The sequence below is a fragment of the Azohydromonas sediminis genome (assembly GCF_003574675.1).
GTDB lineage: Bacteria > Pseudomonadota > Gammaproteobacteria > Burkholderiales > Burkholderiaceae_C > Calidifontimicrobium > Calidifontimicrobium sediminis.
On record NZ_QOAZ01000008.1, the window covers coordinates 53237 to 108097 of the forward strand.

Consider the following 54861-nt stretch of genomic DNA (forward strand, 5'->3'; position numbering starts at 1 on the left):
CGAAGCCGAAGTCGGGCACGTGCACGTCGCCCGAGACGACCCAGAACGGGTCCGACAGCCACTGCCGCGCCTTCTTCATGCCGCCGGCGGTCTCGAGCGCGCCGCCGTGGTCGCGCCCTTCCATCGAGTAGCGGATCGACAGGCCCCAGCGCGCGCCGTCGCCGAGCTCGGCCGGGAACTGCTCCTCGAGCCACGCCGTGTTGATGACGACCTCGCGCACGCCGGCGCGCGCGAGCGCCTCGAGATGCCACTCGATCAGCCGCTTGCCGCGCACGCGCAGCAGCGGCTTGGGCGTGGCGTCGGTCAGCGGGCGCATGCGCTCGCCACGGCCGGCGGCCAGGATCAGCGCAGCGGGCGGCGGCGTCGACACGCCGTCAGTGTAGGGGCGCCGTCAGCCCAGCCCGATCGGCGCCGGGGCGTGGTTGACGATGCGCTGGAACAGCGGGCGGAACTCGTCGCTCGGCTCGTGGCCGGTGAGCGGGTCGCGGTTGGCGGCGAACGCGGCGTCGAGCTCGGCCCAGTCGGCCTCGGTCAGCGTGCGCCGCGCCGCCGGCAGCACCTCGTGCTCCTCGAGCGCCATGTGTTGCAGGTAGAAGTCGAGGTAGCGCGCCAGCGCCTGCTCGAACGCGTCACGGCGGCTCTCGCCCATCACCTCGAATGCGAGCAGCGCGTGCTCGAGGTCGCGGATCGCCTTCTCGCCGCGCGCGTGGTCGGCGTCGAGCCGCTCGAGCACCGGCGCGATCTCGGGCGCACGCGCGCGCAGCTTCGGGAACAGCAGCTCGCTCTCCTTCGGGTGGTGCCGCCGCTCGGGAAACTCGTCGACGTAGAACAGCATCGCGCGCAGCACGTCGAAGTCGGGCAGGCGCTGCTCGCGTCGTGCCTGCGCGAGCAGCAGGCTCATCGAACGCAGCATCGCCGACAGCGCCTGGTGCTCCTGTTCGATCACGGTCAGCGTCAGGGGTCGCATCGTCGCTCTCCGTTGCCGGGCCTCCGGCAGCGGGTGCAGCATCGCACGGCCCGGCGCGCGAGGATTGAGCCATGTCAAGCCCGATGCGGCCGCGCGGCCGCACGATGCGGGCCTTGCGCGCCGCCGTGCTGCGGCCGGTCGACCCGGGGCGCGCTCCTAGAATCCGGCTTTTCCCGCATCCGCCGTCGGCCCGCCGCCCATGTCTTCCGTCCTCGACCCCTCCCGCGTGGCCGCGGCCACCGACAAGCTGATGGCCGACGCGATCCGCGTGCTGGCGATGGACGCCGTGCAGCAGGCGCACTCGGGCCACCCCGGCGCGCCGATGGGCATGGCCGAGATCGCCGTCGCGCTGTGGGGCCGGCACCTGAAGCACAACCCGCTCGACCCGCAGTGGGCCGACCGCGACCGCTTCGTGCTGTCCAACGGCCACGGCTCGATGCTGCTGTACGCGCTGCTGCACCTCACGGGCTACGACCTGCCGATGAGCGAGCTGCGCCACTTCCGCCAGCTGCACAGCAAGACGCCGGGGCACCCCGAGGTCGGCGTCACGCCCGGCGTCGAGACGACGACCGGCCCGCTCGGCCAGGGGCTGGCCAATGCGGTGGGCATGGCGCTGGCCGAGAAGCTGCTCGCCGCCGAGTTCAACCGTCCCGGGCACGACATCGTCGACCACCGCACCTGGGTCTTCGTCGGCGACGGCTGCCTGATGGAAGGCATCAGCCACGAGGCCTGCGCGCTGGCCGGCGCGTGGAAGCTCGACAAGCTGGCCGTGATCTACGACGACAACGGCATCAGCATCGACGGGCCGGTCGCGCCGTGGTACGTCGACGACGTCGCGCTGCGCTTCGCCGGCTATGGCTGGCGCGTGATCGGCCCGGTCGACGGCCACGACGTCGACGCGATGGACGCTGCGATCGCCGAGGCCAAGACGCCGTGCGGCAAGCCGACGCTGATCGTCGCGAAGACGACGATCGGCAAGGGTTCGCCGAACCGCGCCGGCAGCGCGAAGGTGCACGGCGAGGCGCTCGGTGCCGACGAGGTCAGGCTCACGCGCGAGGCGCTGGGCTGGCCGCACGAGCCGTTCGTGATCCCCGAGGCGGTCTACGAGGCCTGGGACGCCAAGGCGCGCGGCGCGGCGGTGCAGACCGCGTGGGAGCAGCGCTTCGTCGCCTACCGCGCCGCACACCCCGAACTGGCCGACGAGTTCGAGCGCCGCATGGCCGGGCGGCTGCCGGCGAACTTCGCGCAGGTCGCCGTCGACGCGGCGGTGGCCGCGCACACGAAGGCCGAGACGGTGGCCACGCGCAAGGCGAGCCAGATCGCGCTCGAGGCGTTCACGAAGGCGCTGCCCGAGCTGCTCGGCGGCAGCGCCGACCTGACCGGCTCGAACCTGACGAACACGTCGAGCACGCCGGCGCTGCGCTTCGACGCCGACGGCCGGCCCAACGGCGGGCGCCACATCAACTACGGCGTGCGCGAGTTCGGCATGGCCGCCGTGATGAACGGTGTCGCGCTGCACGGCGGCTACATCCCGTATGGCGGCACGTTCCTGACGTTCAGCGACTACAGCCGCAACGCGATTCGCATGGCCGCGCTGATGAAGCAACGCGTGATCCACGTCTTCACGCACGACAGCATCGGGCTGGGCGAGGACGGGCCGACACACCAGAGCGTCGAGCACGCGGCGAGCCTGCGGCTGATCCCGAACCTCGACGTCTGGCGCCCGGCCGACACCGCCGAGACCGTCATCGCGTGGACGATGGCGCTGGGCAACGCGACGCGCCCGAGCGCGCTGCTGCTGTCGCGCCAGAACCTGCCGTACGCGCCGAAGGCCGGCCTCGACGACATCGCCAAGGGTGCCTACGTGCTCGCCGAGCCGAGCGAGGTGGGCCTGCGCAGGAAGGCGCAGGCGGTGATCGTGGCCACCGGCAGCGAGGTGCAGCTCGCGCTGCACGCGCAGCAGCTGCTCGCCAACGAGCACGGCATCGCGGTGCGCGTCGTCAGCATGCCCAGCACGACGGTGTTCGACCGCCAGAGCGTGGACTACAAGACGGCCGTGCTGCCGCCCAAACTGCCGCGCGTCGCGGTGGAGGCCGGCGTGACCGACTTCTGGTGGAAGTACGGCTGCGCCGCGGTCGTCGGCATCGACACCTACGGCGAGAGCGCGCCGGCCGCCGCGCTGTTCGAGCACTTCCACTTCACCGCGCGCAACGTCGCCGACACGGTGCGTCAGGTTCTGTCCCAGTGATCACCGCCACCCCTCGTCAACCAGGAGACCCGTCATGACCATCCGCGTAGGCATCAACGGCTTCGGCCGCATCGGGCGCATGGTGTTCCGCGCCGCCGTCAAGCACTTCCCCGACATCGAGGTCGTCGGCATCAACGACCTGCTCGAGCCCGACTACCTCGCGTACATGCTGAAGTACGACTCGGTGCACGGGCGCTTCCAGGGCGAAGTGGCCGTCGACGGCTCGACGCTGATCGTCAATGGCAAGAAGATCCGCCTGACCGCGGTGAAGGACCCGGCGCAGCTCGCCTGGGGCGACGTCGGCGCGGACGTCGTCGTCGAGTCCACCGGCCTGTTCCTGACGCTCGACACCTGCCAGAAGCACCTCGACGCCGGCGCGAAGAAGGTCATCCAGAGCGCGCCCTCGAAGGACGACACGCCGATGTTCGTCTACGGCGTCAATCACGACACCTACGCCGGGCAGGCCATCGTCTCGAACGCGTCGTGCACGACGAACTGCCTCGCGCCGGTGGCCAAGGTGCTCAACGACCACTTCGGCGTCAAGCGCGGCCTGATGACGACGGTGCACGCCGCCACCGCGACGCAGAAGACGGTCGACGGCCCGAGCAACAAGGACTGGCGCGGCGGCCGCGGCATCCTCGAGAACATCATTCCGAGCAGCACCGGCGCCGCGAAGGCGGTGGGCAAGGTGATCCCGGCGCTGAACAAGAAGCTCACCGGCATGGCGTTCCGCGTGCCGACCTCCGACGTCTCGGTCGTCGACCTGACCGTCGAGCTGAACAAGGAGACGACGTACGAGGCGATCTGCGCGGCGATGAAGGCCGCCAGCGAGGGCCCGATGAAGGGCGTGCTCGGCTACACCGAGGACAAGGTCGTCGCCACTGACTTCCGCGGCGAGACCTGCCCGAGCGTGTTCGACGCCGAGGCCGGCATCATGCTCGACCCGACCTTCGTCAAGGTCGTCTCGTGGTACGACAACGAGTACGGCTACTCGTGCAACCTGCTGAACATGGTGCGCGTGATCGGGCGCTGAGCGCGTCGCTCTCGTGTGAAGAGGGCCGCCGCGAGGCGGCCCTCGCCGTTTGCGGCGTGGCGCACGGTGACGCCGCCGGAACGCGCCGCCGGCTGTCACGCGCAGCGGTCACAATCGGGCGACCGTGCGGCCGCTGTCCCCGATGTCCGTCCCCTCCCGCCGTCGATCCGCGCTCGCGGCGCTGTCGCTGCTGGTCGCGCTGTCGGGCTGCGCACACGAGATGCCACCGTCGCCGCGCCTCGTGCTGACCGCCGCCGTCGGCGCGCCGCAGGGCGACGCGCTGCGCGCGGCCGTCGCGGCGCGTGCCGGCGTGCCGGTCACGGTGTGGGCGCCGGTCGACGCGCGCACCGTCGGGCTGCGGCTCGACTGCCACGGCAACGCGTGCGCCGCCGCGATCGAGCGCCTGCGCGCCGACCGTGCCCTGGTGGCCGACCTGCGGCTCGACGAGCGCCAGCGCGTGCCGCCGCCACCGCCGCCCGGCACCGCGCGTTGACCGGCCCACGACCCCGACGGCCCAGCAGCAAGGGAACCCGACGATGCGCAGATGGATTTTCACGACGTGGGTCGCGGTGCTCGCGTGCGTCCTCGCGGCGATGACCGCGACGGCGGCCGAGCGCGGCCCGTCGCGGCCACTGCCGGCGCCGCGCGCCGAACCGGCGCCGCTGGCACGCGTGATCGTGCGCTTCCGGGACGACGTGGTGCTCGAGGGCGAGCGCGTCGCGCGCGCCGGCGTCTTCGCGCCGCTGCGCATGGCACGCGCGCTCGGCGAGCGCCACGGCTTCGTGCTTGCCGACGGGCCGAGCCCGGCGCCGCGCACGCAGGTCGTGTTCGCGCGTGACATGCCGGCCGACGTGCTGGCGGCCCGCCTGCGCGCCGACCCGCTCGTCGCGTGGGCCGAGGTCGACGAGCGCCAGCGCATCGCGCAGACCACGGCGGCGCCGGACGATCCGCTGTACGCCGACGGGCAGCCGTCGCCGATGCCGGCGGTCGGCCAGTGGTACTTGCGGGCGCCGAACGCGACCGAGGTCGCGGCGATCGACGCACCGGCCGCGTGGGTGCGCACGCAGGGGGCCGATGGCATCGTCGTCGCCGTGATCGACACGGGTGTGCGCTTCGACCATCCGGATCTGGCCGGCAAGCTGCTGCCGGGGTACGACTTCGTCTCGCCCGACAGCATCGGCGTGTTCCTCACCGCCAACGACGGCGACGGCTGGGATCCCGATGCGAGCGACCCGGGCGACTGGATCACAACCGACGAGAACGCGAGCGGCTTCTTTGCCGGGTGCGGCGTCTCCAACAGCAGCTGGCACGGCACCCAGACCGCGGGCCTCGTCGGCGCACTGACCGACAACGCAGTCGGGATGGCCGGCACGGGCTGGCGCCTGAAGGTGCTGCCGGTGCGCGCGCTCGGCAAGTGCGGCGGCTACGTGTCGGACATCGCGGCGGCGATCCGCTGGGCGGCGGGCTTGCCGGTCGACGGTGTGCCGACGAACCCGAACCCGGCGCGTGTGATCAACCTGAGCCTCGGCTCCGCGAACCGGTGCAGCAGCACCTACCAGAGCGCGATCGATGAAGTGCGCGCGATCGGTGTCGTCGTCGTCGCGGCCGCTGGCAACGAAGGCGTCGCGGTGAACCAGCCGGCCAACTGCCGCGGCGTCATCGCGGTAGCGGGCGTGCGCCACGTCGGCACCAAGGTCGGCTACTCGAACCTCGGCCCCGAGGTCGCGCTGGCGGCGCCGGCGGGCAACTGCGTCAACCTGTCTGGCGAGTGCCTCTACCCGCTGGTGACCACCTCGAACGACGGCACCACCGTGCCCAGGGATCCGACGTACACCAGCGCCGGTGCGGACGCGACGATCGGCACCAGCTTCGCGTCGCCGCTGGTCGCGGCGACGGCGGGTCTGATGCTGTCGGTGCAGCCGCAGCTGCGCCCGAGCACGGTCGGCGACCGGCTCAGGGCGAGCGCGCGGCCGTTCCCCTTCGACCCCACGCTGCCGACGTGCACGGTGCCGAGCGGTTTCGACGACGTGCCGCAGCTCGAGTGCAACTGCACGACGACGACCTGCGGCGCTGGCCTGCTCGACGCCGGTGCCGCGGTCGCGCTCGCCCTCGAGCCGCAGGTCTCGAGCGGAGGGGGCGGCGCAGCGCACCCGGGGTGGCTGCTCGGCCTCGTCGCGGCGACGTGGCTCTTGCGCCGACAAGGTCGGCGCGCGGCCGCCGCCGACCCGGCCGCCGACTGAGGGCCTCGCGGCGGGGTCTTGCCCGCCGCGGCCGGTCAGGGCGTGCGCGCGGCCGGGGCTGCGCCGTTGCCCGGTGCCGACGCGGCCGGCTCCGAGGCCGCGTCGGCCACGCCCGAGGCCGGCTCGGACGCGGCCTCGGCCGCCAGCGACGCTGTTTCCGGCACGATGCGCACCGCCTCGGCATTGACCTGCCGCTGCAGCCGCTGCGGCTCGCGCGGGCCGTCGGTGGAGACGCCCAGCGGCGCCGGCAGCCAGCCGGCGTTCCACGCGTACAGCGCGATGTTGACGAGCAGCAGCAACAGCACGAGCCAGCGCATCATGTCGGCGCTCCGTCGTGCGGCCGCACGCGGACTTCGCCGCTGCTGATCTCGTGCACGTGGCCGTCGGTCGCGCGCACGCGCAGCGCGCCTGTGGCGGTCACGCCGAGCGCGATGCCCTGCGGCACCGCGGGCGACGCCGTCGTCACCGGCCGGTCGCGCAGCAGGTCGCGGCGTGCAAAGCCTTCGGCGAAGGCGGCGAAACCCTCGCGCTCGTAGCGCACCAGCGCCTGCGCGAGCGGCACCGCGACGCAGTGCAGCGCCGCAGGCACGGTGAGGCCGGCGTCGAGTTCTTGCAGACACGCGTAGCCGGTGTCGAGCCCGTCGAGGGTCTGCGGCGCCACGTTGAGCCCCACGCCGATCACGGCCATGCGCAGCCGGCCGACGGCCACCGTCTCGATCAGGATGCCGCCGAGCTTGCGGCCGCGCCCGGGCGCGTCGAGCAGCCACAAGTCGTTGGGCCACTTGAGGCCGATGCGCGGCGCGGTGCCGGGCGCCGGCGGATCGAGCGCGTCGGCCAGCGCGACGCCGACCGCCAGCGACAGCCCCGACCAGTCGGCCGGCGCCAGCGGCAGTGCGAGCGAGAACGTCAGCGACGCGCCGCGCGCCGACTGCCACGGCCGTCCGTGCCGACCGCGCCCCTGCATCTGGTCCTCGGCGACGAGCAGGCAGGGCTGCGTGTCGACGGCGCGGCGGCCGAGCGGTGGCGTCGCGCCGTCGGCGGCATCGGCCAGCGCGCCCGGTGCCGTGACCGGCTGGTCGGGCCAGCCGCTCGACGCGCGCGCGCGTTCGACGAGCACGGTGTTGGTCGAGTCGCAGCGTGCGATGACCTCGACCGAGATGCCCGGCAGCACGGCCCACAGCCGCTCCCACAGCGACTCGACGTCCCAGGCGTTCACGCCGGTGGCGGACAGCGGACCCTCACGCATGGCGGCGCGTGCAGGGCGCTCAGCGCTTGGGCGCCAGCATCGTGCCGCGACAGCGCGGCTGGCCGCAGTGGCAGGCGAACTGCTTCTTGACCTTCGGCGTGTGGCGGCCCTCGAGCATCAGCCGGTAGTCGTAGAACAGTTCCTCGCCGGGCGCGATGTCGCGCAGCGCCTTGACGAACACGCGACCGTCGACTTCGTCGGCCTCGCAGTTCGGCTCGCACGCGTGGTTGATCCAGCGCGCCGCGTTGCCGCGCCGTGAGCCGTCGATCACGCGGCCGTCGTCGATGTGGAAATAGAACGTGTGGTCGGGGTTCGACGGGTCGTGCGGGTGGCGGCGCACCGCCTCCTTCCACGAGATGACCTCGCCCTTGTACTCGATGATCGTCGTGCCGGCCGGGATCGGGCGCAGCGCGAACACACCCTTGCCGTGCACGCCCGAGCGCCGCACCTGGATGCGCCGCCCGCCCGGCCGCGCGTCGGTGCGGCCGGCGTCGTGGTGGACGGCGCGGCGCAGTGCAGGGCCGGCGCCGTCGGGTTGCGGGGTCTTCTTCATTCGGTACATTGATTCCATGGGCGCGCGCGTGCGTGTGTGCGTGCGCGCGAGGACGGCGGATTGTAGGCACGCCGTCCCCGGCGGCGCCGCGTGCGCCGCACCCGCGGCCCCGACGACGAGACCATGAGCAAAGCCCTCATCATTGCCGAGAAGCCCAGCGTCGCGCAGGACATCGTGCGCGCGCTCACGCCCGTGGCGGGCAAGTTCGAAAAGCACGACGACCACTTCGAGAACGAGCGCTACGTCGTCACCTCGGCGGTGGGGCACCTGGTCGAGATCAAGGCTCCCGAGGAGTACGACGTCAAGCGCGGCAAGTGGAGCTTCGCGCACCTGCCGGTGATTCCGCCGCACTTCGAGCTCGCGCCGATCGACAAGGCCAAGAGCCGGCTCAACGCGATCGTCAAGCAGATCCGGCGCAAGGACGTCAGCGAGATCATCAACGCCTGCGACGCCGGGCGCGAGGGCGAGCTGATCTTCCGCCTGATCGTGCAGTACGCGGGCAGCGAGAAGAAGCCGGTCGACAAGCCGATCAAGCGGCTGTGGCTGCAGAGCATGACGCCGCAGGCGATCCGCGACGGCTTCGCGCAGCTGCGCGACGACCGCCAGATGCAGGGCCTTGCCGCGGCGGCGCGAAGCCGCAGCGAGGCCGACTGGCTGGTGGGCATCAACGGCACGCGCGCGATGACGGCGTTCAACTCGCGCGACGGCGGCTTCTTCCTGACCACCGTCGGGCGCGTGCAGACGCCCACGCTGTCGATCGTCGTCGAGCGCGAGGAGAAGATCCGCAAGCACGTCGCGCGCCCGTACTGGGAGGTCAAGGCCACGTTCGACGCGCAGGCCGGGCAATATGAGGGCAAGTGGTTCGACCCCGCCTTCAAGAAAGGTGACGATCCCGACGCGCGCGCCGACCGCGTGTGGGACGAGGCTGCCGCGCAGGCCATCGCCGACGCGTGCCGCGGCCAGCCCGCGCGCGTCGTCGAGGAGGCCAAGCCGAGCTCGCAGGCCAGCCCGCTGCTGTACGACCTGACGACGCTGCAGCGCGAGGCCAACTCGCGCTTCGGCTTCAGCGCGAAGACGACGCTCGCGCTCGCGCAGGCGCTCTACGAGAAGCACAAGGTGCTGACCTACCCGCGCACCGACTCGCGCCACCTGCCCGAGGACTACCTCGGCGTCGTCAGGAAGACCTTCGAGACGATCGCCGACGAGGACCTGCCCGGGCCGCTGCGCGACCTCGCGAAGCACGCGCGCTTCGCGCTCAACGAAGGCTACGTCAAGCCGAGCAAGCGCGTGTTCGACAACGCGAAGGTGTCGGACCACTTCGCGATCATCCCGACACTGCAGGCGCCGAAGGCGCTGACCGAGGCCGAGGCCAAGCTGTACGACCTCGTCGTCAAGCGCTTCCTCGCCGTGTTCTACCCGAGCGCCGAGTACCTGGTGACGACGCGCACGAGCACCGTCGAGCGCGACGGCAAGGCCTACGCCTTCCAGACCAGCGGCAAGGTGCTCGTCAACCCCGGCTGGCTCGCCGTCTACGGCAAGGAGGCGCAGGAGGAGGACGCGAACCTGGTGCCGGTGCAGCCCGGCGAGGTCGTGAGGACCGAGAGCGTCGACGTCGTGGCCCTCAAGACGCGCCCGCCGGCACGCTACACCGAGGCGACGCTGCTCAGCGCGATGGAAGGCGCGGGCAAGCTGATCGACGACGACGAGCTGCGCGAGGCGATGGCCGAGAAGGGGCTGGGCACGCCGGCCACGCGCGCGGCGATCATCGAAGGGCTGATCGCCGAGAAGTACCTCGTGCGCGAGGGCCGCGAGCTGGTGCCCACCGCGAAGGCATTCCAGCTGATGACGCTGCTGCGCGGGCTCGGCGTCGAGGACCTGACCCGCCCCGAGCTGACCGGCAACTGGGAGTACCAGCTCGCGCAGATGGAGCACGGCAAGCTCTCGCGCGAGGCCTTCATGGCCGAGATCGCGAAGATGGCCGAGCGCATCGTGAAGAAGGCCAAGGAGTACGACCGCGACACGATCCCGGGCGACTACGCGACGCTCGCCACCCCGTGCCCGAACTGCGGCGGCGTCGTCAAGGAGAACTACCGCCGCTTCGTCTGCACCGGCCGCGACGGCGGTGAAGGCTGCGGCTTCTCGATCACGAAGATCCCGGCCGGCCGTCCGTTCGAGATCGCCGAGGCCGAGGTCTTGCTGCGCGACAAGAAGATCGGCCCGCTCGAGGGCTTCCGCTCGAAAGCCGGCTGGCCGTTCACCGCCGAGCTGCGCCTCGTGCACGATCCCGAGATCGCCAACTGGCGGCTCGAGTTCGACTTCGGCGAGGACGCGAAGCAGGCCGAGGGCGCCGGCGAGCCGGTCGACTTCTCGGGCCAGGCCTCGCTCGGGCCCTGCCCGAAGTGCAAGGGCCACGTCTACGAGCACGGCACGAGCTACGTGTGCGAGCACGCCGTCGGGCCGCACCCGACCTGCGACTTCAAGAGCGGCAAGATCATCCTGCAGCAGCCCGTCGCGCGCGAGGAGATGAGCAAGCTGCTGGCCACCGGCAGGACCAGCCTGCTGGAGAATTTCGTCTCGAACAAGACGCGGCGCAAGTTCAAGGCCTACCTCGCGTGGGACGCGAAGGAGGGCAAGGTCGGCTTCGAGTTCGAGCCGCGCGCCGCGAAAGTGCCAGCCAAGAAGGCCGCGGCGAAGAAGGCCGCGGCGAAGCCGGCCGGCGCATAGCGGCGATGCCTCCCTGCCTGAGGCCGCACGGCGGCGCGAGCCGGCTCGCCGTTGCCGTGGTGCCCAACGCGCGAACGTCGGCCGCCGACGGCCTGCACGACGGCGCGCTGCGCGTGCGGCTGGCCGCCCCGCCGCTCGACGGCCGCGCCAACGAGGCGCTGCGGGCCTGGCTCGCGGCGCAGCTGCACGTGCCGCAGCGCGCGGTGCGGCTCGTGCGCGGCGCGTCGTCACGGCGCAAGTGGGTCGAGATCGACCTGCCGCCGGCCGACGTCGAGGCGTGGCTCGCGCGCGTGCTGGAGGCGGCGTGACCGCGGCGATCTACGCCAAGCTGGCGGCGATCTTCGCCACCATCGCGCTGGGCTGGATCGCGGCGCGCGCGCGCTGGCTCGGAGACGCGCACGGCGGCACCGCGGTGCGCGTGCTGTCGGCGGCGGCGTTCAACCTGTTCGTGCCGGCACTGCTGTTTCGCACGATGGCGCGGCTCGAGCTGGCGGCGCTGCCGTGGCGCACGCTGGCGGCGTACTTCGTGCCGGCGTGCACGTGGCTGCTGGCGGTGTACTGGGTGCAAAGGCGCGCGGCGGCCGCACACGGCCCGGCGGCGCCGGCCACGCGCGCGATCGGCGCGACCTACGGCAACGCGCTGCAGCTGGGCATCCCGCTGGCGGCGGCACTGTTCGGCGAGGCCGGGCTGGGCATCCACATCGCGCTGGTCAGCGTGCACGGGCTGATCCTGCTGACGCTGCTGACGGTGCTCGTCGAGAGCGACCTCGCGCGCGTCGACCACCGTGCGACCTGGGGCTCGACGCTGCGCTCGACGGTGCGCAACACCGTCGTCCACCCCGTCGTGCTGCCGGTGCTCGCCGGGCTGGCGTGGAACGTGGCGGGCTTCGGGCTGCCGGGCGTCGTCGACGAGGCGCTGCGCGGGCTCGGCGCGGCGGTGGTGCCGGTGTGCCTGGTGCTGATCGGCGCGTCGCTGCACGCCTACGACCTCAAGGGCGGGCTGGCCGGTGCGGCGGCGCTCGCGGCGGTCAAGCTGCTCGGGCTGCCGCTGGTCGTGCTCGCCGTCGCGCACTGGGGCTTCGGGCTCGAGGGCACGCCGCTGGCGGTCGTCGTGATGATGGCCGCGCTCCCGGTGGGCAGCAACGCGCTGCTGTTCGCGCAGCGCTACGGCACGCTGCAGGCCGAGGCCAGCGCGGCGATCGTGCTGTCGACGCTGGCCTTCGTCGCGTCGGCCACGCTGTGGCTCGCGGTGCTGGGCTGGATCGAGCGCTGAGCGCCGGCGCGCGCCGCGGCGCACGCGCCGCCGGGGCTTTGCGACAATCGGCGCGATGAATGCTCCAGAAGCCTTCGCGACGACGCCGGCTCCCGCAGCGGCGACGCACGCGCTGATGCAGCGCCTCGGCGCGGCCGCACGCAGCGCCGCGGCGCGCATGGCCGCCGCACCGACGGCGGCCAAGGACGCCGCGCTGCGCGCGCTCGCGCGCCGGCTGCGCGACGACGCGGCGGCGCTGCAGGCCGCCAACGCGCGCGACATCGCCGCGGCCGAGGCGGCCGGCCTGGCCGCACCGCTCGTCGACCGCCTGCGGCTGACACCGAAAGTCATCGCGACCGTGGCCGAGGGCTGCGAGCAGATCGCCGCGATGCCCGACCCGGTCGGCGAGATCGGCGACGTCAAGCGCCGGCCGAGCGGCATCAGCGTCGGGCGCATGCGCGTGCCGATCGGCGTGTTCGGGATGATCTACGAGAGCCGCCCGAACGTGACGATCGAGGCCGCGTCGCTGGCGATCAAGAGCGGCAACGCGTGCATCCTGCGCGGCGGCTCGGAGGCCATCCACTCCAACGTCGCGCTGTGGAAGACGGTGCAGGCGGCGCTGGACGACGCCGGCCTGCCGCCGCAGGCCGTGCAGCTCGTCGAGACGACCGACCGCGCTGCGGTCGGGCACCTGATCGCGATGCCCGAGTTCGTCGACGTCGTCATCCCGCGCGGCGGCAAGGGCCTGATCGAGCGCATCAGCGCCGAGGCGAAGGTGCCCGTCATCAAGCACCTCGACGGCAACTGCCACGTCTACGTCGACGCCGAGGTCGACCTCGAGCTGGCGGTGAGGGTCACCGACAACGCGAAGACGCAGAAGTACAGCCCGTGCAACGCCGCCGAGTCGCTGCTCGTGCACGCGAAGCAGGCCGCGGCGTTCCTGCCGCGCATCGGTGCCGTGTTCGCCGCCAAGGGCGTCGAGATGCGCTGCTGCCCGCGCAGCAAGGCGCTGCTGCAGATGGTCGCCGGCGCGCGCGTCGTCGACGCGACCGAGCAGGACTGGGCCGAGGAATACCTCGCGCCGGTCATCAGCGTCAAGGTCGTCGACTCGCTCGACGAGGCGATCGCGCACGTCAACCGCTACGGCTCGCACCACACCGACGCGATCCTGACGACGAACCACTCGAACGCGATGCGCTTCCTGCGCGAGGTCGATTCGGCCAGCGTGATGGTCAACGCGAGCACCCGCTTCGCCGACGGCTTCGAGTACGGTCTGGGCGCCGAGATCGGCATCAGCACCGACAAGCTGCATGCGCGCGGTCCGGTCGGCCTCGAGGGGCTGACCTCGCTGAAGTGGATCGTGCTCGGCCAGGGCGAGGTGCGCGGCTGAGACCCGCGCCGGCCGCATGACCGCGGGCGAGCTGCTGCCGGTCGTCGTTGTCGCGGTGCTGGCGCTGTGGATGTTCGGCGCCTACAACCGCCTCGTCGCGTTGCGCCACGCGATCCACACGGCCTGGGGCCATATCGACGAGCAGCTGCGCCGCCGCGGCGACGCGCTGCCGCGGCTGGTGCAGGCGCTGCGTGCGCCGCTGGTGGCCGAGGCGCGCGCGCTCGACGCCGTCGTCGAGGCGCACGCGCAGGCGCAGGCGGCGGCCGAGCGCGTCGCGCGCAAGCCGACGGCCCCCGACGCGCTGCCGGCGTTCGCGCGCGGCGACGCGGCGCTGTCGTCGGCGATCGAGCGGCTGCTCGCGCTCGTCGACCAGCAGCCCGCGCTGCGCGAGCACGACGACGTCGCCGCGCTGCTGCGCGAGCTGCACGACGCCGACCTGCGCATCGCGTTCGCGCGCACCGCGTTCAACGACGCGGTCGACGCCTACAACGCCGCGATCGCGCAGTTCCCGACACGGCTGCTCGGGCCGCTGTACGGGTTCGCCGCCGCGGCGCGCTGGTAGCGTCGCGCCGGCTCTTGGGACATTCCCCGATTTCGCGTCGATCGGCGCGTGGGGGGGGTTTGTGGCGCCCGGCGACGCGATCGACAATCGGCGCCGACCGCCGCCGCGCGCCGTGCCGGCGGCGCCACCAAGGAGACCGTTCACGTGACACCGACCTCTGCCTTCGCCGCCCGGGTGCGCCGCGCCGGGTGGGTCCTGGGCCTGGCGCTCGGCGCCGCCCCCGCGCTCGCGCAGGACGCGCAGGCGCTGTACGTCAAGGCGCTGGCCGCCACCTGCGCGAACTGCCACGGCACGTTCGGCCGCGGCATCGACACCGGCGAGGTGCCGGCGCTGGCCGGCATGCCCGCAACCTACATGGTCGCGCAGATGCAGGCGTTCAAGAAGGGCGAGCGCCCGGCCACCGTGATGCACCAGCTGGCCAAGGGCTTCAGCGACGAGCAGATCCAGCAGATCGCCGCCTACTTCGCGGCGCAGAAGAAGTGAAGGGGGGCACGATGCAACGACGCGAATGGCTGGCCGGCGCCGCAGCGCTGGGGGGCTTGGGGCTGGCCGGCTGCGCCAGCGTGGGCGTGCCGGGCAAGACGCGCGTGCTCGTCGTCGGCGGCGGCTACGGCGGCGCGACGGCGGCCAAGTACGTGCGCTTGTTCTCGAACTACACCGTCGACGTCGTGCTCGTCGAGCCGAACGAGAACTTCGTCAGCTGCCCGATCAGCAACGTCGTGCTCGGCGGCACGCGCACGATGGCCGACATCACGCGGCCGTACTCGACGCTCGAGAAGAACCACGGCGTGCGCATCGTGCGCGACATGGTCGCGTCGATCGACCCGGCGAAGAAGGTCGCCACGCTGGCGTCGGGCCCGACGATCGCCTACGACAAGATGATCCTCGCGCCGGGCATCGACCTGCAGTTCGACACCGTCGAGGGGCTGCGCGCGGCCAACGCCGACGGCCGCGTGCTGCACGCGTGGAAGGCGGGTGCGGAGACGGCCGCGCTGCGCCGCCAGCTCGAGGCGATGCCCGACGGCGGCGTCTACGTGCTGTCGATCCCGCTGGCGCCGTACCGCTGCCCGCCGGGGCCCTACGAGCGCGCGTGCCAGGTCGCGAGCTACTTCAAGTCGGCCAAGCCGCGCTCGAAGGTGCTGGTGCTCGACGCCAACCCCGACGTCACGTCGAAGGGGCCGCTGTTCAAGAAGGCCTGGGCCGACCTGTACCGCGGCATCGTCGAGTACCGCAGCGGGCAGAAGGTGGTCGGCGTCGACGCGGCGCGCAAGACGCTCAAGCTCGAGGTCGGCGACGACGTGCGCGGCGACGTGCTCAACGTCGTGCCGCAGCAGCGCGCCGGGCTGCTCGCGGTGCAGACGGGGCTGGCGACCGCGAATGCGCGCTGGTGCCCGGTCGACTACCTGACGTTCGAGTCGACGGTGGCCAAGGACATCCACGTGATCGGCGACTCGATCCTGCTCGCGCCGGCGATGCCCAAGAGCGGCCACATGGCCAACAGCCACGCCAAGGTCGCGGCCGCGGCCGTCGTCGCGCGGCTCGCGGGCTGGCCCGTCAACCCGGCGCCGATGCTGACCAACACCTGCTACAGCTTCGTCGACGCGAGCAACGTCGTGCACGTGGCCAGCGTCCACGCGTACGACCCGGTCGACAAGACGTTCAAGACGGTGCCCGGCTCGGGCGGCCTGTCGCCGGCGGCCAACGAGAAGGAAGGGCTGTACGCCTGGAACTGGGCGCGCACGATCTGGTCGGACATGCTGGTGTGACCAACCCGGACCGGGCGGCCTGCGGCCGCCTCTTCCTCGAGGGGGGTAGCGCCTGCGCAGCGGCGCAGGCGGCTCCGCGGCAGCGGCTCGACCAGGGCCTGCCGCGGCCACCCTCGCGCCGCAGCGCCAGTCCGGCTCAGGACTGGCCCATCACCGACGCGGTCGAGACGAGTTCCTCGAAAAGCGCCATCGACACCTTGCCGCTGACGGCGTAGGGGTCGAGCGTCGCGCGCTCGGAGTACTTCAGCAGCAGCGCCGGGTTCAGGCGGTGCATGTTGACCTGGCCCATCGACCAGTTCGCGAAGCGGCGCTCGCCGATCTCCTCGTAGCTCAGCAGCACGACGTCAGTGTGCCGCGCATCGCCGACGATGCGGTTGTACAGCCGGTTGACGGCGCTGCGGCCGCCTTCGAGCACCTGGATGAACACGCCCTCGGAGTAGCACAGCACGCCGGTGATGCCGTGCGACGGGTTGTTGGTCTTGGACTTGCGCAGGATCGCGAGCAGATCGTCGTCGTCGACGGCGTCGACGGCGCGGCTGGCATACATCAGGCGCACGAGCATGGTGGCGGCTCCTTCAGGCGGTCTTCTTGCTCAGCAGCGACAGGAATTCGCGGCGCAGGTTCGCATCCTTCAGGAACGCGCCGCGCATCACCGAGTTGACCATCATCGACTCGTCGTCCTTGACGCCACGCCAGTGCATGCAGAAGTGGTCGGCCTCCATCACGATCGCCAGGCCGTCGGGCTTGACGCGCTCCTGCAGCTCGTTGGCCAGCATCGTCACGGCTTCCTCCTGGATCTGCGGCCGCGCCATGATCCACTCGCAGATGCGCGCGTACTTGCTCAGCCCGATCAGGTTCGAGAACTCGTTGGGCAGCACGCCGATCCACACGCGCCCGAGGATCGGGCACAGGTGGTGCGAGCAGGCGCTGCGCACCTTGATCGGGCCGACGATCATCAGCTCGTTGAGCCGTTCGGCATTGGGGAACTCGGTCACCGAGGGCATCGGGCGGTAGCGGCCGGCGAACACCTCGTCGATGAACATCTTGGCCACGCGCTTGGCGGTGTCGTTGGTGTTGTGGTCGTTGTCGGTGTCGATCACGAGCGCGCGCAGAACCTCGTGCATCTTGGCCTGCACTTCGGCCTTCAGTTCGTCGAGCTCGCCGGGCTCGATGTGGTCGGCGATGTTGTCGTTGGCGTGGAAGCGGCACTCGGCGCTGACCAGGCGGTAGCGGATGCGTTCCGAGGCCGGCAGCCGGGCGAGCTCTTCCTCGCTGCGAAAGATCGGTGTCGCGCTGGAGGACATGCACCCTCCTCCGTCAGTCCAGGGAGCGCCGATTGTGACGGCCCCGCCTGCCGCGCGCATAGACTGCCGCGATGGCCCCTGTCGCTGCGCCGTCACCGCCGCTGTCGCAACTGCTCGAGCACACGGCCGACGCCGTGCGCGCGGTGCGCGGCGGACGCTCGCTGACCGACGTGCTCGCGCAGGTGCCGCTGCCGGCGCGTCCCGGCACGCAGGCGCTGGCGTTCCACGTGATGCGCCGCCTCGGCGGCGCCGACGCGGTGCGCAAACTCGTCGCGCCGAAGGCGCCGCCGCCGCCGGTCGATGCGCTGCTCGTCACCGCGCTCGCGCTGCTGTGGCCGCCCGAGCCGCCGGCGACGCCGCCTTACCCCGACCACACGCTCGTCGACCAGGCCGTCACCGCGGCGCGCCGCCGCGTGCCGGCGGCGGCCGGCTTCGTCAACGCCGTGCTGCGACGCTTCGTGCGCGAGCGCGACGCCCTCGTGGCCGCCGCGTGCCGCGACCCGGTGGCCGCGTTCAACCATCCGCTGTGGTGGATCGAGCGCGTCAAGGCCGACTGGCCGCGCGAGTGGCAGGACATCCTGCGCGCCGCGAACCGCCACCCGCCGATGACGCTGCGCGTCAACGCGCGCCGCGGCGACGCCGCGGGCTACCTGCCGCGGCTGGCCGCGCGTGGGCTGGCCGCGCGCGCGGTCGGCGCGCACACCGTCGTGCTCGCGCAGCCGTGCCCGGTGGCCGAACTGCCCGGCTTCGACGACGGCGACGTCTCGGTGCAGGACGCCGCCGCGCAGCGCGCCGCGCCGCTGCTGCTCGGCGCCGGCCTGCCGGCCGGCGCGCGCGTGCTCGACGCCTGCGCCGCGCCGGGCGGCAAGACGGCGCATCTGCTGGAACTCGCCGACCTCGACGTGCTCGCGCTCGACCACGACGCGCTGCGGCTGGCGCGCGTGCGCGAGACGCTGCAGCGGCTGCACCTGAGCGCCGAGCTGAAGGCTGCCGACGCCGGCGACCCCACCGCGTGGTGGGACGGGCGGCCGTTCGATGCCATCCTGCTCGACGCGCCGTGTACCGCGTCGGGCATCGTGCGCCGCCACCCCGACGTGCGCTGGCTGCGCCGCCCCGACGACGTCGCCGCGCTGGCGCGCCAGCAGGCGCGGCTGCTCGACGCGCTGTGGCCGCTCGTCAAGCCGGGCGGGCGGCTGCTGTATGCGACGTGCTCGATCTTCAGGGCCGAAGGGCAGGCCCAGATCGACGCTTTTTTGCAACGCCAGCCCGGCGGCACGGCCCGGCTCGATCCGGTGTCGCCGGGGCACCTGTTGCCGCTGGCCGACAATGGGTCGCACGAGCCCGCCGCCGCGTCCTGCGGCGCCGACCCCGACGGCTTCTTTTACGCGCTGCTGCAACGACCTTGACCGCTCCTGCCGCGCCCGCCAGCGCCACGGACCGTGCCGCGCGCGGCCGCCGCGGCGTCAGCCGTCGTGCCCTCGCGCGCGCCATGCTCGCTTGCGTGCTGGCACCGCTGGTGCCAGTGCCGGCGCGCGCCGAGGCGGTCGAGCTGATCGCGCTCGACGTGGTGCGCAGCGACGACGAGGTGAGCGTGGACTTCGCGGTGCGCGCGACGCTGCCCGCACCGGTCGAGGACGCGCTGCGCCGCGGCATCGCGCTGCACTTCGAGGCCGAGGCCGTGCTGGTGCGGCCGCGCTGGTACTGGCGCGACGTGCGCGTGGGCCGTGCGCGGCGCGAATGGCGGCTGAGCTACCAGCCGCTGACCGGCAGCTTCCGTGTCAGCAGCGGCGGGCTGCACCAGACCTTCGCCAGCCTCGACGAGGCGATGGCGACGATGACGCGCCTGACGCGCTGGCGCGTCGCCGCCGCCGCCGACGTCGACCCGGACGAGCGCCACGTGCTCGACTTCGTCTGGCGGCTCGACACCGGCGAGCTGCCGCGGCCGATGCAGATCGGCATCGGCAACCTGCCCGAGTGGCAGCTCGCCGTCGAGCGCCGCATCGAGCTGCGCCGCTGAGCGTGCGATGACCAAGTCCACGCGCTGGGCCCTGATCATTGCGCTGGTCGCGGTCACCGGCGTCGCGCTCGTGCTCGGCTTCGTCGTCTCGCTGTCGGGCGGCACGCGCGGCTTCTACGAGCGCCACTTCGTGTGGCTGTTCTGGCTCAACGTCGCCGTCGGCGCGCTGCTGCTGCTGGTGATCGTGATCGCGTCGGCGCGGCTGGCGGTGCGCCTGAAGCGCGGCAAGTTCGGCAGCCGGCTGCTGTTCAAGCTGGCCGGCATCTTCGCGCTGGTCGGCGTGCTGCCCGGCGCGCTGATCTACACGATCAGCTACCAGTTCGTCTCGCGCAGCATCGAGGTGTGGTTCGACGCGCGCGTCGAGAGAGCGCTCGACGCCGGGCTGGCGCTCGGGCGCGGCACGCTCGACGCGCAGGTCGCCGACGTCGCGGCCAAGACGCGGCTGGCCGCCGAGCGCATCGGCGACGGCGCGTTGCGGCCGACGCCGCTGGCGCTCGAGCGCCTGCGCGAGCAGCTGGCCGCGCAGCAGGTCGCGCTGCTGGCCGGCAACGGGCAAGTCGTGGTCGCCGCTGGTGGGCTCGCGGCGCTGCTGCAGCCCGAGCGGGCCGATCCGGCGCTGCTGCGCGAGGCCGCGCGCGCACGCGTGGCCAGCCGCATCGAAGGGCTCGACGAGGAGCCCGGTGCAGCGACGCCGCCGGCCGCGCGCGTGCGTGCGGTGGCCGTCGTGCCCAGCGCCGACCTGCGCCTGGGCGCCGAGGAGCGCTACCTGATGGTCGTGCAGGCGGTGCCGCCGGCGCTGGCGGCGCAGGCGCTCGCGGTGCAGGCGGCGTACCGCGAGTACCAGCAGCGCATGCTCGAGCGCGACGGGCTGCGCAAGATGTACATCGGCACGCTGACGCTGGCGCTGGTGCTCGCCGTCTTCGGTGCCGTGCTGCTGGCCGCCGTGCTCGGCAACCAGCTCGCGCGCCCGCTGCTGCTGCTGGCCGAGGGGGTGCGCCAGGTCGCGCGCGGCGACCTGACGGCCAAGCCGGTGTTCGCGTCGACCGACGAGCTCGGCGGCCTGACGCGCTCGTTCGCCGACATGACGCAGCAGCTCGCCGACGCGCGCGCGCAGGTGCAGCGCAGCGTCGCCGAGCTCGAGAACGCGCGCACGCACCTGCAGACCATCCTCGACAACATGACGGCCGGCGTCATCGTGTTCGACCGTGAACGCCGCATCGACACCGTGAACCCCGGCGCGACGCGCATCCTGAAGCTGCCGCTGTCGGCGCACCGCGGACAGCGCCTCGAGGACGTGCCCGGTCTGCAGCCGCTCGCCGAGGCGGTGTGGCAGCGCTTCGAGGCCCACCAGGCGAGCCCCGAGCCCGGCGAGCGCGACCAGTGGCAGGACACCTTCGAGCTGCCGCTGGGGGCGGGCGGCGGGCGCGAAGGCGACACGCTGACGCTGCTCGTGCGCGGCGCGACGCTGCCCGGCGGGATGCGGCTGATGGTGTTCGACGACATCAGCGAAGTCGTCAGCGCGCAGCGCACCGCCGCGTGGAGCGAGGTCGCGCGGCGGCTGGCGCACGAGATCAAGAACCCGCTGACGCCGATCCAGCTGTCGGCCGAGCGGCTGCAGCACAAGCTCGAGGCCAAGCTCGACGACGCCGGGCGCGCGCTGCTGCAGCGCTCGGTGGCCACCATCGTCACGCAGGTGCAGGCGATGAAGCAGCTCGTCAACGAGTTCCGCGACTACGCGCGGCTGCCGGCCGCGCAGCTGCACCCGCTGGACCTGAACCGCCTCGTCGCCGAGGTGCTCGCGCTGTACGGCCAGCACATCGAGAGCGGGCGCCTGCGCGTGAGCTACGCCGACGCGCCGCCGGCCATCGTCGGCGACGCGACGCAGCTGCGGCAAGTCGTGCACAACCTGGTGCAAAACGGTCTCGACGCCATCGCCGAGCGCGACGACGGCTGGGTGCACGTGGCCACCGAGGTCGCGCGCCACGACGACGGGCGCGTGCGCGCGGTGCGGCTCGTCGTCAGCGACAACGGCCCCGGCTTCGCCGACAAGGTGCTCAAGCGCGCGTTCGAGCCCTACGTGACGACCAAGAGCAAGGGCACGGGGCTGGGGCTGGCGGTGGTCAAGAAGATCGCCGACGAGCACGGCGCGCGCGTGCGCATCGGCAACCGCCCGGCGCCGCAGGGGGGCGTGGCCGGCGCGCAAGTTTCGCTATCATTTTCGAAGCTCGTCGAGGCGCAGCCGGCGACATCCCCCGACACCGCCGCCTCCGAGAGCTGAGCGGCCCGCACCGAATCCATGGCAACGATTCTTGTAGTCGACGACGAACTCGGCATTCGCGGGCTGCTGTCGGAAATCCTCAGCGACGAAGGGCACACGGTCGAGCTGGCCGAAAACGCCGCGCAGGCGCGTGCGGTGCGCGAGCGCATGCGCCCCGACCTCGTGCTGCTCGATATCTGGATGCCCGACGTCGACGGCGTCACGCTGCTCAAGGAGTGGGGTGCCACCGGCCAGCTGACGATGCCCGTCATCATGATGAGCGGCCACGGCACGATCGACACTGCGGTCGAGGCGACCAAGTTCGGCGCGATGGCCTTCCTCGAGAAGCCGATCACGCTGCAGAAGCTGCTGCGCGCCGTCGAGCAGGCGCTGGCCAAGCCGGCACCGCGCGCCCCGGCGGCCGCCCCCGGCACCGCCGCGCGTCCCGACGCGCCGGCCGGTGCGTCGGCCGGTGCGTCGGCCGGTGCCGCCGCGCCGCCGCTGCCGGTGGCGCCGCAGCTGCTCGGGCCGCCTTCGGAACAGCTCTTCGAGCTCGACCGCCCGCTGCGCGAGGCGCGCGACGCGTTCGAGAAGAGCTACTTCGAGTTCCACCTTGCGAAGGAGAACGGCTCGATGACGCGTGTGGCCGAGAAGACGGGTCTCGAGCGCACGCACCTGTACCGCAAGCTCAAGCAGCTCGGCGTCGATCTCTCGCGCAACAGGCGCGGCGGGCTGTGAGCGCGGGCTCGCGCCGCTATAATCGCGCGCTTTCCGGCCAAGTAGCTCAGTTGGTAGAGCAGCGGATTGAAAATCCGCGTGTCGGTGGTTCGATTCCGCCCTTGGCCACCAGTCAGAATCCCAAGTCAATCAACGACTTGGGATGTCCAGGCAGGGGCCACTTCGGTGGCCCCTCGCGTTTTCTGGGCAGGAAATATGGACTGGACCTCTCGACACGCCGCCGGGAGCCGTTGCGCCTTGGCACCCGTGGCGTCGACGGCGGTCAGACGCCCGCGGCCACCGCCTCCTGGGCTGCGCGCACCTCGACGCGCACCTTCTCGGTCAGCTCGGCCTTGATCGCCGCGAATTCGGGCGTCGTCTTCACCGAGTAGTGCCGCGGATGCGCGAGCGGCACGACGCGGTCGAGCTTGATGCGGCCCGGGCGCGCACTCATCACGACGACGCGGCTGCCCATGAACACGGCCTCGTCGATGTCGTGCGTGACGAACAGCACCGTCTTGCGCTCGGCCTCCCAGATGCCGAGCAGCAGCTCCTGCATCAGCTCGCGCGTCTGGTGATCGAGCGCGCCGAACGGCTCGTCCATCAGCAGCATGCGCGGGCCGTTGGCCAGCGCGCGCGCGATCGCCACGCGCTGCTGCATGCCGCCCGACAGCTGTTTCGGGTAATGCTGCTCGAAGCCGCGCAGGCCGACCTTGGCGATGAACGCATGCGCGACGTCGAGCTGCTCGGCGCGCGGCAGCCCGCGTTCGCGCAGCCCGAAGCACACGTTGTCGAGCACGTTGAGCCAGGGGAACAGCGTGTAGCTCTGGAACACCATGCCGCGGTCGGCGCCGGGGCCGTGGATCGCGCGGCCCTCGAGCAGCACGTCGCCGGCGGTCGGCTGGTCGAGGCCGGCGACGATGCGCAGCAGCGTGCTCTTGCCGCAGCCGCTGGGGCCGAGGATCGTGACGAAGTCGTTCTCGGCCACGTCGAGGTCGGTGGCCTGCAGCGCGAGCGTGCGGTCGAAGCGGCGTTCGACGCCGCGGATGCTCAGGATCGTGCCCATCGTGCGCGCCCCTTCAGCGTCCCAGCAGCGCCCACGGGAACAGGCGCCGGTTCAGCGCCTTGAACGCGAAGTCGCTGACCAGCCCGATCAGGCCGATGACGATGATGCCGAAAATGATCTGGTCGGTGGCCAGCAGCGCCTGGCTGTCGGTGATCATGTGGCCGATGCCGCTCGACGCGCCGATCAGCTCGGCGACGATGACGTAGGTCCAGGCCCAGCCGAGGACCATGCGCAGGATCTCGGCGATCTCGGGCGCCGCGCCGGGGATCAGCACGCGGGTGACGAGCGTGCGGTCGTTCGCGCCGAGCGTGTATGCGGCCTCGACGAGGTCGCGCCGCGCGTTGCCCACCGCCACCGCGATCATCAGCACGAGCTGGAAGAAGCTGCCGATGAAGATCACTGCGAGCTTCTGCGCCTCGCCGATGCCGGCCCACAGGATCAGCAGCGGGATAAACGCGCTGGCCGGCAGGTAGCGCGCGAAGCTGACGAAGGGCTCGAAGAACGCCTCGACCGGCTTGTACGCGCCCATCGCGACGCCCAGCGGCAGCGCGATCGCGGCGGCGATCGCGAAGCCGCCGAGCACGCGCCACACCGTCATGCCGATGTCGTGCAGGAAGCCGAACTGGCTGATCAGCCGCCAGCCGCTGGCGAGCATCGCTAGCGGGTCGGCGAGGAAGGTCTTGGGCACCACGCCGCCGAACGTCACCGCTGCCCACACGGCGAAGAACAGCACGAAGAACGCGGCGCCCAGCGCGATACGCGTGGGCGCGGCCACCGGCACCAGCGGCCGCAGGCGCCACGGCCGCGGGCGCGGCGGGCTCGCCTCGGTGGTGGCGGTCGCGAGCGCGGGCGCGTCGAGGCGCACCGCGCGGCTGGCGTCGGCGTCGCTCACTGGATGAAGCGCGTGTCGGCGAGCTTCGACAGGTCGGGGATCTGGCGGATGATCCCGGCCTCGAGCAGCAGGTCGGCGGCCTTCTTGCTGAACGCGGCGTGCTCGCCGGCGAAGAACTTGCGGTTGGCCTCGCGGTCCTGCCAGCGCAGGTATTTCTGGCTCGCCTCGAACTGCTCGGCGGTCTGCTTGACGTCGGCGCCCATGATCTCGAAGCTCTTCTTCGGGTCGGCCTTGATCATCTCGAGCGCGTCGAAGTAGCCGTTGGCCAGCCCCTGCGCGGCCTTCGGGTTGTCGGCGAGGAACTTCGGCGTGCAGCCGAAGGTGTCCATCACCATCGGGTAGTCGAGCGTCGTGGCGATGATGCGGCCGGCCTCGGGCTTGGCGCGCACGGCGCTCAGGTACGGCTCGTAGGTCATCGCCGCGTCGAGGTTGCCGGTGCCGGCGATCATCGCGTTGGCCGCGGCCTGCGGCTCGAGGTTGACGATGTTGACGTCCTTCAGGCTCAGCCCGTTCTCGCGCAGGAACCACGCGAGCGTGAAGTAAGGCGCCGTGCCGGGGGCGCTGGCCGCGACCGTCTTGCCCTTGAGGTCGGCGATCTTCTGGATGTTCGGCTTGACGACCATGCCGTCGGCGCCGTAGCTCTTGTCGAGCTGGAAGATCTGCGTCGTCGCGACGCCGTTGGCGTTCCAGACGATCCAGGTCTCGACGGTGGTCGCCGCGCACTGCACGTCGCCCGAGGCGATCGCGAGGTGGCGGTCCTTCTGCGGGATCTTCTTGATCGTCACATCGAGGCCGTGCTTCTTGAAAAGGCCGGCCTCCTTGGCCAGCGTCAGCGGCGCGAAGCCGGTCCAGCCCGAGATCGCGATGGTGACCTTGGTCTCCTGCGCCTGGGCGCTCGCCGTGACGACGGCGGCGGCGACGGCCGCGGCGAGGGTGGCGAGCTTGCGTTCGATCGTCTTTTTCATGCAGTCCTCCGGGGCTGTGGGGGCAGGGTGGGTTCGGGTCGGCTTCAGGCCGGCGTCCACAGCGCCGGCAGTTCGGGCAGCATGCGCAGGATGCGTGCCAGCTCGCCGCCGGCAACGAGCGCGGCCGCGTGCTCGATGTCGGGGGCGAGGTAACGGTCATGGTGCATCGGCGCCACCGTCTTGCGCAGCAGGGCATGCACCGATTCGAGCACCGACGAGCTGGTCAGCGGGCGCAGGAACTCGATGCCCTGCGCCGCCGCGAGCAGCTCGATGCCGAGGATGCGCGCGACGTTGGCGATCATCGGCTGCAGCCGGCGCGCGGCGAACGTGGCCATGCTGACGTGGTCCTCCTGGTTCGCGCTGGTGGGCAGGCTGTCGACGCTGGCCGGGTGCGCGATCGACTTGTTCTCGCTGGCCAGCGCCGCCGCGGTGACGTGCGCGATCATGAAGCCGCTGTTGAGGCCCGGGTCGGCGGCGAGGAACGGCGGCAGGCGCGAGACGCCGCTGTCGATCAGCATCGCGATGCGCCGCTCGGCGATCGCGCCGACCTCGGCGATCGCGCAGGCCATCGCGTCGCACGCGAGCGCGACCGGCTCGGCGTGGAAGTTCCCGCCGGACAGCAGGCTGCCGTCGTCGGCGAACACGAGCGGGTTGTCGGTCACCGCGTTGGCCTCGCGCAGCAGCACTAGTGCGGCGTGGCGCAGCTGGTCGAGGCAGGCGCCGACCACCTGCGGCTGGCAGCGCAGGCAGTACGGGTCCTGCACGCGGTCGTCGCCGTCCAGCATCTGGCTCTGCCAGTGCTGGGCGCCCCCCTCGGGGGGCAAACGGCGCGCAGCGCCGGGCTGGGGACGCATCTCCCGGTGCGAGGCGCGGATCGCGCTGCCCTCGAGCAGGCGGCGGTAGTACTCGGCGACGTCGATCTGCCCCGGCTGGCCGCGCAGCGCGTGGATGCGCGGGTCGAACGGCGCGTCGCTGCCGCGCGCGGCGTCGACCGTCAGCGCGCCGACGACGAGCGCGGCCTCGAGCACCGGCTCGAACGACAGCAGCGCGTGCAGCGCCAGCGCGGTCGAGGTCTGCGTGCCGTTGATCAGCGCCAGGCCTTCCTTGGCGGCGAGCGCCAGCGGCGCGATGCCGGCCTCGCGCAGCACCGCGGCGGCCGGGCGGCGCGCCCCGTCGACGAGGAAGTCGCCTTCGCCCATCAGCGCGAGCGTCATGTGCGCGAGCGGCGCGAGGTCGCCCGAGGCGCCGACCGACCCCTGGTTCGGCACCCACGGCACGATGCCGGCGTTGAACACCGCGAGCAGCGTGTCGATCACGAGCGGGCGCACGCCCGAGTGCCCGCGCGCAAGGCTCGCCGCCTTCGTCGCGAGCATCAGCCGCACGACGGGCGGCGCCAGCGGCTCGCCGACGCCGACGCTGTGCGAGCGGATCAGCCGCAGCTGCAGCGTCGCGAGGTCGCCCTCGCCGATGCGCGTCGACGCGAGCTTGCCGAAACCGGTGTTGACGCCGTAGACGGCCGCGTCGCCGTGCGCGGCGCGCTGCACGACCGCGGCGCTGGCCGCGATCGCCGCGTGCGCGGACGGCTCGAGCGCGAGCGCGACGCCGCCGGCGTGAATGGCCTGCAGGTCGTCGAGCGTGAGCCGCCCCGGGCGCAGCACGAGCGGCATCAGCCCTCCAGCATCGGCAGCTTCAGTCCGTGCTCGCGCGCGCATTGCCGCGCGATCTCGTAACCCGCATCGGCATGGCGCATCACGCCGGTGGCCGGGTCGTTCCACAGCACGCGCTCGATGCGCCGCGCCGCGGCGTCGGTACCGTCGCAGACGATCACGACGCCGGCGTGCTGCGAATAGCCCATGCCGACGCCGCCGCCGTGGTGCAGGCTGACCCAGGTCGCACCGCTGGCGGTGTTGAGCAGCGCGTTGAGCAGCGGCCAGTCGCTGACGGCGTCGCTGCCGTCGGCCATCGCCTCGGTCTCGCGGTTGGGGCTGGCCACCGAGCCGCTGTCGAGGTGGTCGCGGCCGATCACGATCGGCGCCTTCAGCTCGCCGCGGCGGACCATCTCGTTGAACGCGAGGCCGGAGCGGTGCCGCTCGCCGAGGCCGATCCAGCAGATGCGCGCCGGCAGGCCCTGGAAGGCGATGCGCTCCCCCGCCATGTCGAGCCAGCGGTGCAGGTGCGCGTCGTGCGGGAACAGCTCCTTCATCTTCGCGTCGGTCTTGCGGATGTCGTCCGGGTCGCCCGACAGGGCCACCCAGCGGAACGGTCCCTTGCCGCGGCAGAACAGCGGCCGGATGTACGCGGGCACGAAGCCGGGGAAGTCGAAGGCGTTCGTCACGCCCTGGTCGAACGCGACCTGGCGGATGTTGTTGCCGTAGTCGACGGTGGGCACGCCCATCGCCTGGAACTCGAGCATGGCCCGCACGTGCGCCGCGCAGCTGCGCGCGGCCGCCTCGCGCAGTGCGGCGTGCTGCGTGTCGTCGGCCTGCGCGGCCTTCCACGCCTCGACCGTCCAGCCCGCGGGCAGGTAGCCGTTGACGAGGTCGTGCGCGCTGGTCTGGTCGGTCACGAGGTCGGGCCGGATGCCGCCGGCCTTCGCGCGCTGGACCAGCTCGGGCAGCACCTCGGCGGCGTTGCCGAGCAGGCCGACCGAGACGGCCCGGCCCTCGGCGGTGTACCTGCGGATGCGCGCCAGCGCGTCGTCGAGGTCGGCCGCCTGCTCGTCGAGGTAGCGGCTGCGCAGGCGGAAGTCGATGCGCGACTGCTGGCACTCGACGACGAGGCACGACGCGCCGGCGAACACCGCGGCCAGCGGCTGCGCGCCGCCCATGCCGCCGAGGCCGGCGGTCAGGATCCAGCGGCCGGCCAGGCTGCCGCCGTAGTGCTGCCGGCCGGCCTCGACGAAGGTCTCGTACGTGCCCTGCACGATGCCCTGGCTGCCGATGTAGATCCAGCTGCCGGCGGTCATCTGCCCGTACATCATCAGGCCCTTGCGGTCGAGTTCGTGGAAGTGCTCCCACGTCGCCCATTTCGGCACCAGGTTCGAGTTGGCGATCAGCACCCGCGGCGCATCGGCGTGGGTGCGGAACACGCCCACCGGCTTGCCCGACTGCACCAGCAGCGACTCGTCCTCGCCGAGCTCGCGCAGCGCGCGCAGGATCGCCTCGTAGCAGTCCCAGTTGCGCGCGGCCTTGCCGATGCCGCCGTAGACGACCAGCGCGTCGGGGTTCTCGGCGACCTCGGGGTCGAGGTTGTTCTGGATCATGCGGTACGCCGCCTCGATCTGCCAGTTGCGGCAGTGCAGCGCCGCGCCGCGGGGTGCGCGCACCGGGTGCGGCTGGGCGTGCGAGTGGATCGCGGACAGGTCGGTCATGGCGCCATGCCTCCGGCAGCAATCGGTGGGGAGCCATCCTAGTTGTCTAGACAGGCTTAGGCAAGTACGATGACCGTCATGGTTTCCCCGCATCCGCTGCCGCCGTACGCGCGCGTCAAGCAGTTCCTGAAGGACGGCCTGGCCGCGGGCACCTGGCCGCCGGGCGCGCAGATGCCGTCGGAAGCCGAGCTGGTCGCGCGCTTCGGCGTCAGCCGCATGACGGTCAACCGCGCACTGCGCGAGCTGCAGGCCGAGGGACTCGTCGAGCGCAGCCAGGGCATCGGCACGTTCGCGGCCCGGCTGCACCGTGTCTCGAGCACGCTGACGATCCGCGACCTGCACGAGGAGATCGAGTCGCGCGGCCACCGCCACGAGGCGCGCGTGCACGTGCAGCGCGCCGAGACCGCGCCGGCGTCGCTGGCGGCGCAGCTGGGGCTCGCACCGGGTGCGCGCGTGTTCCACACGCTGATCGTGCACCTCGAGAACGGTGTGCCGCTGCAGTGCGAGGACCGCTACGTCAACCCGGCGTGCAGCCCGCGCTACCTCGACGCCGACTTCACCGCGACGACGCCGACGCAGGTGCTGTTCGAGACGACGGCACTGTGGCGCGCGCAGTACACGATCGAGGCCGCCACCGCGACCGCCGACGAGGCGCGGCTGCTGGGCATCGGCGCGCGCGAGCCGTGCCTGGTCGTCACGCGGCGCACGTTCACGCGCGACGCGGTGATCACGCTGGCGCGGCTGGTGCACCCGGGCACGCGCTACCAGCTGCAGGGAGACTTCCAGCTGTGACTTCCATGTCCGAGGGCCGGTCCGTCGCGCTGCTCGCCGACTGCCCGCCGCAGCCCTGGCGCAACGGCGGCGGCACCACGCGCGAACTGCTCGCGTGGCCGCCGGCGCGCGGCGCGCACGAGCCGTGGCGCCTGCGCGTCAGCGTTGCCGAGATCGCCGCCGATGGCCCGTTCTCGTCGTTTCCCGGCGTCGAGCGCTGGTTCGCGGTGCTGCGCGGCGACGGCGTGCGTCTGGCGCTGCCGTCGGGCGACGTGACGCTCACGCCGGACGACGCGCCGCTGGCCTTCGACGGTGAGGCGGCGCCGATGTGCCGCCTCGTTGCCGGACCGACGCGCGACCTCAATGTGATGGCGCGCCGTGGCGCGGGCGTGGCCACGCTGCGCATCGCGGCGCCGGGCAGCCGGCTCGAGGGCGACGTCGCGCTGCGCGCGCTGTACACCGACGCGGCCGCGCTGCTCGACGTCGACGGCCGCATCGAAGCGCTGGCCCCCGGCACGCTCTGGTGGTCCGATGTGCGCGACGCGGCGGCGTGGACGCTGCGCGAGGGCCGGCGCGCGTTCTGGCTGACGCTGGAGGATGCATGACCGACACCGACGCGATCCCGCCGCCCGCCGGCCGCACCCTCTGGCGCGGCGCGCGGCTGGCCACGCTCGCCGATCCCGCCGGCTGGGGCTGGATCGAGCGTGGCGCGATCATCACCGCGGGCGACGCGATCGCCTGGGTCGGCGCCGAGTCCGAGCTGCCGCGCGACGCCGGCGTCACCGCCGAAGTCGACCTCGGCGGCGCCGTCGTCACGCCCGGGCTGGTCGACTGCCACACGCACCTCGTCTACGCCGGCGACCGCGCGGCCGAGTTCGAGCTGCGGCTGCAGGGCGCGAGCTACGAAGCGATCGCGCGCGCCGGCGGCGGCATCCGCGCGACGGTGGCGGCCACCCGCGCCGCCGACGAGGCCACGCTGTACGCCGCCGCGCGGCGTCGCGCCCTCGCGCTGCGCGCCGAGGGCGTGACGACGCTCGAGATCAAGTCGGGCTACGGCCTCGCGCTCGAGCACGAGGCGCGCTGCCTGCGCGTGGCGCGCCGCCTCGGGCGCGAGCTGCCGCTCACGGTGCGCACGACGTGCCTGGCCGCGCACGCGCTGCCGCCCGAGTTCGACGGGCGCGCCGACGACTACGTCGACGCGGTGTGCGCGTGGCTGCCGGCGCTGCACGCCGACGGGCTCGTCGACGCGGTCGACGCGTTTTGTGAGCGCATCGCGTTCACGCCGGCGCAGACGCGGCGCGTGTTCGAGGCGGCGCGCGCGCTGGGCCTGCCGGTCAAGCTGCACGCCGAGCAGCTCAGCGACCAGGGCGGCGCCGCGCTCGCTGCGGCGTTCGGTGCGCTGTCGTGCGACCATCTGGAGCACCTGAGCGACGCCGGCATCGCTGCGATGGCGCGCGCCGGCACGGTCGCGGTGCTGCTGCCTGGTGCGTTCTACTTCCTGCGCGAGACGAAGCTGCCGCCGGTCGACGCGCTGCGCGCGGCCGGCGTGCCGATCGCGCTGGCGACCGACCACAATCCGGGATCGTCGCCGACGCTGTCGCCGCTGCTGATGCTCAACATGGCCTGCATGCTGTTCCGGCTCACGCCCGACGAGGCGCTGCGCGGCGTCACCGTCCACGGCGCGCGTGCGCTCGGCCTGCACGACCGCGGGCGCCTGGCCGCCGGGCTGCGCGCCGACTTCGTCGCCTGGGGCGTGGGCCACCCGCGCGAACTGGCCTACGCCTTCGGCCAGCGCCCGACGTGCCGGGTGGTGCAAGGCGGGCGCGAGGAGCCGCTGCGATGACCGCCGCGACGTTCACGCTGCGCCGCGGCCGCACGCCGCTGCTGGTGAGCCTGCCGCACGTCGGCACGCACGTCCCGCCGGCGATCGCGTCGCGGCTGGTCGACCGCGCCCGCGCGGTCGAAGACACCGACTGGCACCTCGAGGCGATCTACGCGCCGATCGCCGACGAACTCGGCGCGAGCCTGATCGTGCCCGTGCACTCGCGCTACGTCGTCGACCTGAACCGCCCGCCCGAGAACGCCCCGATGTACCCGGGCGCGAACAACACCGAGCTGGTGCCGACGCGCTTCTTCAGCGGCGATGCGCTGTACCGCGACGGCTGTGCCCCCGACGACGCCGACGTCGCCGCACGCCTGAACGCATATTGGCGCCCGTACCACGACGCGCTCGCCGCCGAGCTCGCGCGGCTGAAGGCCGAGCACGGCGTCGCGCTGCTGTGGGACGGGCACAGCATCAAGTCGACGCTGCCGTGGCTGTTCGACGGCACGCTGCCCGACCTCAATCTCGGCACCGCCGGCGGCACGAGCTGCGCGCCGACGCTGCGCGAGGCACTCGCCGGCGTGCTGCGCGGGCAGCACGCGTACACCCACGTCGTCGACGGCCGGTTCAAGGGCGGCTGGATCACGCGCCACTACGGCCGCCCCGGCGACGGCGTGCACGCGGTGCAGATGGAAATGTGCTGGTCGACGTACATGGACGAGCAGCCGCCGTACCGCATCGATCCGGCGCGCGCCGGGCGGCTGCGCCCGGTGCTGCGCGAACTGCTGCGCACGATGCTGGCATGGAGGCCGGGTGACTGAGCCGCTGCTGTGGGCGCCGCGCGCGTGGCTGCCCACGGGCTGGGGCGAGCGTGTGCTGCTGCGCGTCGGTGCCGACGGCTGCTGGTCCGAGGTGACGCCGGGCGTCACGCAGCCGCCGCCCGGCGCCGAAGTGCTCGGCGGCCCGCTGCTGCCGGGGCTGGTCGACGCGCACAGCCACGCGTTCCAGCGCGCCTTCGCCGGGCTCGCCGAACGGCGCGAGAGCGAAGCCGACGACTTCTGGAGCTGGCGCGACCGCATGTACCGCGTCGCGCTGCGCGTCACGCCGGCGCAGCTGCGCGCCGTCGCGGCGATGCTGTACCTCGAGCTGCTCGACGGCGGCTACACGCAGGTGTGCGAGTTCCACTACCTGCACCACGACGCCGACGGCCGCCCGTACGCCGACCCGCTCGCGACGTCGTGGGCGCTCGCCGACGCCGCGGCCGAGGCCGGCGTCGGGCTGACGCTGATGCCGGTGCTGTACGAGCGTGCCGGCTTCGCGCAGCCGGTGCTGCGCGACGACCAGCGCCGCTTCGCGACGACGGCGGCATCGGTGTGGCAGATGGCGCGCGCGATCGCCGCAAGCGGCCGGCCGGCGCTGACCGCGGGTGTCGCGATCCACTCGCTGCGGGCGGCGGCGCCGGCGTCGATCCACGCGCTGCGGCGCGCGGCCGCCGACTTCGACGGCCCGATCCACGTCCACGCCGCCGAGCAGACCGCCGAGGTCGACGACTGCGTCGCCGCGACCGGCGCGCGGCCGATCGAGTGGCTCGCGCGCGAAGGCCTGCTCGACGCGCGCTGGCAGCTCGTGCACGCGACGCACGCGCTGCCGGCGGAGATCGATGCGGTGGCCGCCAGCGGTGCCGGGGTGGTGATCTGCCCGACGACGGAGGCCAACCTCGGCGACGGCCTGCCCGACCTGCCGCGCTGGCTCGCTGCCGGCGTGCCGCTGGCCGTCGGCTCCGACAGCCACGTCACGCGCGACTGGCGCGAGGAGCTGCGCTGGCTCGACTACGGCCAGCGCCTCGTGCGGCGGCAGCGCAACGTCGCCGCCGCGCCGGCGCAGGGCCGCGCGTCGACGGCCGAGCGGCTGTTCGACGCCGTGCTGCGCGGCGGTGGGGCCGCCGCGGGGCAGCGCCGCTGGGGGTTGCAGCCGGGCGGGCGCGCCGACGCGCTGCTCGCCGACACGCGCGACCCGGCGCTCGCCGGCGTGCCGGCCGGGCGCTGGCTCGACGCCGCCGTGTTCTCCAGTCCGTCGCGGCCGTGGGCGGGCGTGCTCGTCGCCGGGCGCTGGGCCGTGCGCGGTGGCGTGCACCCGCGGCGCGAGGCCATCGTCGCCGGCTTCGAGGCGGCGATGCACGAGCTGTGGTGCGAACGATGAACGCGAATCGCCGGACCGGGCGCTGCGCGTGCCGGTTGGCGGTGTCGCGATGACGAGGAGCTGTCGATGACGGGTTGGCATCGTTCGACTGCTTTGGCCGCGCTGTCGATCGCGCTGGTGGTGACCGGCTGCGCGTCGGCGCCGGCAGGACCGACGCCCGAAGTGGTGGCGCTCGAACGGCGTCTGCAGGCGGCCGAAGCGCGGCTCGACTCGCTCGAACGCTTCGTCGCCGCGGTGCCGGCGCCGCCGCTGCGGCCGCGCGACGAGATCGAGGCGCACGTGCGCACGCTGGAGGCGCGGCGTGCCGAGATGCTGCTGCGCTATACGCCGGTGCACCCCGCGGTGCGCGAGATCGACCTGAGCCTGCGGCTGCTGCGGCTGCAGCTCGAGGTGCTCGACCAGGCCGCGAAGGCGCCGAAGTGAGGCCGTCGTCGTGCGCGCGCCGGGCGCTCAGCCCGCGACGCCCAGCGCCTGCTCGGCGCTGACGAACGGCAGCCCCTGCGCCTCGGCGACCGCGGCGCAGGTCACGCGGCCGCGGTGCACGTTGAGGCCGCGGCGCAGGTGCGGGTCGTCGACGAGGGCGCGCTCGCCCTTCGCGGCCAGCGCCAGCCCGAATGGCAGCGTCGCGTGGTTCAGCGCGTGGCTCGACGTCAGCGGCACCGCGCCCGGCATGTTGGCCACCGCGTAGTGCACGATGCCGTCGACGACGTAAGTCGGCGCGTCGTGCGTCGTCGGCCGCGAGGTCTCGAAGCAGCCGCCCTGGTCGATCGAGACGTCGACCAGTACCGCGAGCGGCTTCATCGCGGCCAGCATCGCGCGCGTGACGAGCTGCGGTGCGCGCGCGCCGGGCACCAGCGCGGCGCCGACGACGACGTCGGCCGCGCGCAGCTCGTCGTCGATCGCCTCGCGCGTGGCCAGCCGCGTGCGCACGCGCCCGCCGAACAGCTCGTCGAGCGCGCGCAGCCGCGGCAGCGTGCGGTTGATCACCGTGACTTCGCAGCCCAGGCCCACCGCCATGCGCGCCGCGTGCGTGCCGACGACGCCGGCACCGAGCACGACGACGCGCGCCGGTGGCACACCCGGCACACCGCCGAGCAGCAGCCCGCGGCCGCCGGCGGGCTTGCGCAGCGCGAACGCCGCCGCCTCAATCGCCAGGCGACCGGCGACTTCGCTCATCGGCGCGAGCAGCGGCAGGCCGCCGGCGGCGTCGGTCACCGTCTCGTAGGCCACCGCGGTGCAGCCGCTGTCGAGCAGCGCGCGCGTGAGCGCCGCATCGGGGGCCAGGTGCAGGTAGGTGAACAGGATCTGCCCCTCGCGCAGCCAGCGCCTTTCGTCGCCGAGCGGCTCCTTGACCTTGACGATCAGCGCGCACCCGGCCCAGACCTCCTCGGCGGTGTCGACGACGCGTGCGCCGGCGGCGGCGAAGGTGGCGTCGTCGGCGCCGATGCCGGTTCCGGCGCCAGCCTGCACCCACACCTCGTGGCCAGCCGCCACGTACTCACGCACGGCGGCCGGCGTCAGGCCGACGCGGTGTTCCTGCGGCTTGGTCTCCTTGGGCACGCCGACGCGCATCGTTGGTCTCCCGTACTTCGTCTCGCTTCCGCGAGGGCCCGAGTATGCTGCGGGCCAACCGCTGCCGCTGCCCCCGATGCGACTGTTCGACGCCGACGCCACCCGTGCCGCGCTGCCGTTCGAGCGGCTCGTGCCGGCGCTGCGCGAGATGTTCGCCGCTGGCTGCGCGGTGCCGCCGCGGCACGTGCACACGATCGGCGCCGACGCGGGGGCGGTGACGTCGCTGCTGATGCCGGCGTGGACCGCGCGCCACTACGGGGTCAAGGTCGTCAACGTCGCTGCGCACAACGCCGCGCGTGGCTTGCCGGCGGTGCACGCGACTTACACGCTGTTCGACGCCGCCACCGGCGCGCCGTGTGCGCTGATCGACGGCGACGTGATCACTGCGCGCCGCACGGCGGCGGCCTCGGCGCTGGCGGCGTCGTTCCTCGCGCGCGACGACGCGCGTCACCTGCTCGTCGTCGGCGCGGGCCGCATCGCGCGGCTGCTGCCGGCGGCGTACCGCGCGGTGCGCCCGATCGGGCGCGTCACGGTGTGGGCGCGGCGGCGCGACGCGGCGCGCGCGCTGGCGGCCGACTGGCACCGCGAAGGCTTCGACGCCGTCGCGGCCGACGACCTCGACGCCGCCGTCGGCGCGGCCCACATCGTCAGCTGCGCGACGCTGGCCGACGAGCCGCTCGTGCACGGCCGGCACCTGCGCGCGGGCAGCCACCTCGACCTGATCGGCGGCTTCACGCCGGCGATGCGCGAGGCCGACGACGACTGCTTTGCGGGCGCCGCGATCTACGTCGACACCGACGAGGCGCTCGCCAAGAGCGGCGACCTGCTCGCGCCGATGGCGCGCGGCGTCTTCGCCGCCACCGACGTGCGCGGCACGCTGGCCGCGCTGTGCCGCGGCGACACGCGCGGGCGGCGTTCGCGCGACGAGCGCACCGTCTTCAAGTCGGTCGGCACCGCGCTCGAAGACCTCGCCGCGGCGATCCTCGTCGACGCGACGGCGCGCGGCTGACCGCCCGAGCCGCCGCCGGTGCCCGCGCTGCGCCCCGATCCCGCCCGACCCCGAGAGCCCCGATGAGCCGACCGATGACGCTGACCGCCACCCACCGTTTCGAACCCGTCCGCACGGCGCTCGCCGCGGCGCTGCTCGCGCTGGCGCTGCCGTGCGCGGCGCAGAGCGCGATCACCGTCTACGCCGGTGCGCGTGCCGGCGGCGCGTTCACCGACGAGGTCGACGGCCGCACGCTGACGCTCGAGGGCGGCGCAGCCTGGGCCGCCAGCCTGGACTGGCCGCTCGGCGACGGCCGGCAGATGCAGCTGTTCGTCTCGCGCCAGCGCAGCGGCCTGCCCGGCTCGGCGTTCGGCGAGACGGGTACGGTCGCCGTCGACGTGACGCATGTCCACGTCGGTGGGCGCGTCTTCATCGACGGCGATGCCGCGAGGGGCGGTGCCTACGCCGTCGGCGGCCTCGGCGTCACGCACTTCTCGCCCGGCCTCGACGGGCTGACGAGCGAGACGCGGCCATCGATGAACGTCGGCCTCGGCCTGCAATGGCCGCTGGCGCCGGCGGTGGCGCTGCGCGCCGAGCTGCGCGGCCACGTGACGCTCGTCAACAGCCGCGGCGGCTTCTTCTGCTCGGGCGGATGCGTGGTGTCGATCAAGGGCGGCACGCTGACGCAGGCCGAGGCGCTGCTCGGCCTGTCGGTCGGGTTCTAGCGTGCGCGGCGTTCAGCCCAGCCCGAGCAGGCGCACCGCGTTGTCCTTCAGGATCAGCGGTTTGACCTCGGGCTTGAAGCCGGCTTCGTCGAAGTCCTTCATCCACCGCTCGGGCGTGATCAGCGGGAAGTCGCTGCCGAACAGCATGCGGTCCTTGAGCAGCGTGTTGGCGTACTGCACCAGCTGCGGCGGGAAGTACTTCGGGCTCCAGCCCGACAGGTCGATCCAGATGTTGGGCTTGTGCAGCGCGAGGCTCAGTGCCTCGTCCTGCCACGGCCAGCTCGGGTGCGCGATCACGATCTGCATGTCGGGGAAGTCGATCGCGACGTCCTCGAGCAGCATCGGGTTGGAGTTCTGCAGCCGCAAGCCGCCGCCGCAGCGCATGCCGCTGCCGATGCCCGAGTGGCCGCTGTGGAAGATCGCCGGCAGCTTGTGCTCGGCGATCACCTCGTACAGCGGCCAGGCCATCTTGTCGTAGGGCAGGAAGCCCTGGACGGTCGGGTGGAACTTGAAGCCCTTGACGCCATGCTCGGCGATCAGCCGCCGTGCCTCGCGCGCGCCCATCTTGCCCTTGTGCGGGTCGATGCTGCCGAAGGCGATCATCATGTCGGCGTTGGCCTGCGCCGCCTCGGCGATCTCCTCGTTCGGGATGCGGCGGCGGCCGAGCTGCGCCTCGCTGTCGACGGTGAACATCACGAGGCCGATCCTGCGCTCGCGGTAGTAGGCCACCGTCTCGGCGATCGTCGGGCGGCGGTTCGAGCGGAAGTACTTGTCGGCGGCGCGGTCGTACTCCTCGCCGTAGGCGTCGAACGGGTTCCAGCACGAGACCTCGGCGTGCGTGTGCACGTCGATCGCGACGAGATCGGCGACGTTCATGATGCAAGGCTCCCGGCGACGGCCGCCATGAAGTTCAGGATCGCAATTAAATCGGCCGGGCGGCGCGCGCGACGGCGGGGCCGGCCCGTGGCCGACGATCATCACGCAGCTTCGGGGCGCGGCCATGCGGGTAATCCCGGTGCCGGTCGGCGCGCCGGTAGTTTCTACTCTGAATTACTGTCCGCGAGCCGACCATGACCCCGTCCTTCACCCCCGCCACCGGCGTGCTGGCCGCGCTCGACCTGCTGCGCATCGAGATCGCCGGCGCGGTCGCGCACCTGCGCCTGATGCGCCCCGACAAGCGCAACGCGATCAACGACACGCTCGTCACGCAGCTGCACACCGCGTTCCTGCACTGGCCGGCCGAGGTGCGCGCCGTCGTGCTCAGCGGCGAGGGCCAGCACTTCTGCGCCGGGCTCGACCTGTCGGAGATGAGCGAGCGCAGCACGTTCGAGGGCGTCGCGCACTCGCGCATGTGGCACGCGACGATGGACGCGATCCAGTTCGGCCGCGTGCCGGTGGTCGCGGTGCTGCACGGTGCGGTGGTCGGCGGCGGGCTGGAGCTGGCCAGCGCGTGCCACCTGCGCGTGGCCGAGGCGAGCACGTTCTACGGCCTGCCCGAGGGGCAGCGCGGCCTGTTCGTCGGCGGTGGCGGCTCGGCGCGCGTGCCGCGGCTGGTCGGCGTCGCGCGCATGACCGACATGATGCTCACCGGCCGCGTGCTCGACGCCGACGAGGGCCAGGCCGCGGGGCTGTCGCACTACCGCGTCGGCGACGGCGAGGGCCTGGCCAAGGCGATCGCGCTGGCGCAGAAGGTCGCGTCCAACTCGCCGCTGTCGAACTTCGCCGTGATGCAGGCGCTGCCGCGCATCGCCGACCTGTCGCAGTCGGACGGCCTGTTCGTCGAGTCGCTGATGGCCGCGATCGCGCAGGGCGACGCGTCGGCCAAGCAGCGCATGCGCGACTTCCTCGAGGGTCGCGCGGGCAAGGTGGCCAAGTCGTGAGCGCCGCCGCGCCGCGCTACCGCGCCGCACGCGTCGGCGGCTGCCTCGAGGCCGTCGTCGAACGGCGCGCCGACGGCACCACGCTGCTGCGCTCGACCGAGCCGCTGCAGCCGTACCCGCCGCGCCTGACGGATCGCCTAGAGCACTGGGCGCGCGAGGCACCGCAGCGCACGTTCGCGGCGCGCCGTGGCCCCGACGGGCAATGGGTGCACATCGGCTACGCGCAGATGCTCGCGCGGGCACGCGCCGTCGGCCAGGCGCTGGCCGCGCGCGGGCTGTCGGTTGAGCGGCCGCTGGCGATCCTGTCGGGCAACGACCTCGAGCACCTGACGCTGTACCTCGGCGCGATGTGGATCGGCGTGCCGGTGGTGCCGGTGTCGCCGGCGTACTCGCTGATCTCGCAGGACTTCGGCAAGCTGCGCCACGTGCTGGCGACGACGACGCCGGGCCTCGTCTACGCCGCCGACGCGAGCTACGCGAAGGCGATCGCCGCCACGGTGGCCGCCGACGTCGAAGTCGTGCTCGGCGCCGGTGCGCTGCCCGAGCGTGCGACGACGCCGTTCGCGTCGCTGCTGGCCACGGCCCCCGGCGCCGAGGCCGACGCCGCGCACGCGCGCGTCGGCCCCGACACCGTCGTCAAGTTCCTGTTCACCTCGGGCTCGACGAAGCAGCCCAAGGCCGTGGTCAACACGCAGCGCATGCTGTGCGCGAACCTGCAGATGATCCGCCAGGCGTTTGCGTTCCTCGCCGACGAGCCGCCGGTGCTCGTCGACTGGCTGCCGTGGAACCACACCTTCGGCGGCAACCACAACACCGGCATCGTGCTCTACAACGGCGGCACGCTGTACATCGACGACGGCAAGCCGACGCCGCAGGGCATCGGCGAGACGCTGCGCAACCTGCGCGAGATCGCGCCCACCGTCTACTTCAACGTGCCCAAGGGCTTCGAGGAGATCGCCGCCGCGATGGAGCACGACGCGGCGCTGCGCGAGCGCCTGTTCAGCCGCGTGCAGGCCTTCATGTACGCCGGTGCCGGGCTGAGCCAGGCGGTGTGGGACCACCTCGAGGAACTCGCCGAGCGCACCGTCGGCGAGCGCATCCCGATGTTCACCGGCTTGGGCATGACCGAGACCTCGCCGGCGTGCACCTTCGCGCTCGGCACCGCCGTGCGCTCGGGCCACATCGGGCTGCCGCTGCCCGGCGTCGAGGCCAAGCTCGTGCCGATGGGTGCCGCCGCCGACGACAAGGTCGAGATCCGCTTCCGCGGCCCGAACGTGATGCCCGGCTACTGGCGCGCGCCCGAGCAGACCGCCGAGGCGTTCGACGACGAAGGCTTCTACCGCACCGGCGACGCCGTCAGGTGGGTCGACCCCGCCGACCCGCAGAAGGGGCTGCTGTTCGACGGCCGCGTCGCCGAGGACTTCAAGCTCGCCACCGGCACCTTCGTCAGCGTGGGCCCGCTGCGCGCGCGCATCATCGCGCTCGGCGCGCCTTGCGTGCAGGACGCCGTCATCACCGGGCTGAACCGCGACGACGTCGGCATGCTCGTGTTCCCGCGCCTCGACGAGTGCCGCAAGCTCGCCGGCCTGCCGCCCGAGGCGCCGGCGCCCGAGGTCATTCACCACCCCGCGGTGCGCGCGTTCTTCCAGCGCCTGCTCGACCGCCTGTGGGCCGAGGGCACCGGCAGCTCGACGCGCGTCGCGCGCGCACACGTGCTCGTCGAGCCGCCGTCGATCGACAAGGGCGAAGTCACCGACAAGGGCTCGATCAACCAGCGCGCCGTGCTGCAGCACCGCGCGGCGCTCGTCGAGGCCCTGTACGAGGGCGGCGACTCGTACCGCCTGCTGCCCACCGCGTCTTCCCCTGCGCCCGTGGGCGCACCGCCCGTGCGCTGAACCGCGCACGTTTCTTTCCTGACCGATCCATCCCCAGGAGACACGAGCCATGTCCATCCAGCGCCGAGAGTTCATCGTCGCCACCGGTGCCGCCGCGCTCGGTGGCTGGTCCACCGCCGCACACGCACAGACCGTCGACACGCTGAGGGTGATCTGCGGCTTCCCGCCCGGCGGCACCACCGACGCCGTCTCGCGCCGCGTCGCCGACAAGCTGCGCGGCACCTATGCAAAGAACGCGATCGTCGAGAACAAGCCCGGCGCCGGCGGGCGGCTCGGCGTCGAGGAGCTGCGCCGCAGCCCTGCCGACGGCAGCACGATGCTGCTGACGCCGGCCGGCATGATCACGCTGTACCCGCACATCTACCGCTCGCTGAGCTACGGGCCGAACGACGTCATACCGGTGAGCATCGGCGCTCGCATCGAATTCGGCTTCGGCGTCGGCCCGGCCGTGCCCGACAGCGTCAAGGACATCAAGGGCTTCCTCGAGTGGGCCAAGGCGAACCCGGCCAACGCCAACTACGGCTCGCCGGGCGCCGGCTCGCCGCCGCACTTCCTCGCCGCGCTGCTGGCCAAGGACAGCGGCGTCGACCTGCGCCACGTGCCGTACCGCGGCTCGGCGCCCGGCATCCAGGACCTGCTCGGCGGCCAGGTGAGCGCGTTCTCGTCGCCGGTGGGCGACTACCTGCCGCACCTGAAGACCGGCCGGCTGCGCCTGCTCGCGACCTCGGGCAGCGCGCGCTCGCGCTTCACCCCCGACGTCGCCACCTACGCCGAGCAGGGCTTCAAGGACCTCGTGATGGGCGAGTGGTACGGCTTCTTCATGCCCGCGGGCACGCCGGCCAACATCGTCAGCGCGGCGGCGCAGGCGATCCGGCAGGCCGTCGCGCAGCCCGACGTGATCGAGAGCTTCGCGCAGCTCGGCGTCGAGGCGGCGTCGAACACGCCGGCCGAGATGGCCGCCGCGGTGCGCAACGAGAACGCGCAGTGGGGGCCGATCGTCAAGAAGGTCGGCTTCACGCCCGAGGCCTGAGCGCCGCACCGGCAGGGCGAGGAGGGGCGTTGGCGCTCGACGAGTCCGGCAGCGCGTTGACCGCCGAGGCGGGGCCGCGTGCGCGCGGCCCCGCGCCGCTGGATGTGGCGTCGCTCGCGCACCTGGTCGGCTACCGGCTGTCGCGCGCCGCGGTGCCGGCGCGGCGCGTGTTCCAGCGCCACGTCGGCGCACCGCTGGGGCTGCGGCCGGTCGAGTTCTCGCTGCTGATGCTGCTGCTGGCCAACGATCGCGCGTCGCCGTCGCAGCTCGCGTTCACGCTGGACGTGACGCCGCCGAAGATGACCGCGCTCGTCGACCGGCTCGCCGAGCGCGGCCTCGTGCGCCGGCAGCGCAGCGCCGCCGACGGCCGCGCGTTCGACGTGCTGCTGACGCCCGCGGGCCGCACGCTCGTGCTGCGCGCGCAGGGCATCGCGCAGACGATGGAAGACGCCTGGCTCGCCGCCGCGCTGTCGCCGGCCGAGCGCGCGATGCTGCTCGAACTGCTGGGCAAGCTCGCGCGCGCCTGAGCCGCGCGCGTCGCGGGCGCGCCGCTCAGGCCGACTTGGCCAGCAGCGTGAAGTGCTCGACCTGCGGCGGCGCGGCGAAGAACGGGCCGACGATCGCGCGCCACTGCGCGAACAGCGGCCCGCCGCGAAAGTGCACCGTGTGGTCCTCGAGCGTGTCCCAGAAGATCATCAGCAGGTAGCGCTCGGGGCTCTCGACGCCCTTGTTGACCTTGAAGCCGCGAAAGCCCCGCGCCTTCGCGATGACCTCGGTCAGCCCGCGCTGGATCGCAGCGTCGAATTCGGCCTGGCGGCCCGGCTGGATGCGGATGTCGGCGACTTCGAGGATCACGTTCGGCTCCGGTGTGAACAGCGCTACACGCCCAGCCGCTGGCTGAGCTCGTCGAGGTCGAGCCGCGCCGAGTCGCCCTGCATCACGACCTGCCCCTTCTCGAGCACGATGGCGCGGTCGGTCTGCGCGAGCACGGTGCGCCAGTTGCGGTCGACGATCAGCGTCGCGATGCCGCTGGCGCGGATCTCGCCGATCACGCGCCAGATCTCGGCGACGATCAGCGGCGCCAGGCCCTCGGTCGCTTCGTCGAGGATCATCAGCTGCGGGTTCGTCATCAGCGCGCGGCCGATCGCGAGCATCTGCTGCTCGCCGCCCGACAGCTGCTGGCCGCCGTGGTTCAGGCGTTCGGCCAGGCGCGGGAAGGTGGCCATCACGCGCTCGAAGGTCCAGTCGCGGCGGCCGTCGGGGCCGGGGCGTGCCGTCATCACGAGGTTCTCGCGCACCGACAGGTTCGGGAAGATGCCGCGCCCCTCGGGCACGTAGCCGATGCCGCGGCGCGCCATCTTCTCGGGTGGCTGGTTCGTCGCGTCGGTGCCCTTCCACTGCACCTGGCCCTTGCGCGCGCGCACGTAACCCATCAGCGTGCGGATCAGCGTCGTCTTGCCCATGCCGTTGCGCCCGAGCAGGCCCACCGCCTCGCCGGGCGACAGCGTCAGGTCGACGCCGCGCAGGATGTGGCTGTCGCCGTAGTACGCGTGCACGCCGGTGGCCTGCAGCAGCGCCGCCATCAGTGGTCCCCCAGGTAGGCGATGCGCACCTGCGCGTTGTCGCGGATGCGCGCCGGCGTGTCGCTGGCGATCACCTCGCCGTTGACCATCACGGTGATGCGGTCGGCGACGCGGAACACGGCGTCCATGTCGTGCTCGACGAGCAGCACCGCGTGCTTCGCCTTCAGCCCTTCGAGCAGGCCGAGCATGCGGTCGGTCTCCTCGGCGCCCATGCCGGCGAGCGGCTCATCGAGCAGCAGCACCTGCGGCTGCGTGGCCAGGCACATCGCGATCTCGAGCTGGCGCTTGCCGCCGTGGCTGAGGCTGCCGGCGGGGCGGTCGGCGAGTTCCGCGAGCCCCGCGCTGGCCAGCGCGTCGCGTGCGACGGCACTCGCGTGCGGGCAGGTGTGCGCGGCCTCCCACAGCGCCCACGGGCGCGCTCGCGCGGCCTGCGCGCACAGGCGCGCGTTCTCGAACACGCTGAACTCGGGGAAGATCGTCGTGCGCTGGTAGCTGCGGCCGATGCCGGCGCGCGCGCGCCTGGGCTGCGACCAGCGCGTGACGTCCTCGCCGCGCAGCACGATGCGCCCGTCGCTGGCGGCGATCTCGCCCGAGAGCATGTTGATCAGCGTGCTCTTGCCCGCGCCGTTGGTGCCGATGACGGCGTGGATCTCGTCGAGCCTCCACTGTAGCGACACGTTGCTGACGGCCACCAGCCCGCCGAAGCGGCGCGTCAGCCCCTCGCAGGCGAGCACGACGTCGCTCATCGCTTCAGTCCCCGCAGGCGCGCGCCGAGGCCGATCAGGCCCTTGGGCAGGAACGCGACGAACAGGATGATCGTCACGCCCAGCGTCAGCTGCCAGTGGTCAGCGAGCCAGCCGACCAGCGAATGGGTCGAGAACAGCTCCTTGAGCAGCATGAACGCTGCCGCGCCGATCACGGCGCCGCGCAGGTGCCCGATGCCGCCGAGGATCACCATCAGCATCACGGCGCCGCTCTCGTGCCAACTCAGCAGCTCGGGGTTGACGGCGGCGTCCTTGACGGCGACGAGGAAGCCCGCGACGCCGGCCAGCGCACCGGCGAGCACGAACGCGGCGAGCTTGTACGCGTAGGTCGGGAAGCCGGCCGCGCGCATGCGCTGCTCGTTGACGCGGATGCCCGCCAGCGCACGGCCGAAGCGCGAGCGCAGCACGAGTGCGAGCAGCGCGTAGGTGCTCACGAGCAGCACGAGCGCGGCGTAGTAGCGCACCGGCTTGTCGGCGAAGTCGAGCGCGAGGCCCGGCAGCGCCAGCTCGGGGCGCACGTTGAGGAAGATGCCGTCGCTGCCGCCGCCGAGCTTGGTGTCGTGGAACACGAAGTAGGCCATCTGCGCGAACGCGAGCGTGACCATGATGAAGTACACGCCCTTCGTGCGCAGGCTCAGCGCACCGACGACGACGGCGTAGGCCGCCGCGGCGAGCACGGCCAGCGGCAGCAGCCGCCACACCGAGCCGGGGTCGTACTCGGGCGAGGCGAGCACCGTCACGTAGGCGCCGATGCCGAAGAACGCCGCGTGGCCGAGGCTGACCAGCCCGGTCTGGCCGATCAGCAGCTCGAGGCTGAGCGCAAAGATCGCGAAGATCATGATCTTGACGATCAGGTCCTGCTGGTACGGCGTGGCCACCAGCGGCAGCAGCGCGAGCACGAGCGCCGTCGCGGCGGGCACGAGCCAGCCGGGTGCGCGGGCGGTGCGGGCCTCAGGCACGGCGCGTGAGCAGCCCCTCGGGCCGCCAGATCAGGATGATCGCCATCAGCAGGTACACGCCGATGCCGCTGTACTCGGCGAAGAACACCTTGCCGAAGGTGTCGACGAAGCCCACCAGCAGCGACGCGACCAGCGCGCCGGTGATCGAGCCGATGCCGCCGATCACCACGACGACGAAGCAGATGATCAGCACGCTGCCGCCCATGCCCGGGTAGACGCTGGACATCGGCGCGGCGATCATGCCCGCGAGCGCGGCCAGCGCGACGCCGGCGGCGAACACGATGCGGTACAGCGTCTTGATGTCGACGCCCAGCCCGCGCACCATGTCGCGGTTGCTCGCGCCGGCGCGGATCATCATCCCCAGCCGCGTGCGGTTGACGACGAAGTACATCGCCGCGGCGAGCACGATGCACGCGCCCGACGCGAACAGCCGGTACACCGGGTACGTCATCAGCTCGCCCAGCGGGACGCTGCCGGCGAGCCAGCCGGGCACCGGCACGCCGTGCACGTCGTTGCCCACGAGCAGCGAGCGCGCCTCCTCGAACACGAGGATCAGCGCGTACGTCATCAGCACCTGCTGCAGGTGCTCGCGCTCGTAGAGGAAGCTGAAGAAGGCCCACTCGAGCACGAAGCCGAAGACGGCCGCCAGCACGACGCCGGCCAGCAGCATCAGCAGGAACTGGTCGGCGAAGTGCGGCGCGAGCACGAACGCCATGTACGCGCCGATCATGTAGAAGCTGCCGTGCGCGAGGTTGATGACGCCCATGATCCCGAAGATCAGCGTCAGCCCGGACGCGAGGAGGAACAGCAGCAGCCCGTACTGGACCGCGTTCAGGCACTGGACGAGGAAGGTCGCGAGATCCACGGCGACAAAAGAAAGGGCGGCAGGGGCCGCCCTTCGGCTCCGAGCGGTAGGGATGTGACGCGCTTACATCCGGCAGCCGCGCCCCGGGTCGGCGAGCGCCTTGACCGCCACCCCGGTGACGACGTTGTAGTTGCCGCGCACCTCGCGGATGTAGAAGTCCTGCGTCGGGTTGTGCTGCGGGCTCATCGTGAACGTGCCGCGCGGGCTGTCGATCTTGGCCTTCTTCATCGCGGCGATCATCGCGTCCTTCTTCGTCACGTCGCCCTTGACCGCGTTGAGCCCGACGGCCAGCAGCTGCGCCGCGTCGTAGCCTTGCATCGCGTACACGTCGGGGTTGAGCTTGTACGTCACCGCGAACTTGTTGCGGAAGGCGTTGTTGCGCGGCGTGTCGATGTTGTCGCCGTAGTGCAGCGTCGTGATCAGCCCCTGCGCCGACTCGCCCTGCGCTTGCAGCGTGCCGTCGGTCAGGAAGCCCGAGCCCAGCAGCGGGATCGTCTTCTTCAGCCCCGCGGCGTCGTAGTCCTTGACGAACTTGACCGCCCCGCCGCCGGCGAAGAACGCGAACACTACGTCCGGCTTCTGCGCCGCGATCTCGGTCAGCAGCGCCTGGAACTCGACGTTCGGGAACGGCAGCGTCAGCTCCTTGATGACCTTGCCGCCCCCCTTCTCGAACGCCTCGGTGAAGCCCTTGACGGTCTCGTTGCCCGCGGCGTAATTCCACGTGATCGTCATCGCGCGCTTGTAGCCCTTCTGCGCGGCGACGACGCCGGTGCTGTAGCCGGGCTGCCAGTTGCTGAAGCTCGTGCGGAAGATGTTCGGTGCGCACTGCGCGCCGGTGATCGCGTCGGCGCCGGCGTTGGGCACGATCATCAGCGTGCCGCTCTCCTTGGCCGCGCGCGCCATCGCGAGTGCCACGCCCGAGTGCACGGTGCCGACGATGACGTCGACGTTGTCGCGGCGGATCAGCTTGTTGACGTTGTCGGTGGCCTTGGCCGGATCCGACTCGTCGTCGACCTTGACGAACTGCAGTTCGCGCCCGGCGAGCTTGCCGCCCTGCTCGTCGACGTACAGGCGGAAGCCCTTCTCGATCATGTCGCCCAGCGCGGCGAAGGTGCCCGTGTACGGCAGCATCAGGCCGACCTTGATCGGCTGGCCCTGGGCGTGGACCGGCGCGGCGACGCAGAAGACGGCCGCGGCGGCGGCGACCAGCCAGGCGGCCTGGCGACGGTGGCAGGACAGGAGGGTGCTCATGGGTGTTCGGGTGAGGCAGGGGTTGGGCACGGACGAAGGCGGCAAGCATGCCTTCGAAACCGCCGCGAAGGCACCGGGGTTTGCCTGATCGAGCCGGGCGGGCCCTGACGGCGCTGCCAAGGCGCCGGCGTCGTGCGCGGTGACGGCCGGCGCAGGGGTCTCACCGCCCGTGCCCGCAGACCCGCGCGGCGACAGCGGTCGGACGCGCGAATGTGCAATATCGTGCATGCCGCAATGCTGACGGCTCGCAGTGGAAGCGGGAACTGGGGTTTGCACTATGCAAATCAGATCGTGGTGCCCCGGTCGCCGGCTCCGATCGGCGCGGCGACGCATCTCGGCGGGTGGTCGTCCCGCCGGACTGGCCGCTGCTGCGCGCCACCGCGATGCACGATGTTGCACGTGTCCGCGCCCGCTCGAACGCCTGCAGCGGCGCGGCACGCGGCGGCGCACCGACCGCGCCGCTCAGCCTTCCAGCGGCAGGCCGACGTAGTTCTCGGCCATCGTCGTGCGCGCCGGCTGCGAGCCGACGAGGTACTCGAGTTCGGCCTGCTGCATGCGCTGGCCGAACGCGCCGGTCTCGGGGAACTTGTGCATCAGCGTCGTGAACCACCAGCTGAAGCGTTCGGCCTTCCAGACGCGGCGCAGCGCGCGCGCCGAGTAGTGGTCGATGCCGGCCGAACTTTTCTCCTGGTAGTGCTCGATCAGCGCGTGACCGAGCAAGCCGACGTCGGTGGCCGCCAGGTTCAGCCCCTTCGCGCCGGTGGGCGGCACGATGTGCGCCGCGTCGCCGGCGAGGAACAGGCGGCCGAAGCGCATCGGCTCGGTGACGAAGCTGCGCAGCGGCGCGATGCTCTTCTCGATCGACGGCCCGGTGACGAGCTTGGCGGCCGCCTCGGGGTCGAGGCGCGCGCGCAGCTCGTCCCAGAACATCTCGTCGCTCCACTGCTCGACGCGGTCGTCGAGCGAGCACTGCACGTAGTAGCGGCTGAGCGTGTGCGAGCGCATCGAGCACAGCGCGAACCCGCGCTCGTGGTTGGCGTAGATCAGCTCGTGCGACACCGGCGGCGTGCGCGACAGCACGCCGAGCCAGCCGAACGGGTAGACCTTCTCGAACGTCTGCAGCTTGGCCGGCGGGATGCTCGCGCGGCACACGCCGTGGAAGCCGTCGCAGCCGGCGATGAAGTCGCACTCGATCGTGTGCGTCTCGTCGCCCTTGCGGTAGGTGACGCTCGGCCGGTCGGTATCCCAGCCGTGGATCGCGACGTTGTCGGCCTCGTAGATGGTGGGCAGCCCGGCGGCGTGGCGTGCGTTCATCAGGTCGCGCGTAACCTCGGTCTGGCCGTAGACCATCACGCGCTTGCCGCCGGTCAGCCCGTACAGGTCGATGCGGTGGCGCGCGCCGCCGAAGCACAGCTCGAAGCCGTCGTGCTTGAGCCCCTCGCGGTGCATGCGCTCGCCGACGCCGACCTCGTCGAGCAGGTCGACCGTGACCTGCTCGAGCACGCCGGCGCGGATGCGGCCGAGCACGTACTCGGCGCTGCGCTGTTCGACGATGACGGCGTCGATGCCGGCCTTGGCCAGCAGCGCGCCGAGCAGCAGGCCCGACGGGCCCGCGCCGACGATGGCAACCTGGGTGCGCATGGGAAGTCTCCGCGTTGGATGGATCCTGCGTCAGCGACGCGTGGCCGAGACTACGCCCCACGCGACGCGCCGGCAATGTCTCGAGACGGCGCACAACTTGCACTTTTCGATCGCCGGCGCCCCGGCGGGTAGACCGGCCCGCGTGCCGGGCGGGATCATTCAAGTCCCCGCCGTGGCGGCCGAAATCCTCCTGAGTGCCCCGGTCGCACGCCGTTGCCATGTCCGCCGCCTCCACGCCGTCGATCCCCGTCCACCAGTTGCGCGTGGGGATGTACGTCCACCTCGACGTGGGGTGGATGTCGCATCCCTTTCCGCTGTCGAGCTTTCGCATCGACAGCGCCGAGCAGATCGCCACGATCCGCAGCCTCGGGCTCGCGCAGGTGCGCTGGAGCCCCGAGAAGAGCCTGCCGGCCCCCGACGAGGCCGCCGAACCGCCTGCCGGGGCGCCCCCGGCGGGCGGAGCGTCCGCCGACGCGGTGGCGCCGGCGGAAACCGCCGAGCAGACGGCACAGCGGCGGCGCCGCGAGGCGCTGGCCGCGCAGCGCGCGGCGCTCGCGCTGTGCGAGCGCCAGTACGGCGAGGCCGCGCGCGAGTGGCGGCAAAGCGCCGACCTCGTTGTCGCCGACCCGGCCGGCGCGCGCGAGCGCACCGAGGCGCTCAGCCGCGCGCTGGTCGACAAGATGCTCGGCCAGCACGAGACCTGCATCCGCCTGCTGACGATGGGCGCCGGCGACCGCGCCGGCGCGCACGCGCTGAACGTGACGATCGTCTCGCTGCTGCTGGGCCGGCTGCTCGGTCTGGGCGCCGACGAGATGACCGAGCTGGGCATCGGCGCACTGCTGCACGACATCGGCAAGCTCGAGCTGCCCGACCGCGTGCGCCACCCCGACGACGCGTTCACGAGCGCCGAGACCCGGCTGTACCGCGAGCACGTCGCGCACGGCGTCACGCACGGACGCAAGATGGGGCTGGCCGCCGGGGCACTGCTCGTCATCGCGCAGCACCACGAGATGGCCGACGGCAGCGGCTTCCCGCAGAAGCTCACCGCCGAGCGCATGACGCAGGCCGCGCGCATCGTCGCGCTCGTCAACCGCTACGACAACCTGTGCAACCCGCTGCAGCCCGGGCGCGCGGTGACGCCGCACGAGGCGCTGTCGCTGATCTTCGCGCAGGGGCGCCAGCGCTTCGACGCCACGGTGCTGAGCTCGTTCATCCGCATGATGGGCGTCTACCCGCCGGGCTCCATCGTGCAGCTGACCGACGACCGCTGGGCGATGGTGATGACGGTCAACTCCGCGCGCCCGCTCAAGCCGCGCGTGCTCGTGCACGACCGCAAGGTGCCGCGCGACGAGGCGCTGTACCTCGACCTCGAGCGCGAGCCGTCGCTGGGCATCCGGCGCAGCGTCAGGCCGCAGCAGCTGCCGCCCGACGCGCTGCAGTACCTCGCGCCGGCCACGCGCGTGACCTATTTCTTCGAGGCCGCGCCGCCGCCCGACGACGGCGCGCCGGAGGGCGCGGCGTGACGGTGCTGCGCTGGCCCGACGGCCGCCGCGACGGCGCCGCGGGCGACCCCGCGACGGTGCCGATCGAGGCGCTCGGCGTCGCGGCGTGGCGCGTCGACGGCGCGACGCGCGTCGTGCGCGCCGTCAACGACGCCGCACTCGCGCTGCTCGGTCTCGCGCGCGACGAGGTGATCGGCGCGCCGGCCGAATCGCTGCTGGCCACGCCCGAGGACGCGGCGTTCTGGGCCGAGTCGGCGCTGGCACCGACGGCGTCGCTGCGCTCGCGCACGACGCTGGCGCGGCTGGACGGTCAACTGCGCCACGTCGAGCGCTGGGTGCGCCCGGCCAGCGACGGGCGCGGCTTCATCGTCACGCTGGTCGACCTGACCGAGCAGCACGCCGCCGAGCAGGCGCGCGAGCGGCTCGTCGCCGAGCTGCAGGCGACGCTGGAGTCGACCGCCGATGCGCTGCTCGTCACCGACCTCGGCGGCCGCGTGCAGGCGTGGAACCGGCGCTTCGCCGAGCTGTGGGAGATGCCCGAGTCGCTGCTGCGCGCGCGCGACGCCGACGCCGTGTTCGCGTGGATGGCGCGCGAGATCGTCGAGCCGGCCGACGACGCGCGCCGCGTCGAGCTGCTGCGCACGAGCGCGCACGCCGGCGCGCAGGACCGCCTGACGCTGCGCAACGGCCGCGTCGTCGAGCGCGTCAGCCTGCCGCAGCGCCACGGCGAGCTCGCGTGCGGGCGCGTCTATTCGTTCCGCGACCTGACCGAGCGCATCGAGGCCGACCGCCGCGTCGAGCAGATGTCGTTCACCGATGCGCTGACCGGCCTGCCGAACCGGCGCTACCTGACGGCGCGGCTCGCGCCGGCCGCGGCGCTCGCACTGCGCGAAGGGTTCGGCTTCGCGCTGCTGTACCTCGACCTCGACCACTTCAAGCAGGTCAACGACAGCCTCGGCCCCGACACCGGCGACCGCGTGCTGCGCGAAGTCGCCGCGCGGCTGCGCGCCGGGCTGCGCGAGGGCGACCTGATTGCGCGCGTCGGCGGCGACCAGTTCGTGCTGCTGCTGCACCGCGCCGACGCCGAGGGCGCCGAGCGCGGCGCGCGCCGCGTGCTCGACGTCGTCGCCGCGCCGTTCGAGGTCGACGGCAGCGCGTTCACGGTGACGTGCAGCGTCGGCGTCGCGCTGTTCCCGCGCGACGCACACCAGCCCGAGGAGCTGGTGCGCCACGCCGAGACCGCGATGCAGCACGCCAAGCAGGGTGGACGCGCCGGCTACCGCGTGCACCGCGCGCAGGCGGCCGGCACCGACTTGCGCCTGCGCCTGGAGCTCGACCACGCGATGCGCCTCGCGCTGGCGAGCAACCGCTTCCGGCTGCATTACCAGCCGCAGGTCGCGCTCGCCGACGGCCGCGTCGTCGGCGTCGAGGCGCTGATCCGCTGGCGCGACCCCGAGCGCGGCGACGTGCCGCCGGGCGCGTTCATCCCGGTGGCCGAGGACACCGGCTTCATCGTCGCGATCGGCGACTGGGTGCTCGAGCGCGCCGCGCGCCAGGCCGCGCACTGGCACGCGCAGGGGCTCGCGGTGCCGGTGGCGGTCAATGTGTCGGCGCTGCAGTTCCAGCACGAGGGCTTCGTCGACCGCGTCGCGCAGGTGCTGCGCGAGCACGATCTGCCGCCGCATCTGCTCGAGCTCGAGCTGACCGAGTCGATCCTGCTGCGCGACGCGCACGGCGCGCTCGAGCGGCTGCAGGCGCTGGCGCGGCTGGGCGTGCAGCTCGCGATCGACGACTTCGGCACCGGCTACTCGAGCCTGGCGTACCTCAAGCAGTTCCCGATCGGGCGGCTGAAGATCGACCGCGGCTTCGTGCGCGGGCTGCCCGGCGACGACGGCGACGCCGGCATCGTGCGCGCGATCGTGCAGATCGCGCGCGCGCTCGGGCTGAAGGTGATCGCCGAAGGCGTCGAGACCGAGGCGCAGCGCGAGTTCCTCGCCGCCGCCGGCTGCGACGAGATGCAGGGCTGGCTGATCGCGCCGGCGCTCGACGTCGCGCAGGTCACGCGGCACCTGCGCGTGCGCGGCTGACGCGTCAGACGACGACCTGGCGCTGGCGGCCCAGCCCGTCGACGCCGAGCTCGACGACGTCGCCGGCGCGCAGGTACTGCGGCGGCTTCATGCCCATGCCCACGCCCGGCGGCGTGCCGGTGGCGATCACGTCGCCGGGCAGCAGCGTCATGCAGCGGCTGACGTAGCTGACCAGCTGCGCGACGCCGAAGATCATCGTCGCGGTGCTGCCGCGCTGGCGCGGCTGGCCGTTGACATCGAGCCACATCGAGAGCGCCTGTGGGTCGGGCACGTCGCGCGCGGTGACCAGCCACGGCCCGATCGGGCCGAAGGTGTCGAAGCCCTTGCCCTTGTCCCAGGTGCCGCCGCGCTCGAGCTGCCACGCGCGCTCCGACACGTCGTTGACGACGCAGTAGCCAGCCACGTGCGCGAGCGCGTCGCCGACCTCCACGTGGCGCGCGGTGCGGCCGATGACGACGCCGAGCTCGACTTCCCAGTCGGTCTTCGTGCTGCCCGGCGGCAGCCGGATCGGATCGTCGGGGCCCTGGATGCACGTCGTCGCCTTCATGAACACGATCGGCTCGGCCGGGATCGGCATGCCGGCCTCGGCGGCGTGGTCGGCATAGTTCAGCCCGATCGCGACGAACTTCGAGATGCCGGTGAACGGCACGCCCAGTCGCGGCGTGCCGCGCACGCGCGGGAAGTCGTGCAGCGGCAGCCGCTCGAGCCGCTTCAGGCCGGCCAGGCCCAGCGTGGGCAGGTGCAGGTGCGGTACCGCGCGCGACAGGTCGCGCAGCCGGCCGTCGGCGTCGATCGCGCCGACCTTCTCCCGGCCCGCGGGGCCGAAACGGACGAGTTTCATCGGGGTCTCCGTGGGAAAGCGCCCGGCATTCTTGCAGCGATCGCGCCGGCGGCCGCAGCGCAAGGGGCGCGGTGCACAATCGGCGTGTCCGCGTCAACGCTGCCCCACTGCCACGCGCCATGATCTACAAGTTCAAGTCGAAGGACGCCGCCGACGTCGTCATGCTCGGACCGAACGGCGACCAGCTGCTGCGCATCCTCGGCCGCGAGCCCTCGGCCAAGGGCATCATCGAGCCGGCCGACATGCCCGCCGCGATCGCCGCGATCGAGCAGGCCGTGCGCGACGACGAGGCCGACACCGAGCGCCGCCAGAAGGAGGCCGAGGCCAAGGGCGAGGTGGTCCAGCCGCCGGCCGTCACGCTGCGCCAGCGCGTGTGGCCGTTCCTCGAGATGCTGCGCCAGTGCCACCGCGACGGGCAGCCGATCGTCTGGGGCGTCTGACGCCGGTCCCGTCCGGCAGCGTTGGGGTCATGGGCGGCGGGCACGACGCCGCGACGCGCATCGTCGCGATCCGCCACGGCGAGACCGACTGGAACGTCGGCGCGCGCATCCAGGGCCACACCGACGTCGCGCTCAACGCGACCGGCCACTGGCAGGCGCGGCGCGCCGCGCAGGCGCTCGCCGACGAGGCGTTCGACGCCGTCTACGCGAGCGATCTGCGGCGCGCCGCCGACACCGCCGCGGCGCTGGCGGCCGTGCGCGGCGCGCCGCTGCACTTGCACCCGGGCCTGCGCGAGCGTGCGTTCGGCGTGTTCGAGGGCCTGAGCTTCGACGAGATCGGGCAGCGCTGGCCGGAGCAGGCGCAGGCGTGGCGGCGGCGCGAGCCGCACTTCGGCCCCGACGGCGGCGAGACCTTGAGCGCGTTCTACGCGCGCTGCGTCGCCACCGTGCTCGAGCTCGCCGCGCGCCACCCCGGCGGGCAGATCGCGATCGTCACGCACGGCGGCGTGCTCGACTGCCTGTACCGCGCCGCGACGCGCATCGAGCTGCAGGCCCCGCGCACCTGGCAGGTCGCCAACGCCGGCATCAACCGGCTGCTCGCCGCCGGCGGTGCGCTGACGCTGGTCGGCTGGGCCGACACGGCGCACCTCGAGCGCGGCGCGCGCGACGAGACCGCAGCCTGATCGACGGCGGATCAGCGCACGGCCGGCGCGTCGCGCGCGATGCGCCCGTCGACGATCTCGACGATGCGGTCGCAGCGCGCGGCCAGCCGCGGGTCGTGCGTGACGACGAGAAAGCTCGTGCCGACCTCGCCGTGGATGCGCCGCAGCAGCGCGAACACCTCGTCCGACGACGCGGTGTCGAGGTTGCCGGTGGGCTCGTCGGCGAGCACGAGCGCCGGCTCGAGGATCAGCGCGCGTGCCACCGCCACGCGCTGCTGCATGCCGCCCGACAGCTCGGCCGGGCGCTTGTCCATCGCCGCGGCCAGGCCGACTTCGGCGAGCAGCGCGGCGGCGCGTTCGCGCACCGCGCGCCTGACGCGGCCGTCGCGTGCGAGCGCCGGCAGCGTCACGTTCTCGATCGCGCTGAACGCCGGCAGCAGGTGGTGGAACTGGAACACGAAGCCGATCGTGTCGCGCCGCAGCCGCGTGCGCGCCTCGTCGTCGAGCCCGTCGACGACCTGGCCGGCGAGCTCATAGCGCCCGCTGGTGGCGCGCTCGAGCAGGCCGAGCACGTTCAGCAGCGTGCTCTTGCCCGAGCCGCTCGGCCCGATCAGCGCCGCGAACTCGCCGCGCGCCACGTCGAGGTCGATGCCGTGCAGCACCTCGGCCTCGCTCGGCAGGCCCACGTTGTAGCGCTTGCGGATGTCGCGCAGCCGAACGAGCGAGTCGCCGTTCATGCCCTGTCGCCGCTGGCGTTCACAACCGTATCGCCTGCGCCGGATCGAGCCGCGCCGCGCGCCGCGCCGGCGCCACGG

Annotated in this window: 55 protein-coding genes and 1 tRNA gene (2 of these 56 only partly in view); 32 read left to right on the forward strand and 24 right to left on the reverse strand. The window is 72.7% G+C overall.

What is annotated here, in order from left to right; all coding sequences use genetic code 11:
• Positions 1–370 carry the 5' portion of an N-acetylmuramate alpha-1-phosphate uridylyltransferase MurU gene (gene murU / locus DRV96_RS06525; protein WP_259371655.1) on the reverse strand. 341 nt of this gene lie to the left of the window's left edge, so 370 of the gene's 711 nt are visible here — the first part of the coding sequence; it begins with the start codon at positions 368–370; the stop codon falls past the left edge of the window.
• 21 nt (positions 371–391) lie between these two features.
• Positions 392–967 (reverse strand): hemerythrin domain-containing protein, encoded by a 576-nt coding sequence (locus DRV96_RS06530; protein ID WP_119289084.1) that lies wholly within the window; start codon positions 965–967, stop codon positions 392–394.
• A 199-nt stretch (positions 968–1166) separates the two neighbouring features.
• Between DRV96_RS06530 and tkt the strand changes: the two genes are divergently transcribed.
• The 4 genes from tkt to DRV96_RS06550 all read left to right on the forward strand — a co-directional run bounded on the left by tkt (position 1167) and on the right by DRV96_RS06550 (position 6488).
• Positions 1167–3215 (forward strand): transketolase, encoded by a 2049-nt coding sequence (tkt, locus tag DRV96_RS06535; RefSeq protein ID WP_235823308.1) that lies wholly within the window; start codon positions 1167–1169, stop codon positions 3213–3215.
• Between the two features lie 34 nt (positions 3216–3249).
• Positions 3250–4248, forward strand: a complete 999-nt coding sequence (gap, locus tag DRV96_RS06540) for a type I glyceraldehyde-3-phosphate dehydrogenase (RefSeq protein WP_119289086.1) — start codon at positions 3250–3252, stop codon at positions 4246–4248.
• A gap of 142 nt (positions 4249–4390) precedes the next feature.
• Entirely contained in the window at positions 4391–4741 is a 351-nt protein-coding gene (locus DRV96_RS06545; RefSeq protein ID WP_119289088.1) for a hypothetical protein, read from the forward strand.
• Positions 4742–4784: 43 nt separating this feature from the next.
• Entirely contained in the window at positions 4785–6488 is a 1704-nt protein-coding gene (locus DRV96_RS06550) for a S8 family peptidase (RefSeq protein ID WP_119289090.1), read from the forward strand.
• A 35-nt stretch (positions 6489–6523) separates the two neighbouring features.
• Here DRV96_RS06550 and DRV96_RS06555 read toward each other — a convergent pair whose 3' ends face one another.
• From DRV96_RS06555 to DRV96_RS06565, 3 genes are read right to left on the reverse strand one after another with little or no spacing between them, the layout of a single operon-like run.
• Entirely contained in the window at positions 6524–6808 is a 285-nt protein-coding gene (locus tag DRV96_RS06555) for a hypothetical protein (RefSeq protein WP_119289092.1), read from the reverse strand.
• On the reverse strand, positions 6805–7734 hold the full coding sequence (locus tag DRV96_RS06560; RefSeq protein ID WP_119289094.1) for a biotin--[acetyl-CoA-carboxylase] ligase: 930 nt from the start codon (positions 7732–7734) through the stop codon (positions 6805–6807). Before DRV96_RS06560 ends, DRV96_RS06555 begins: the two co-directional genes overlap by 4 nt.
• A gap of 19 nt (positions 7735–7753) precedes the next feature.
• On the reverse strand, positions 7754–8287 hold the full coding sequence (locus DRV96_RS06565; RefSeq protein ID WP_119289096.1) for an SET domain-containing protein: 534 nt from the start codon (positions 8285–8287) through the stop codon (positions 7754–7756).
• Positions 8288–8410: 123 nt separating this feature from the next.
• Between DRV96_RS06565 and DRV96_RS06570 the strand changes: the two genes are divergently transcribed.
• The 7 genes from DRV96_RS06570 to DRV96_RS06600 all read left to right on the forward strand — a co-directional run bounded on the left by DRV96_RS06570 (position 8411) and on the right by DRV96_RS06600 (position 15981).
• Positions 8411–11011: a DNA topoisomerase III gene (locus DRV96_RS06570; protein ID WP_119289099.1), complete on the forward strand. Its 2601-nt coding sequence runs from the start codon at positions 8411–8413 to the stop codon at positions 11009–11011.
• Positions 11012–11016: 5 nt separating this feature from the next.
• On the forward strand, positions 11017–11319 hold the full coding sequence (locus tag DRV96_RS06575) for a DUF167 domain-containing protein (RefSeq protein ID WP_235823309.1): 303 nt from the start codon (positions 11017–11019) through the stop codon (positions 11317–11319).
• On the forward strand, positions 11316–12284 hold the full coding sequence (locus tag DRV96_RS06580; protein WP_119289101.1) for an AEC family transporter: 969 nt from the start codon (positions 11316–11318) through the stop codon (positions 12282–12284). The genes DRV96_RS06575 and DRV96_RS06580 overlap by 4 nt, the downstream gene beginning before the upstream one ends.
• A gap of 55 nt (positions 12285–12339) precedes the next feature.
• On the forward strand, positions 12340–13653 hold the full coding sequence (locus DRV96_RS06585; protein ID WP_119289103.1) for a glutamate-5-semialdehyde dehydrogenase: 1314 nt from the start codon (positions 12340–12342) through the stop codon (positions 13651–13653).
• A 16-nt stretch (positions 13654–13669) separates the two neighbouring features.
• Positions 13670–14215: a LemA family protein gene (locus tag DRV96_RS06590; protein WP_119289105.1), complete on the forward strand. Its 546-nt coding sequence runs from the start codon at positions 13670–13672 to the stop codon at positions 14213–14215.
• Between the two features lie 144 nt (positions 14216–14359).
• Entirely contained in the window at positions 14360–14698 is a 339-nt protein-coding gene (locus DRV96_RS06595; protein ID WP_336470511.1) for a c-type cytochrome, read from the forward strand.
• A gap of 11 nt (positions 14699–14709) precedes the next feature.
• Positions 14710–15981 (forward strand): NAD(P)/FAD-dependent oxidoreductase, encoded by a 1272-nt coding sequence (locus tag DRV96_RS06600; RefSeq protein WP_119289233.1) that lies wholly within the window; start codon positions 14710–14712, stop codon positions 15979–15981.
• Between the two features lie 136 nt (positions 15982–16117).
• Here DRV96_RS06600 and DRV96_RS06605 read toward each other — a convergent pair whose 3' ends face one another.
• Together DRV96_RS06605 and folE are read right to left on the reverse strand one after the other, a co-directional pair.
• Positions 16118–16543, reverse strand: a complete 426-nt coding sequence (locus DRV96_RS06605; RefSeq protein WP_119289107.1) for a BLUF domain-containing protein — start codon at positions 16541–16543, stop codon at positions 16118–16120.
• A 13-nt stretch (positions 16544–16556) separates the two neighbouring features.
• On the reverse strand, positions 16557–17285 hold the full coding sequence (gene folE / locus DRV96_RS06610) for a GTP cyclohydrolase I (protein ID WP_119289109.1): 729 nt from the start codon (positions 17283–17285) through the stop codon (positions 16557–16559).
• A gap of 71 nt (positions 17286–17356) precedes the next feature.
• Between folE and rsmB the strand changes: the two genes are divergently transcribed.
• The 5 genes from rsmB (at position 17357) to DRV96_RS06635 (ending at position 22408) form a co-directional block, all read left to right on the forward strand.
• Entirely contained in the window at positions 17357–18691 is a 1335-nt protein-coding gene (rsmB, locus tag DRV96_RS06615) for a 16S rRNA (cytosine(967)-C(5))-methyltransferase RsmB (RefSeq protein ID WP_119289111.1), read from the forward strand.
• 83 nt (positions 18692–18774) lie between these two features.
• A complete protein-coding gene (locus tag DRV96_RS06620; protein WP_162910970.1) occupies positions 18775–19302 on the forward strand; it encodes a DUF4390 domain-containing protein in 528 nt (175 codons plus the stop codon).
• Between the two features lie 7 nt (positions 19303–19309).
• Positions 19310–21580, forward strand: coding sequence for a sensor histidine kinase (locus DRV96_RS06625; RefSeq protein WP_119289115.1), 2271 nt, complete (start codon positions 19310–19312; stop codon positions 21578–21580).
• An 18-nt stretch (positions 21581–21598) separates the two neighbouring features.
• Positions 21599–22297, forward strand: coding sequence for a response regulator (locus tag DRV96_RS06630; protein WP_119289118.1), 699 nt, complete (start codon positions 21599–21601; stop codon positions 22295–22297).
• A 35-nt stretch (positions 22298–22332) separates the two neighbouring features.
• Positions 22333–22408, forward strand: a tRNA-Phe gene (locus DRV96_RS06635).
• A gap of 151 nt (positions 22409–22559) precedes the next feature.
• Here the strand turns inward: DRV96_RS06635 and DRV96_RS06640 are convergent.
• The 5 genes from DRV96_RS06640 to hutU are packed head-to-tail and all read right to left on the reverse strand — an operon-like array spanning position 22560 to position 28569.
• Complete coding sequence (locus DRV96_RS06640) at positions 22560–23342, reverse strand: ABC transporter ATP-binding protein (RefSeq protein WP_119289120.1); 783 nt, start codon at positions 23340–23342, stop codon at positions 22560–22562.
• Positions 23343–23355: 13 nt separating this feature from the next.
• Positions 23356–24207: an ABC transporter permease gene (locus DRV96_RS06645; protein WP_119289235.1), complete on the reverse strand. Its 852-nt coding sequence runs from the start codon at positions 24205–24207 to the stop codon at positions 23356–23358.
• Between the two features lie 23 nt (positions 24208–24230).
• Positions 24231–25199: an ABC transporter substrate-binding protein gene (locus DRV96_RS06650; RefSeq protein WP_119289122.1), complete on the reverse strand. Its 969-nt coding sequence runs from the start codon at positions 25197–25199 to the stop codon at positions 24231–24233.
• Between the two features lie 44 nt (positions 25200–25243).
• On the reverse strand, positions 25244–26866 hold the full coding sequence (hutH, locus tag DRV96_RS06655; protein ID WP_119289124.1) for a histidine ammonia-lyase: 1623 nt from the start codon (positions 26864–26866) through the stop codon (positions 25244–25246).
• Entirely contained in the window at positions 26866–28569 is a 1704-nt protein-coding gene (gene hutU, locus DRV96_RS06660; protein ID WP_119289126.1) for a urocanate hydratase, read from the reverse strand. Before hutU ends, hutH begins: the two co-directional genes overlap by 1 nt.
• 78 nt (positions 28570–28647) lie before the next feature.
• On the opposite strand from hutU, the gene hutC reads away from it, so the two are divergent.
• The 6 genes from hutC to DRV96_RS06690 all read left to right on the forward strand — a co-directional run bounded on the left by hutC (position 28648) and on the right by DRV96_RS06690 (position 33784).
• Positions 28648–29361, forward strand: a complete 714-nt coding sequence (hutC, locus tag DRV96_RS06665) for a histidine utilization repressor (RefSeq protein WP_119289128.1) — start codon at positions 28648–28650, stop codon at positions 29359–29361.
• 5 nt (positions 29362–29366) lie between these two features.
• Positions 29367–29945 carry a HutD/Ves family protein gene (locus tag DRV96_RS06670; RefSeq protein ID WP_119289130.1) on the forward strand — a complete coding sequence of 193 codons (579 nt, stop codon included), beginning with the start codon at positions 29367–29369 and terminating at the stop codon, positions 29943–29945.
• Positions 29942–31183 (forward strand): imidazolonepropionase, encoded by a 1242-nt coding sequence (hutI, locus tag DRV96_RS06675; RefSeq protein ID WP_119289133.1) that lies wholly within the window; start codon positions 29942–29944, stop codon positions 31181–31183. The genes DRV96_RS06670 and hutI overlap by 4 nt, the downstream gene beginning before the upstream one ends.
• Positions 31180–31983 carry an N-formylglutamate deformylase gene (gene hutG, locus DRV96_RS06680; protein WP_119289135.1) on the forward strand — a complete coding sequence of 268 codons (804 nt, stop codon included), beginning with the start codon at positions 31180–31182 and terminating at the stop codon, positions 31981–31983. The genes hutI and hutG overlap by 4 nt, the downstream gene beginning before the upstream one ends.
• A complete protein-coding gene (locus DRV96_RS06685) occupies positions 31976–33361 on the forward strand; it encodes a formimidoylglutamate deiminase (protein ID WP_119289137.1) in 1386 nt (461 codons plus the stop codon). The genes hutG and DRV96_RS06685 overlap by 8 nt, the downstream gene beginning before the upstream one ends.
• Before the next feature lie 66 nt (positions 33362–33427).
• Entirely contained in the window at positions 33428–33784 is a 357-nt protein-coding gene (locus tag DRV96_RS06690) for a hypothetical protein (protein WP_162910971.1), read from the forward strand.
• Positions 33785–33811: 27 nt separating this feature from the next.
• Here the strand turns inward: DRV96_RS06690 and ald are convergent, their stop codons facing one another.
• A complete protein-coding gene (ald, locus tag DRV96_RS06695) occupies positions 33812–34933 on the reverse strand; it encodes an alanine dehydrogenase (protein WP_119289141.1) in 1122 nt (373 codons plus the stop codon).
• Positions 34934–35009: 76 nt separating this feature from the next.
• Here ald and lhpI point away from each other — a divergent pair, with 76 nt between their 5' ends.
• Together lhpI and DRV96_RS06705 are read left to right on the forward strand one after the other, a co-directional pair.
• Positions 35010–35942, forward strand: a complete 933-nt coding sequence (gene lhpI, locus DRV96_RS06700) for a bifunctional Delta(1)-pyrroline-2-carboxylate/Delta(1)-piperideine-2-carboxylate reductase (RefSeq protein ID WP_119289143.1) — start codon at positions 35010–35012, stop codon at positions 35940–35942.
• Between the two features lie 62 nt (positions 35943–36004).
• Positions 36005–36646 (forward strand): porin family protein, encoded by a 642-nt coding sequence (locus DRV96_RS06705; protein WP_162910972.1) that lies wholly within the window; start codon positions 36005–36007, stop codon positions 36644–36646.
• 12 nt (positions 36647–36658) lie between these two features.
• On the opposite strand, the gene DRV96_RS06710 is transcribed toward DRV96_RS06705, so the two are convergent.
• Positions 36659–37522: an amidohydrolase family protein gene (locus DRV96_RS06710; RefSeq protein ID WP_119289147.1), complete on the reverse strand. Its 864-nt coding sequence runs from the start codon at positions 37520–37522 to the stop codon at positions 36659–36661.
• A 194-nt stretch (positions 37523–37716) separates the two neighbouring features.
• Here DRV96_RS06710 and DRV96_RS06715 point away from each other — a divergent pair, with 194 nt between their 5' ends.
• From DRV96_RS06715 to DRV96_RS06730, 4 genes are read left to right on the forward strand one after another with little or no spacing between them, the layout of a single operon-like run.
• Positions 37717–38526: a crotonase/enoyl-CoA hydratase family protein gene (locus tag DRV96_RS06715; protein ID WP_119289149.1), complete on the forward strand. Its 810-nt coding sequence runs from the start codon at positions 37717–37719 to the stop codon at positions 38524–38526.
• A complete protein-coding gene (locus tag DRV96_RS06720; protein WP_119289151.1) occupies positions 38523–40421 on the forward strand; it encodes a feruloyl-CoA synthase in 1899 nt (632 codons plus the stop codon). Before DRV96_RS06715 ends, DRV96_RS06720 begins: the two co-directional genes overlap by 4 nt.
• 49 nt (positions 40422–40470) lie before the next feature.
• A complete protein-coding gene (locus DRV96_RS06725) occupies positions 40471–41451 on the forward strand; it encodes a Bug family tripartite tricarboxylate transporter substrate binding protein (RefSeq protein ID WP_119289153.1) in 981 nt (326 codons plus the stop codon).
• Positions 41452–41480: 29 nt separating this feature from the next.
• Positions 41481–41978 carry a MarR family winged helix-turn-helix transcriptional regulator gene (locus DRV96_RS06730; protein ID WP_235823310.1) on the forward strand — a complete coding sequence of 166 codons (498 nt, stop codon included), beginning with the start codon at positions 41481–41483 and terminating at the stop codon, positions 41976–41978.
• Between the two features lie 25 nt (positions 41979–42003).
• On the opposite strand, the gene DRV96_RS06735 is transcribed toward DRV96_RS06730, so the two are convergent.
• The 7 genes from DRV96_RS06735 to pobA all read right to left on the reverse strand — a co-directional run bounded on the left by DRV96_RS06735 (position 42004) and on the right by pobA (position 48514).
• The gene (locus tag DRV96_RS06735) at positions 42004–42306 is read right to left on the reverse strand and encodes an antibiotic biosynthesis monooxygenase family protein (RefSeq protein WP_119289155.1); all 303 of its coding nucleotides are present in this window, start codon (positions 42304–42306) and stop codon (positions 42004–42006) included.
• A gap of 23 nt (positions 42307–42329) precedes the next feature.
• A complete protein-coding gene (locus DRV96_RS06740; protein WP_119289157.1) occupies positions 42330–43034 on the reverse strand; it encodes an ABC transporter ATP-binding protein in 705 nt (234 codons plus the stop codon).
• On the reverse strand, positions 43034–43780 hold the full coding sequence (locus DRV96_RS06745) for an ABC transporter ATP-binding protein (RefSeq protein ID WP_119289160.1): 747 nt from the start codon (positions 43778–43780) through the stop codon (positions 43034–43036). Before DRV96_RS06745 ends, DRV96_RS06740 begins: the two co-directional genes overlap by 1 nt.
• The gene (locus DRV96_RS06750; protein ID WP_419187037.1) at positions 43777–44757 is read right to left on the reverse strand and encodes a branched-chain amino acid ABC transporter permease; all 981 of its coding nucleotides are present in this window, start codon (positions 44755–44757) and stop codon (positions 43777–43779) included. The genes DRV96_RS06745 and DRV96_RS06750 overlap by 4 nt, the downstream gene beginning before the upstream one ends.
• A complete protein-coding gene (locus DRV96_RS06755; protein WP_119289162.1) occupies positions 44750–45622 on the reverse strand; it encodes a branched-chain amino acid ABC transporter permease in 873 nt (290 codons plus the stop codon). The genes DRV96_RS06750 and DRV96_RS06755 overlap by 8 nt, the downstream gene beginning before the upstream one ends.
• Before the next feature lie 63 nt (positions 45623–45685).
• Positions 45686–46873 (reverse strand): ABC transporter substrate-binding protein, encoded by a 1188-nt coding sequence (locus tag DRV96_RS06760; RefSeq protein ID WP_119289164.1) that lies wholly within the window; start codon positions 46871–46873, stop codon positions 45686–45688.
• Between the two features lie 462 nt (positions 46874–47335).
• A complete protein-coding gene (pobA, locus tag DRV96_RS06765; RefSeq protein WP_119289166.1) occupies positions 47336–48514 on the reverse strand; it encodes a 4-hydroxybenzoate 3-monooxygenase in 1179 nt (392 codons plus the stop codon).
• A gap of 218 nt (positions 48515–48732) precedes the next feature.
• Between pobA and DRV96_RS06770 the strand changes: the two genes are divergently transcribed.
• Together DRV96_RS06770 and DRV96_RS06775 are read left to right on the forward strand one after the other, a co-directional pair.
• Positions 48733–50037 carry a cyclic di-GMP phosphodiesterase gene (locus DRV96_RS06770; RefSeq protein WP_119289169.1) on the forward strand — a complete coding sequence of 435 codons (1305 nt, stop codon included), beginning with the start codon at positions 48733–48735 and terminating at the stop codon, positions 50035–50037.
• Entirely contained in the window at positions 50034–52103 is a 2070-nt protein-coding gene (locus DRV96_RS06775; protein ID WP_119289171.1) for a putative bifunctional diguanylate cyclase/phosphodiesterase, read from the forward strand. The genes DRV96_RS06770 and DRV96_RS06775 overlap by 4 nt, the downstream gene beginning before the upstream one ends.
• Positions 52104–52107: 4 nt before the next feature.
• Here the strand turns inward: DRV96_RS06775 and DRV96_RS06780 are convergent, their stop codons facing one another.
• Positions 52108–52944, reverse strand: coding sequence for a fumarylacetoacetate hydrolase family protein (locus tag DRV96_RS06780; protein ID WP_119289173.1), 837 nt, complete (start codon positions 52942–52944; stop codon positions 52108–52110).
• Between the two features lie 119 nt (positions 52945–53063).
• Between DRV96_RS06780 and DRV96_RS06785 the strand changes: the two genes are divergently transcribed.
• Both DRV96_RS06785 and DRV96_RS06790 read left to right on the forward strand, forming a co-directional pair.
• Positions 53064–53384: a DUF1840 domain-containing protein gene (locus tag DRV96_RS06785; RefSeq protein ID WP_119289175.1), complete on the forward strand. Its 321-nt coding sequence runs from the start codon at positions 53064–53066 to the stop codon at positions 53382–53384.
• A gap of 29 nt (positions 53385–53413) precedes the next feature.
• Complete coding sequence (locus tag DRV96_RS06790; protein ID WP_119289177.1) at positions 53414–54067, forward strand: histidine phosphatase family protein; 654 nt, start codon at positions 53414–53416, stop codon at positions 54065–54067.
• An 11-nt stretch (positions 54068–54078) separates the two neighbouring features.
• Here DRV96_RS06790 and DRV96_RS06795 read toward each other — a convergent pair whose 3' ends face one another.
• Positions 54079–54783 (reverse strand): ABC transporter ATP-binding protein, encoded by a 705-nt coding sequence (locus DRV96_RS06795; RefSeq protein ID WP_119289179.1) that lies wholly within the window; start codon positions 54781–54783, stop codon positions 54079–54081.
• 19 nt (positions 54784–54802) lie between these two features.
• Positions 54803–54861 carry the final stretch of an ABC transporter permease gene (locus tag DRV96_RS06800; RefSeq protein WP_119289180.1) on the reverse strand. Its footprint extends 1171 nt past the window's final position, so only the last 59 of its 1230 coding nucleotides appear in the window; its start codon lies beyond the right edge, outside the window; it ends in the stop codon at positions 54803–54805.

What these genes read in the sequence shown, in the direction of transcription:
- DRV96_RS06600 (WP_119289233.1), top strand. Translation starts at nt 14,710, where the DNA reads ATGCAACGACGCGAATGGCTGGCCGGCGCCGCAGCGCTGGGGGGCTTG.
- hutI (WP_119289133.1), top strand. Translation starts at nt 29,942, where the DNA reads ATGACCGACACCGACGCGATCCCGCCGCCCGCCGGCCGCACCCTCTGG.
- gap (WP_119289086.1), top strand. Translation starts at nt 3,250, where the DNA reads ATGACCATCCGCGTAGGCATCAACGGCTTCGGCCGCATCGGGCGCATG.
- DRV96_RS06560 (WP_119289094.1), bottom strand. Translation starts at nt 7,734, where the DNA reads ATGCGTGAGGGTCCGCTGTCCGCCACCGGCGTGAACGCCTGGGACGTC.
- DRV96_RS06790 (WP_119289177.1), top strand. Translation starts at nt 53,414, where the DNA reads ATGGGCGGCGGGCACGACGCCGCGACGCGCATCGTCGCGATCCGCCAC.
- DRV96_RS06630 (WP_119289118.1), top strand. Translation starts at nt 21,599, where the DNA reads ATGGCAACGATTCTTGTAGTCGACGACGAACTCGGCATTCGCGGGCTG.
- DRV96_RS06795 (WP_119289179.1), bottom strand. Translation starts at nt 54,783, where the DNA reads ATGAACGGCGACTCGCTCGTTCGGCTGCGCGACATCCGCAAGCGCTAC.
- hutH (WP_119289124.1), bottom strand. Translation starts at nt 26,866, where the DNA reads ATGCCGCTCGTGCTGCGCCCGGGGCGGCTCACGCTCGACGACCTGCAG.
- DRV96_RS06575 (WP_235823309.1), top strand. Translation starts at nt 11,017, where the DNA reads ATGCCTCCCTGCCTGAGGCCGCACGGCGGCGCGAGCCGGCTCGCCGTT.
- DRV96_RS06530 (WP_119289084.1), bottom strand. Translation starts at nt 967, where the DNA reads ATGCGACCCCTGACGCTGACCGTGATCGAACAGGAGCACCAGGCGCTG.
- DRV96_RS06570 (WP_119289099.1), top strand. Translation starts at nt 8,411, where the DNA reads ATGAGCAAAGCCCTCATCATTGCCGAGAAGCCCAGCGTCGCGCAGGAC.
- rsmB (WP_119289111.1), top strand. Translation starts at nt 17,357, where the DNA reads ATGGCCCCTGTCGCTGCGCCGTCACCGCCGCTGTCGCAACTGCTCGAG.
- hutG (WP_119289135.1), top strand. Translation starts at nt 31,180, where the DNA reads ATGACCGCCGCGACGTTCACGCTGCGCCGCGGCCGCACGCCGCTGCTG.
- hutU (WP_119289126.1), bottom strand. Translation starts at nt 28,569, where the DNA reads ATGACCGACCTGTCCGCGATCCACTCGCACGCCCAGCCGCACCCGGTG.
- DRV96_RS06545 (WP_119289088.1), top strand. Translation starts at nt 4,391, where the DNA reads ATGTCCGTCCCCTCCCGCCGTCGATCCGCGCTCGCGGCGCTGTCGCTG.
- DRV96_RS06745 (WP_119289160.1), bottom strand. Translation starts at nt 43,780, where the DNA reads ATGAGCGACGTCGTGCTCGCCTGCGAGGGGCTGACGCGCCGCTTCGGC.
- pobA (WP_119289166.1), bottom strand. Translation starts at nt 48,514, where the DNA reads ATGCGCACCCAGGTTGCCATCGTCGGCGCGGGCCCGTCGGGCCTGCTG.
- DRV96_RS06710 (WP_119289147.1), bottom strand. Translation starts at nt 37,522, where the DNA reads ATGAACGTCGCCGATCTCGTCGCGATCGACGTGCACACGCACGCCGAG.
- DRV96_RS06780 (WP_119289173.1), bottom strand. Translation starts at nt 52,944, where the DNA reads ATGAAACTCGTCCGTTTCGGCCCCGCGGGCCGGGAGAAGGTCGGCGCG.
- DRV96_RS06640 (WP_119289120.1), bottom strand. Translation starts at nt 23,342, where the DNA reads ATGGGCACGATCCTGAGCATCCGCGGCGTCGAACGCCGCTTCGACCGC.
- DRV96_RS06725 (WP_119289153.1), top strand. Translation starts at nt 40,471, where the DNA reads ATGTCCATCCAGCGCCGAGAGTTCATCGTCGCCACCGGTGCCGCCGCG.
- DRV96_RS06705 (WP_162910972.1), top strand. Translation starts at nt 36,005, where the DNA reads ATGAGCCGACCGATGACGCTGACCGCCACCCACCGTTTCGAACCCGTC.
- DRV96_RS06620 (WP_162910970.1), top strand. Translation starts at nt 18,775, where the DNA reads ATGCTCGCTTGCGTGCTGGCACCGCTGGTGCCAGTGCCGGCGCGCGCC.
- DRV96_RS06690 (WP_162910971.1), top strand. Translation starts at nt 33,428, where the DNA reads ATGACGGGTTGGCATCGTTCGACTGCTTTGGCCGCGCTGTCGATCGCG.
- ald (WP_119289141.1), bottom strand. Translation starts at nt 34,933, where the DNA reads ATGCGCGTCGGCGTGCCCAAGGAGACCAAGCCGCAGGAACACCGCGTC.
- DRV96_RS06555 (WP_119289092.1), bottom strand. Translation starts at nt 6,808, where the DNA reads ATGATGCGCTGGCTCGTGCTGTTGCTGCTGCTCGTCAACATCGCGCTG.
- DRV96_RS06585 (WP_119289103.1), top strand. Translation starts at nt 12,340, where the DNA reads ATGAATGCTCCAGAAGCCTTCGCGACGACGCCGGCTCCCGCAGCGGCG.
- DRV96_RS06650 (WP_119289122.1), bottom strand. Translation starts at nt 25,199, where the DNA reads ATGAAAAAGACGATCGAACGCAAGCTCGCCACCCTCGCCGCGGCCGTC.
- DRV96_RS06550 (WP_119289090.1), top strand. Translation starts at nt 4,785, where the DNA reads ATGCGCAGATGGATTTTCACGACGTGGGTCGCGGTGCTCGCGTGCGTC.
- folE (WP_119289109.1), bottom strand. Translation starts at nt 17,285, where the DNA reads ATGTCCTCCAGCGCGACACCGATCTTTCGCAGCGAGGAAGAGCTCGCC.
- lhpI (WP_119289143.1), top strand. Translation starts at nt 35,010, where the DNA reads ATGCGACTGTTCGACGCCGACGCCACCCGTGCCGCGCTGCCGTTCGAG.
- DRV96_RS06740 (WP_119289157.1), bottom strand. Translation starts at nt 43,034, where the DNA reads ATGGCGGCGCTGCTGCAGGCCACCGGCGTGCACGCGTACTACGGCGAC.
- DRV96_RS06605 (WP_119289107.1), bottom strand. Translation starts at nt 16,543, where the DNA reads ATGCTCGTGCGCCTGATGTATGCCAGCCGCGCCGTCGACGCCGTCGAC.
- DRV96_RS06625 (WP_119289115.1), top strand. Translation starts at nt 19,310, where the DNA reads ATGACCAAGTCCACGCGCTGGGCCCTGATCATTGCGCTGGTCGCGGTC.
- DRV96_RS06590 (WP_119289105.1), top strand. Translation starts at nt 13,670, where the DNA reads ATGACCGCGGGCGAGCTGCTGCCGGTCGTCGTTGTCGCGGTGCTGGCG.
- DRV96_RS06565 (WP_119289096.1), bottom strand. Translation starts at nt 8,287, where the DNA reads ATGAAGAAGACCCCGCAACCCGACGGCGCCGGCCCTGCACTGCGCCGC.
- DRV96_RS06770 (WP_119289169.1), top strand. Translation starts at nt 48,733, where the DNA reads ATGTCCGCCGCCTCCACGCCGTCGATCCCCGTCCACCAGTTGCGCGTG.
- hutC (WP_119289128.1), top strand. Translation starts at nt 28,648, where the DNA reads ATGGTTTCCCCGCATCCGCTGCCGCCGTACGCGCGCGTCAAGCAGTTC.
- DRV96_RS06670 (WP_119289130.1), top strand. Translation starts at nt 29,367, where the DNA reads ATGTCCGAGGGCCGGTCCGTCGCGCTGCTCGCCGACTGCCCGCCGCAG.
- tkt (WP_235823308.1), top strand. Translation starts at nt 1,167, where the DNA reads ATGTCTTCCGTCCTCGACCCCTCCCGCGTGGCCGCGGCCACCGACAAG.
- DRV96_RS06715 (WP_119289149.1), top strand. Translation starts at nt 37,717, where the DNA reads ATGACCCCGTCCTTCACCCCCGCCACCGGCGTGCTGGCCGCGCTCGAC.
- DRV96_RS06760 (WP_119289164.1), bottom strand. Translation starts at nt 46,873, where the DNA reads ATGAGCACCCTCCTGTCCTGCCACCGTCGCCAGGCCGCCTGGCTGGTC.
- DRV96_RS06785 (WP_119289175.1), top strand. Translation starts at nt 53,064, where the DNA reads ATGATCTACAAGTTCAAGTCGAAGGACGCCGCCGACGTCGTCATGCTC.